The 57,671-nt window shown below is 67.2% G+C and carries 42 protein-coding genes and 14 pseudogenes (1 of these 56 running past the window's edge); 12 read left to right on the top strand and 44 right to left on the bottom strand.

From position 1 onward, the window contains the following. Positions 1 to 778: pseudogene (gene nadA / locus G205_RS02130) on the bottom strand (quinolinate synthase NadA); it reaches 526 nt to the left of the window's first position. Further along, positions 775 to 1,484: pseudogene (locus G205_RS02125) on the bottom strand (NUDIX hydrolase). Before G205_RS02125 ends, nadA begins: the two co-directional pseudogenes overlap by 4 nt. A 244-nt stretch (positions 1,485 to 1,728) precedes the next feature. Between G205_RS02125 and G205_RS02120 the strand changes: the two are divergent. From G205_RS02120 to G205_RS02110, 3 genes and pseudogenes are all read left to right on the top strand, one after another. Beyond that, positions 1,729 to 3,125: pseudogene (locus tag G205_RS02120) on the top strand (amino acid permease). Positions 3,126 to 3,226: 101 nt separating this feature from the next. Further along, complete coding sequence (locus G205_RS02115) at positions 3,227 to 4,015, top strand: alpha/beta fold hydrolase (protein ID WP_009356520.1); 789 nt, start codon at positions 3,227 to 3,229, stop codon at positions 4,013 to 4,015. A gap of 88 nt (positions 4,016 to 4,103) precedes the next feature. Continuing rightward, positions 4,104 to 4,751, top strand: coding sequence for a phosphoribosyltransferase (locus tag G205_RS02110; RefSeq protein ID WP_200859123.1), 648 nt, complete (start codon positions 4,104 to 4,106; stop codon positions 4,749 to 4,751). Between the two features lie 95 nt (positions 4,752 to 4,846). Here the strand turns inward: G205_RS02110 and G205_RS02105 are convergent, their stop codons facing one another. Then, positions 4,847 to 6,178 carry an MFS transporter gene (locus G205_RS02105; RefSeq protein WP_009356518.1) on the bottom strand — a complete coding sequence of 444 codons (1,332 nt, stop codon included), beginning with the start codon at positions 6,176 to 6,178 and terminating at the stop codon, positions 4,847 to 4,849. 252 nt (positions 6,179 to 6,430) lie between these two features. Here G205_RS02105 and G205_RS02100 point away from each other — a divergent pair, with 252 nt between their 5' ends. Continuing rightward, positions 6,431 to 7,165, top strand: coding sequence for an IclR family transcriptional regulator (locus G205_RS02100; protein ID WP_009356517.1), 735 nt, complete (start codon positions 6,431 to 6,433; stop codon positions 7,163 to 7,165). A 9-nt stretch (positions 7,166 to 7,174) separates the two neighbouring features. On the opposite strand, the pseudogene G205_RS02095 reads toward G205_RS02100, so the two are convergent. The 4 genes and pseudogenes from G205_RS02095 to G205_RS02080 form a co-directional block, all read right to left on the bottom strand. Further along, positions 7,175 to 8,504: pseudogene (locus G205_RS02095) on the bottom strand (MFS transporter). Positions 8,505 to 8,638: 134 nt separating this feature from the next. After that, the gene (locus G205_RS02090; RefSeq protein ID WP_009356516.1) at positions 8,639 to 11,734 is read right to left on the bottom strand and encodes an AAA family ATPase; all 3,096 of its coding nucleotides are present in this window, start codon (positions 11,732 to 11,734) and stop codon (positions 8,639 to 8,641) included. Further along, a complete protein-coding gene (locus G205_RS02085; RefSeq protein ID WP_009356515.1) occupies positions 11,731 to 12,909 on the bottom strand; it encodes an exonuclease SbcCD subunit D in 1,179 nt (392 codons plus the stop codon). The genes G205_RS02090 and G205_RS02085 overlap by 4 nt, the downstream gene beginning before the upstream one ends. A gap of 57 nt (positions 12,910 to 12,966) precedes the next feature. Beyond that, positions 12,967 to 13,931, bottom strand: a pseudogene (locus G205_RS02080) (aquaporin). Positions 13,932 to 14,075: 144 nt separating this feature from the next. Here G205_RS02080 and G205_RS02075 point away from each other — a divergent pair. Further along, positions 14,076 to 15,166, top strand: a pseudogene (locus G205_RS02075) (ADP-ribosylglycohydrolase family protein). Between the two features lie 35 nt (positions 15,167 to 15,201). Here G205_RS02075 and G205_RS02070 read toward each other — a convergent pair. Next, positions 15,202 to 16,223 (bottom strand): annotated as a pseudogene (locus G205_RS02070) (3'-5' exonuclease). A gap of 83 nt (positions 16,224 to 16,306) precedes the next feature. Between G205_RS02070 and G205_RS02065 the strand changes: the two are divergent. After that, positions 16,307 to 17,083: a VTT domain-containing protein gene (locus G205_RS02065; protein ID WP_009356514.1), complete on the top strand. Its 777-nt coding sequence runs from the start codon at positions 16,307 to 16,309 to the stop codon at positions 17,081 to 17,083. Positions 17,084 to 17,170: 87 nt separating this feature from the next. On the opposite strand, the gene rdgB is transcribed toward G205_RS02065, so the two are convergent. From rdgB to clpS, 6 genes and pseudogenes are all read right to left on the bottom strand, one after another. Beyond that, positions 17,171 to 17,827 carry an RdgB/HAM1 family non-canonical purine NTP pyrophosphatase gene (gene rdgB, locus G205_RS02060; protein ID WP_009356513.1) on the bottom strand — a complete coding sequence of 219 codons (657 nt, stop codon included), beginning with the start codon at positions 17,825 to 17,827 and terminating at the stop codon, positions 17,171 to 17,173. Continuing rightward, positions 17,824 to 18,581: pseudogene (gene rph, locus G205_RS02055) on the bottom strand (ribonuclease PH). The gene rdgB and the pseudogene rph overlap by 4 nt, the downstream one beginning before the upstream one ends. A 66-nt stretch (positions 18,582 to 18,647) precedes the next feature. Continuing rightward, positions 18,648 to 19,445: an MBL fold metallo-hydrolase gene (locus tag G205_RS02050; RefSeq protein ID WP_009356512.1), complete on the bottom strand. Its 798-nt coding sequence runs from the start codon at positions 19,443 to 19,445 to the stop codon at positions 18,648 to 18,650. Then, the gene (gene murI / locus G205_RS02045; RefSeq protein WP_235046747.1) at positions 19,442 to 20,467 is read right to left on the bottom strand and encodes a glutamate racemase; all 1,026 of its coding nucleotides are present in this window, start codon (positions 20,465 to 20,467) and stop codon (positions 19,442 to 19,444) included. The genes G205_RS02050 and murI overlap by 4 nt, the downstream gene beginning before the upstream one ends. A 105-nt stretch (positions 20,468 to 20,572) precedes the next feature. Next, positions 20,573 to 21,138, bottom strand: a pseudogene (locus G205_RS02040) (DUF2017 domain-containing protein). Next, on the bottom strand, positions 21,131 to 21,514 hold the full coding sequence (gene clpS / locus G205_RS02035) for an ATP-dependent Clp protease adapter ClpS (protein WP_009356509.1): 384 nt from the start codon (positions 21,512 to 21,514) through the stop codon (positions 21,131 to 21,133). The pseudogene G205_RS02040 and the gene clpS overlap by 8 nt, the downstream one beginning before the upstream one ends. A gap of 215 nt (positions 21,515 to 21,729) precedes the next feature. On the opposite strand from clpS, the pseudogene G205_RS02030 reads away from it, so the two are divergent. Beyond that, positions 21,730 to 23,056, top strand: a pseudogene (locus tag G205_RS02030) (nicotinate phosphoribosyltransferase). After that, on the top strand, positions 23,056 to 23,682 hold the full coding sequence (locus G205_RS02025) for an isochorismatase family protein (RefSeq protein WP_009356508.1): 627 nt from the start codon (positions 23,056 to 23,058) through the stop codon (positions 23,680 to 23,682). Before G205_RS02030 ends, G205_RS02025 begins: the two are co-directional and overlap by 1 nt. A 59-nt stretch (positions 23,683 to 23,741) precedes the next feature. Here G205_RS02025 and G205_RS02020 read toward each other — a convergent pair whose 3' ends face one another. From G205_RS02020 to G205_RS01980, 9 genes and pseudogenes are all read right to left on the bottom strand, one after another. Then, a complete protein-coding gene (locus G205_RS02020) occupies positions 23,742 to 25,520 on the bottom strand; it encodes a DEAD/DEAH box helicase (protein WP_009356507.1) in 1,779 nt (592 codons plus the stop codon). After that, positions 25,520 to 25,860 (bottom strand): annotated as a pseudogene (locus G205_RS02015) (DUF3039 domain-containing protein). Before G205_RS02015 ends, G205_RS02020 begins: the two are co-directional and overlap by 1 nt. Positions 25,861 to 25,979: 119 nt before the next feature. Continuing rightward, entirely contained in the window at positions 25,980 to 26,759 is a 780-nt protein-coding gene (gene nagB / locus G205_RS02010) for a glucosamine-6-phosphate deaminase (protein WP_009356505.1), read from the bottom strand. Between the two features lie 25 nt (positions 26,760 to 26,784). Then, positions 26,785 to 28,354: pseudogene (locus G205_RS02005) on the bottom strand (transporter). Further along, positions 28,336 to 29,175, bottom strand: coding sequence for an ABC transporter ATP-binding protein (locus G205_RS02000; protein ID WP_009356502.1), 840 nt, complete (start codon positions 29,173 to 29,175; stop codon positions 28,336 to 28,338). Before G205_RS02000 ends, G205_RS02005 begins: the two are co-directional and overlap by 19 nt. Before the next feature lie 101 nt (positions 29,176 to 29,276). Next, positions 29,277 to 29,543, bottom strand: a complete 267-nt coding sequence (locus G205_RS01995) for a DUF3253 domain-containing protein (protein ID WP_009356501.1) — start codon at positions 29,541 to 29,543, stop codon at positions 29,277 to 29,279. Between the two features lie 14 nt (positions 29,544 to 29,557). Then, on the bottom strand, positions 29,558 to 30,655 hold the full coding sequence (locus G205_RS01990; RefSeq protein ID WP_009356500.1) for an NADH:flavin oxidoreductase/NADH oxidase: 1,098 nt from the start codon (positions 30,653 to 30,655) through the stop codon (positions 29,558 to 29,560). Then, positions 30,655 to 31,647, bottom strand: coding sequence for a tetratricopeptide repeat protein (locus G205_RS01985; protein WP_035751792.1), 993 nt, complete (start codon positions 31,645 to 31,647; stop codon positions 30,655 to 30,657). The genes G205_RS01990 and G205_RS01985 overlap by 1 nt, the downstream gene beginning before the upstream one ends. 52 nt (positions 31,648 to 31,699) lie before the next feature. After that, a complete protein-coding gene (locus tag G205_RS01980; protein ID WP_052013997.1) occupies positions 31,700 to 33,412 on the bottom strand; it encodes a DUF8094 domain-containing protein in 1,713 nt (570 codons plus the stop codon). 317 nt (positions 33,413 to 33,729) lie between these two features. On the opposite strand from G205_RS01980, the gene G205_RS01975 reads away from it, so the two are divergent. Beyond that, entirely contained in the window at positions 33,730 to 34,914 is a 1,185-nt protein-coding gene (locus tag G205_RS01975; protein ID WP_052013995.1) for an AI-2E family transporter, read from the top strand. A gap of 37 nt (positions 34,915 to 34,951) precedes the next feature. On the opposite strand, the pseudogene G205_RS01970 reads toward G205_RS01975, so the two are convergent. Together G205_RS01970 and G205_RS01965 are read right to left on the bottom strand one after the other, a co-directional pair. Continuing rightward, a pseudogene (locus G205_RS01970) lies at positions 34,952 to 35,750 on the bottom strand (alpha/beta hydrolase). A 44-nt stretch (positions 35,751 to 35,794) separates the two neighbouring features. Further along, positions 35,795 to 36,151, bottom strand: a complete 357-nt coding sequence (locus G205_RS01965; RefSeq protein WP_009356496.1) for a hypothetical protein — start codon at positions 36,149 to 36,151, stop codon at positions 35,795 to 35,797. A gap of 105 nt (positions 36,152 to 36,256) precedes the next feature. On the opposite strand from G205_RS01965, the gene nucS reads away from it, so the two are divergent. Further along, positions 36,257 to 36,952: an endonuclease NucS gene (gene nucS, locus G205_RS01960; protein ID WP_009356495.1), complete on the top strand. Its 696-nt coding sequence runs from the start codon at positions 36,257 to 36,259 to the stop codon at positions 36,950 to 36,952. Between the two features lie 296 nt (positions 36,953 to 37,248). Continuing rightward, positions 37,249 to 37,451 (top strand): annotated as a pseudogene (locus tag G205_RS01955) (cold-shock protein). A 145-nt stretch (positions 37,452 to 37,596) separates the two neighbouring features. Here G205_RS01955 and G205_RS01950 read toward each other — a convergent pair. The 14 genes from G205_RS01950 to G205_RS01885 all read right to left on the bottom strand — a co-directional run bounded on the left by G205_RS01950 (position 37,597) and on the right by G205_RS01885 (position 51,052). Beyond that, complete coding sequence (locus G205_RS01950; RefSeq protein WP_009356493.1) at positions 37,597 to 40,152, bottom strand: bifunctional lysylphosphatidylglycerol flippase/synthetase MprF; 2,556 nt, start codon at positions 40,150 to 40,152, stop codon at positions 37,597 to 37,599. Beyond that, positions 40,134 to 41,447 carry an alpha/beta hydrolase gene (locus G205_RS01945; RefSeq protein ID WP_009356492.1) on the bottom strand — a complete coding sequence of 438 codons (1,314 nt, stop codon included), beginning with the start codon at positions 41,445 to 41,447 and terminating at the stop codon, positions 40,134 to 40,136. Before G205_RS01945 ends, G205_RS01950 begins: the two co-directional genes overlap by 19 nt. 5 nt (positions 41,448 to 41,452) lie before the next feature. Further along, on the bottom strand, positions 41,453 to 41,884 hold the full coding sequence (locus tag G205_RS01940; RefSeq protein ID WP_009356491.1) for a DUF2550 domain-containing protein: 432 nt from the start codon (positions 41,882 to 41,884) through the stop codon (positions 41,453 to 41,455). Between the two features lie 10 nt (positions 41,885 to 41,894). Then, on the bottom strand, positions 41,895 to 42,179 hold the full coding sequence (locus G205_RS01935) for a F0F1 ATP synthase subunit epsilon (RefSeq protein WP_009356490.1): 285 nt from the start codon (positions 42,177 to 42,179) through the stop codon (positions 41,895 to 41,897). Position 42,180: 1 nt separating this feature from the next. Further along, positions 42,181 to 43,635 carry a F0F1 ATP synthase subunit beta gene (gene atpD, locus G205_RS01930; RefSeq protein ID WP_009356489.1) on the bottom strand — a complete coding sequence of 485 codons (1,455 nt, stop codon included), beginning with the start codon at positions 43,633 to 43,635 and terminating at the stop codon, positions 42,181 to 42,183. 78 nt (positions 43,636 to 43,713) lie between these two features. Next, on the bottom strand, positions 43,714 to 44,604 hold the full coding sequence (locus tag G205_RS01925; RefSeq protein ID WP_009356488.1) for a F0F1 ATP synthase subunit gamma: 891 nt from the start codon (positions 44,602 to 44,604) through the stop codon (positions 43,714 to 43,716). A 72-nt stretch (positions 44,605 to 44,676) separates the two neighbouring features. Next, positions 44,677 to 46,314: a F0F1 ATP synthase subunit alpha gene (gene atpA / locus G205_RS01920; RefSeq protein WP_009356487.1), complete on the bottom strand. Its 1,638-nt coding sequence runs from the start codon at positions 46,312 to 46,314 to the stop codon at positions 44,677 to 44,679. A gap of 78 nt (positions 46,315 to 46,392) precedes the next feature. Then, positions 46,393 to 47,220: a F0F1 ATP synthase subunit delta gene (locus tag G205_RS01915; RefSeq protein ID WP_009356486.1), complete on the bottom strand. Its 828-nt coding sequence runs from the start codon at positions 47,218 to 47,220 to the stop codon at positions 46,393 to 46,395. Continuing rightward, positions 47,220 to 47,771, bottom strand: coding sequence for a F0F1 ATP synthase subunit B (locus tag G205_RS01910; protein ID WP_009356485.1), 552 nt, complete (start codon positions 47,769 to 47,771; stop codon positions 47,220 to 47,222). The genes G205_RS01915 and G205_RS01910 overlap by 1 nt, the downstream gene beginning before the upstream one ends. Positions 47,772 to 47,823: 52 nt before the next feature. Continuing rightward, on the bottom strand, positions 47,824 to 48,027 hold the full coding sequence (atpE, locus tag G205_RS01905) for an ATP synthase F0 subunit C (protein WP_009356484.1): 204 nt from the start codon (positions 48,025 to 48,027) through the stop codon (positions 47,824 to 47,826). Positions 48,028 to 48,134: 107 nt separating this feature from the next. Further along, positions 48,135 to 48,935, bottom strand: coding sequence for a F0F1 ATP synthase subunit A (gene atpB, locus G205_RS01900; protein WP_035751787.1), 801 nt, complete (start codon positions 48,933 to 48,935; stop codon positions 48,135 to 48,137). A gap of 81 nt (positions 48,936 to 49,016) precedes the next feature. Then, a complete protein-coding gene (locus G205_RS01895; RefSeq protein WP_009356482.1) occupies positions 49,017 to 49,355 on the bottom strand; it encodes an AtpZ/AtpI family protein in 339 nt (112 codons plus the stop codon). After that, positions 49,348 to 49,830, bottom strand: a complete 483-nt coding sequence (locus G205_RS01890) for a Cg1360 family ATP-synthase-associated protein (RefSeq protein ID WP_009356481.1) — start codon at positions 49,828 to 49,830, stop codon at positions 49,348 to 49,350. Before G205_RS01890 ends, G205_RS01895 begins: the two co-directional genes overlap by 8 nt. Before the next feature lie 109 nt (positions 49,831 to 49,939). Then, positions 49,940 to 51,052: an MraY family glycosyltransferase gene (locus G205_RS01885; protein WP_009356480.1), complete on the bottom strand. Its 1,113-nt coding sequence runs from the start codon at positions 51,050 to 51,052 to the stop codon at positions 49,940 to 49,942. A 286-nt stretch (positions 51,053 to 51,338) separates the two neighbouring features. On the opposite strand from G205_RS01885, the gene G205_RS01880 reads away from it, so the two are divergent. Continuing rightward, positions 51,339 to 52,235 (top strand): glycosyltransferase, encoded by an 897-nt coding sequence (locus G205_RS01880; RefSeq protein ID WP_009356479.1) that lies wholly within the window; start codon positions 51,339 to 51,341, stop codon positions 52,233 to 52,235. 25 nt (positions 52,236 to 52,260) lie between these two features. Here the strand turns inward: G205_RS01880 and G205_RS01875 are convergent, their stop codons facing one another. The 5 genes from G205_RS01875 to rho form a co-directional block, all read right to left on the bottom strand. Then, positions 52,261 to 53,019 carry a WecB/TagA/CpsF family glycosyltransferase gene (locus G205_RS01875; protein WP_009356478.1) on the bottom strand — a complete coding sequence of 253 codons (759 nt, stop codon included), beginning with the start codon at positions 53,017 to 53,019 and terminating at the stop codon, positions 52,261 to 52,263. Continuing rightward, positions 53,016 to 53,828, bottom strand: coding sequence for an L-threonylcarbamoyladenylate synthase (locus G205_RS01870; protein WP_009356477.1), 813 nt, complete (start codon positions 53,826 to 53,828; stop codon positions 53,016 to 53,018). The genes G205_RS01875 and G205_RS01870 overlap by 4 nt, the downstream gene beginning before the upstream one ends. 12 nt (positions 53,829 to 53,840) lie before the next feature. Further along, complete coding sequence (gene prmC / locus G205_RS01865; protein WP_009356476.1) at positions 53,841 to 54,713, bottom strand: peptide chain release factor N(5)-glutamine methyltransferase; 873 nt, start codon at positions 54,711 to 54,713, stop codon at positions 53,841 to 53,843. A gap of 12 nt (positions 54,714 to 54,725) precedes the next feature. Continuing rightward, the gene (gene prfA / locus G205_RS01860; RefSeq protein WP_009356475.1) at positions 54,726 to 55,799 is read right to left on the bottom strand and encodes a peptide chain release factor 1; all 1,074 of its coding nucleotides are present in this window, start codon (positions 55,797 to 55,799) and stop codon (positions 54,726 to 54,728) included. A gap of 243 nt (positions 55,800 to 56,042) precedes the next feature. After that, a partial coding sequence (gene rho, locus G205_RS01855; protein ID WP_009356474.1) for a transcription termination factor Rho occupies positions 56,043 to 57,671 on the bottom strand: 1,629 nt, incomplete at its 5' end.

Below are 57,671 nucleotides of genomic sequence, written 5' to 3'. Positions count from 1 at the left end.
CCCAGCGCCTTTGCGGTGTTGCGGCCAGGTGCTGGTCCGGGAAGAACAGCACGCGCTGTGCCCGCTGGAAGGCCCATTCAAGGACTGTCTTAGCATTGGACGAGGTGCACACGATGCCCCCGTGCTCGCCGCAGAATGCCTTGAGGGCTGCGGAGGAATTCATGTAGGTGACGGGAATCACCGGAACCCGGCCGTCGGCGTCGGGCTCGGTGCCGAAGATTTCCTCCAGCTGTTCCCAGCACTCGGCGACGGAGTCGGCGTCGGCCATGTCCGCCATGGAGCAGCCGGCGGCGAGGTTAGGCAGGATGACAGCCTGGTCGGGCTTGGAGAGGATATCCGCGGTTTCAGCCATGAAGTGGACCCCGCAGAAAATGATGGCTTCTGCGTCCGGCCGGGTGAGTGCGGCGTTGGCCAGCTGGAAGGAGTCGCCCACGAAGTCCGCGTACTGGACAACCTCGTCCCGCTGGTAGAAGTGCCCCAGGATGACGGCACGGTCCCCCAGGGCAGCTTTGGCGGCGGTGATTCGTTCGGCAAGCTCGGCGTCGCTGGCCAGCTTGTATTCCTCAGGCAGCTGCCCCTGCCGCGGGGTGGCCGCCGGCGCCACGTCGGCGCTGGAGGCTCCCGGACCGTAGGCGGGGATGCCGGCAAGCGCCTCGGCCAGATCGTAGTCCCACGGGCCCTTGGCGAGGGCGGGGCTGCAGGTGCTGCCTTTGGCGGCTGCCCCCTTTTCGGCCTGTTCACGCGTGATGAGCTGGATTGCTGTGTTGACGCTGCTCATAGTGTGCTCCTGTTGTCTGGATCAAGGCCGGGACGGCCGGTAAAGCGGTAGAGGCGGGGCGGGCGGTGTTTACCGCCCTGGAGGAATTGGTCTGTTTCTTCGATTTCCGGGGTGGACCTGAGCTGGCGCCGGAAGTTGGCAGGGTCCAGCTGGCGGTCCAGGACGCTTCGTAGACCTCGCGGACCTGGGCGAGGGTGAAGTACTCGCCCAGGAGGTGGTAGGCCACCGAGCCGTAGGCCAGCTTGTTCCGGAGGCGCCAGAGTGCGTAGTCCACAATCGCGTTATGGTCGAACGCCAGGTCGCCCAGCCGGTCCGCCCGGAACCACCGCACATTCTCGGAAACGTCGGCCAGCGCCGCCTCCGTCGGCTGGACCAGGGCCCAATAGACAATGGAGACCACCCGCTGGGTGGGTGACCGGTGCAGGCCGCCGAAGGCGTACAGCTGCTCCAGGTAGTTGGGGGCCAGGCCGGTCGTTTCCCGAAGGTTCCGTGATGCGGCGTCCTGGAGGGACTCATCATGGCTGAGGGGGCCGCCGGGCAAGGCCCACAGTCCCTTGAAGGGTTCGCGGATTCGGCGCACCAGCGGCAGCCACAGGGTGGGCCGGCCCGATGTTTCGCTGGGCCGCAGGGCAAAAATCACCGTGGAAATGGCAAGCGAAGGGGGCGCGGCACGGCGCTCGGAGACATTCGCTGAGCTGTAGTACATACATCCACCTCCTTCTTCATTCCGGTCCGGCTGCCGGTCCCGCCAGTTATAGTCAACGTGACCTTAACTGATTCTAAGGCCGTCGGGCCCTAAACCGGAAATGTGTCCGACGCGTCGGAAATGCGCCCCGGGCCGGATGCGCCCGGAGGCCCGGCAGGGGCGTTTCGGCAGGGCGCCCGCCAGGCGGTAAATTCGAGTGGTCCCAAGAGGACGAAAACCCAAGACCCCAAGAAGGTTCACTTCCATGACGACGAAGTCCGCCCCCGCCCGCCCGCAGCACCACCTCGGCCACAGCATGAAGCCCCGGCAGCTCACCATGATGGGGCTGGGATCCGCCATCGGCGCCGGCCTGTTCCTCGGTTCCGGCGCCGGCATCCAGGCGGCGGGCCCCGCTGTGCTGGTCTCCTACCTTGTGGCAGGGACACTCATCATCCTGGTGATGTGGGCACTGGGCGAGATGGCGGCGGCGAATCCGACCAGCGGGGCCTTCTCCGTCTATGCGGAAAGGGCCCTGGGCAAGACTGCCGGGGCCACCATCGGGTGGCTGTGGTGGCTGCAGCTGGTGGTGGTGATCGCCGCCGAAGCACTCGGCGCCGCAGGGCTGCTGTTTTCGGTATGGCCCGTCATCCCGGTCTGGGCACTTGCACTGGTGTTCATGGTGGTCTTCACCGGGATCAACCTGGCCGGCGTCCGGAACTTCGGGGAGTTCGAATTTTGGTTTGCCATCCTCAAGGTGGCCGCGATCGTGCTGTTCCTGGTGGTGGGCGCAGCCTTCTGCTGGGACTCCTGCCGGACGTTGCCTCGCCCGGCCTGGCAAACCTCACCACGGATTTCGCCCCGCAGGGACTGGGAGGCATCGCCTCGGCGCTCTTCGTGGTGATCTTCGCCTTCGGTGGAACCGAAATCGTCTCGGTGGCGGCAGCGGAGACGGAAGATCCCGAGCACAGCGTGGGAAAGGCCATCCGCACCGTGGTGTGGCGGATCCTGGTGTTCTACATCGGCTCGGTGTTCGTCATCGCCGCAGTCCTTCCCGCCACGTCCGGCGCACTGGCGTCGCCCTTCGCCGGCGTCCTCGACGCCGCAGGCATCCCGGGTGCCGCCACAGCCATAACCCTGGTGGCCGTCGTCGCGCTCCTTTCCGCGCTGAATGCCAACCTGTACGGCGCCTCGCGGATGGTCTATTCGCTGGCGGAGCGGGGGGAGGCGCCGGCTTTCCTCTCGCGGCTGGCCGGGCAGAGCGTCCCGATGCTCGCGGTCGCGGTCTCCGTGGCCTTCGGTTTCATTGCCACCGTCCTGGAACTGCTCTTCCCGGAGCGCATCCTGCCGGCGCTCTTCCAGCTGGTGGGGTCCACCTGCCTGGTGGTGTGGGGCAGCGCGCTGGTGTCCCAGCTGGTGCTGCGCCGCCGCGCGGACCGGGAGGACATCCGCCTCCCCCTGCGGATGAAGGGCTTCCCGGGCCTCACTATTGTTGGCCTGGTCCTGCTGGCACTGATCTTTGCCGTCGGCTTCAGCGCCGACGCCAGCCGGGTGCAGCTTTTCAGCACCTTTGCCCTGATCGCCGGCATCGCCCTCGCCTGCGCGCTGGGAGCCCGGTTCACACGCCGGTCCTCCGGCGCCGCCCGGCGCCAGCACGGCAGGTAGAGTGATGCCAGGCACCGTCGCGCCGGGCCCGCCCGGACGCATGAGTTGATGAGGACTGACAGCATGAGTGCAGGCACACCGGCCAACAGCAAACCCACACTGTGGAGGGCACGGACCCCCAGCTGTACGTGGGGGTCCACGAACCGGAGGAGGATGCCGGGCTCCGGCCGGTGCTGCTGCTGCACGGCTTTTCCTCCTCCTCCAAGCTCAACTGGGAGGACACCGGCTGGGTGCAGGCGCTGCTGCAGGCGGGACGCCGGGTGATCACCGTGGACCTGCCGGGGCATGGCCGCAGCGGTGCGCCCGAGGACCGTGATTCCTACTCCCCCAGCAGGATCCGTGCGGACCTGCTGCAGGCAGCGTTCGACGCCGGCGTTCGGCCTCTTCAGGCCGGCGACCCTTCCAGCGGACTGGACGTTGTGGGCTATTCGCTGGGTTCCCGGCTCGCCTGGGAGTTCGGCGCAACCCAGCCGGAGATCGTCCACCGACTGGTCCTGGGTGGAGCGAACACCGCAGATCCACTGGCGGAGTTCGACCTGGTGGCCGCCCAGGACTACCTGGCCGACGGCACCCCGATCGCCGACGAATCCACTGCCCGTCTCCTGAAGATGGCCCTGCTGCTGCCCAGCAACAACATCTTCGCCCTCCTGTCCCTGGTGGAGGCCATCAAGGCAGAACCGTACGACCCTTCCGAGGCCGTCCCCCACGTTCCGATGCTCCTGGTCTCGGGCGACCAGGACGAACGGGTGGGCAGCCTGCCGAAACTCGCAGAGCTGGCGGCAAGCGCCGGTTCCATGGCCGAACAGCTGGTCCTGCCGGGACGCAACCACACCAACGCTGTCACCAGCCGGGCCTTCAAACAGGCTGCCATCGCGTTCCTGGCCATATAGGTCCGGCATCTCTGCCGCATGGCCCGGGCACAGGCTGCCGGGGCTGGCGGTAGGCTGAAGCCAGGTGCAGGAAAGCCTGGAGGAGCAGATGGTTACCCGTTTCGAAGACCGCACGGAGGCCGGCGAGCGGCTGGCCGCGGTACTTCCGCAGTTCCGGGAGCGGCCGGACACCCTGGTCCTGGGCCTGGCACGCGGCGGGATTCCGGTGGCCGCTGCGGCCGCCAAGGCCCTCTACCTTCCCGTGGGAACGGTGCTGGTGCGGAAACTGGGCATCCCGGGACATGAGGAGACCGCCTATGGAGCGCTGGCATGGGCACGCGGCCGCATTGTCCGGCTCATCAACAAGCCCCTGCTGGACCGCGTCCTGGAGCACGGGGTTCGCCGCGAGCGGCTCGATGAAGTGGAGGAGCGCGAGCGTGCCGAACTGCTCCGCCGCGTGGACCTCTACCCCGGCACCGAACATGACCTCAACGGGAAGACCGTGGTGCTGGTGGACGACGGCCTGGCCACTGGAGCCACCATGCGGGCCGCCGTCGAGGCAGTCCGCGAAGGTGGGGCCGCTACCGTGGTGGCCGCCGCTCCGGTGGCCTCCATCGATGCCGAGGCCTCCGTGGAGCGCGTTTGTGACGCCGTGATCTGCCTGCACCTGCCGGGCAAGTTCCGTGCGGTGGGCAGCTTCTACCGGCATTTCGAACAGCTCACCGACGACGACGCCATCAGCTTCCTGAGTCAGTAGCACTTCCAGCCACGCACGGCAGCGGGCCCGGACCACCTGGTCCGGGCCCGCTGCCGGCCTATTGATTGTTGCGGCGCTTTTGGCTGCCCTGGTCGCTAGTGGTGGCTGACTCCCAGCGGCCTGCCCTTGGTTTCCTTTGCGAGCACCACGCCAATGGCGGAGATGACGCAGAGCACCATGATGTAGATACCGATGGAACCGGCCCACTTGGTGGTCTGCAGCAGGAACTCGGCGATGGTGGCCGCGAACGCGCCGCCCAGGATGGCGCCGAAGGCATACCCAATGGAAATACCCGAATAGCGGACATTCGCCGGGAACATTTCCGCGTACATCGCGGACATGGGGCCATAGGAGAGGCCGAGGCCGATCGTGAGGACGAACAGCGCCACGCCGTAGAGCCAGATGTTCTTCGTGTCGATCAGGGCGAACATCGGAATCATCCAGGCGAAGACGATGGCATAGCCGGTGAGGAAGGTCTTGACGCGGCCGATGCGGTCCGAGAGCCACCCGCCTACCAGCGTAAAGATCAGCCAGCCGAAGGAGGCCAGGGTGGTGGCCAGCAGGACCGGCGGGGCAGGCATCTGCAGCGTGCGGGTTGCGTAGGCGATGAAGAACGCGATCAGCAGGTAGCCGGCGGCGTTGTTGGCGATGAAGATCATGGTGGAGTACAGGACCGGCTTCTTGTGGCTGCGGACCAGTTCACCCAGCGGCGCCTTGCTCTCCGCCTTGCGGGCGGCCATCTCCTGGAAGACCGGGCTTTCCGCCACGGCGCGGCGGATGAGGTAACCCACCACGATCAGCACGATGGACAGCAGGAACGGCACCCGCCAGCCCCAGGCGGCGAAGTCTTCCTTGGACATGCTGCTGTTCAGGAAGAACAGCAGGCCCGTGGCCAGGATCATGCCCACGGGAACCCCGATCTGCGGATAGGCGCCGAACAGGCCACGCTTGTTCAGGGGTGCGTGCTCCACGGCCATCAGCGCCGCACCGCCCCATTCGCCGCCGGCCGAGAAGCCCTGGACGATCCGAAGGAGGATCAGCAGGATGGGGGCCCAGGCGCCGATCTGCGCGTAGGTGGGCAGCATGCCGATCAGCGCCGTTGCCGCGCCCATCATCACCAGCGTGAAGACGAGCATGGCCTTGCGTCCCAGCCGGTCGCCCAGGTGTCCCGCGACGACGGCGCCAAGCGGCCGGAACAGGAAGCTGATGCCGATCAGGGCAAAGGAGAGGATCTGGGCCAGGCCGGGATTCGATGCGTTCAGCGGCGCAAGGAACAGCGGTGACAGCAGCGTTGCGGTCAGCTGGGCAAAGATGAAGAAGTCGTACCACTCGATGGTGGTGCCTACGAGGGTTCCGGCGAGGACCTTGCGTTCCTCCCGGCGGGTGCTGGGGCCGGCAAGGGTGTCCACCTTGGACGGTGTGGTCATTGAAACTCCATTGTTCATTGGCAGCAGTGCCGCCGGGACGCCTTCAGGATTACCGACAGAACGGTCAGTTAGTTAGTAGGGTACTACGAAATTGTGAGACAAGACACGCCCTGCGTGAACTTTCGTTGAGGGGAGGCCAATGGCTGCGGCGTTCCATATGGGAATCCCGGGTTCACATTCCGGAAAAGTGCGGGGACTGGGTCACAATAGGAGCTACGGAACGCAATCAGCCGGCCACCTAGGATGGAACCCATGACTCCCCCCGCTGCAGCCCCTTCAGGAGCCGCGCCGGCGCAGGCTTCCGCGTCCCAGACGCTGTCCAGGGGCATCCGCGCCCTGGAAATCCTCGCCGCCGCCCCCGGGCCGTTGACCATCGCGGAACTGGCCGACGCCATGGGCGTGCACCGATCGGTTGCCTACCGGATCCTGCGCACCCTTGAGGACCATTCGCTGCTGGTGCGGGACGACGCCGGCAAAGTCCAGCCGGGGCCCGGGCTGGCCGTCCTGGCGCGTGGGGTTTCGCGGAACCTCCAGGCGGCGGCGCTTCCCGAGCTGACCCATTTGGCCAACACCCTGGACATGACGGCCTTCGTCGCTGTGTGGGACCACCACGACTGCATCACCCTTGTGACCGTCGAGCCCAGGCATTCAGGCGCTACAGTGGCCCAGCATCCGGGCACCCGGCACCCGATCAACGCCGGCGCCCCGGGCATCGCCATCCAGTCGGCACTCACGGAAGCCGAATGGGACCGGCTGGACACGGGGATCCCCTACCGCCCGGAGGCGGGCGAGGCACGCCGGAAAGGCTACTCGGCCAGCCATGACGAAGTCATTGCGGGCGTCTCCTCGCTGGCAGCCCCGGTCCGGGTACCTGGCGGACGACCGGCCGCACTCGCCGTCGTCTATATCCGTTCCGCCCATGATCCGGAGACCGTGGGGGCCGCCCTTGCCGAAAGTGCCGCCCGGATCGAGCGCCAGCTGGCCTAACGGCAGCGGTCAGTTGGCGGCCTGCCGGGTCCGCAGGACCCGGGCGGCCGCGGCCCCGAGCAACGCCAGCACCACGCAGCGCCGACAGGAACCACGAAGGCCGCATGGTGGCCGCCGGCTTCTGCCAGGTAGCCGCCGATGGAGGAGCCAAGCGCTGTTCCCGCCACAATCCCGCTGGCCAGGGCAGTCATGACGGTTCCCAGCCGGCCCGCAGGTGCCAGCACGCCGCCGGCTGCGAACACCGTGACCATGACCGGGCCCACCGGCAGCCCGAGGGTGAGCAGGACGGCCACCATGCCGGCGAGCGAGGACGGAACCAGCAGCAGCAGCGCCAGCAGCGCCATCAGCGCCGCAGACAGGGTCCACCGCCGGGAGAGCCCGAACCGCTGGGGCCAGTAGGCAACCGAGAGGGCAGCAGCGGCGGAGCTCAGGCCCATGACGGCATACAGCAGTCCGGCGAGTTCGGATCCTGCCTGGCCGGCCGAAAAGGAGCTCAAGGCAGCCTGCGTGGAGCCGAAGAAGGTTCCCATGCAGACCATGGCCGCCACGGGCAGGGCTACTGCCGCGGGGATCCTGCCGGCGCCCTGGTTGCCCTTGTTCCCGTTGTCGCCCTTGGTCCGTCCCGGGCCTGGCCGGACCGACCGGTGGGTGGGATGGGCGGCGAAGGCGGGAACCAGGATGATGGTCATCGCCGCAGCGAGCGCCAGCGGGAGCCATGGAGCCACGAGGCTGGCGAGGATGCCCACCAGTGCCGGCCCCAGGACAAAAGTCACCTCATCCGCGGTGCTTTCGTAGGACAATGCGGTATCCAGGTCCCGCTTGTTGGCCGTTGCGGGCCCGTGCAGTGTCAGGGCCATCCAGCGGACCCGCGCGAGCGGGCCCACCTGCGGGCAGCTGGCGCCGGCGGCGAACGCGGCGGCAAGGATTGCCGGGTGGAAGCCCCCGGAGCTGCCCAGGCCCGTGGCCGTGAGGATCAAAGCCACCACTGCTGCGGTGTTGATGAGCGCAGAGACCATCAGGACGGGACGCTGCCCCCGCCTGTCGGCCAGGGCGCCAAGCACGGGGGCACCAAGGCTGAGCCGATGCCCACGGCTCCGGCGGCCGTCCCGCCCGCGGCGTAGGAGCCGCTGACGGAGGTGACCATGGTGAGCGTGCCGACGGTGAGCATGGCCAGCGGCAGCCGGGCGAAGAGCCCGATGGGGATGAAGCTGCGGCCGGCCAGGTGGGAGAGCCTGGCGAAACGCCCCTGCGGTGCAGTTCGTGTACGTGCAGTGCCTGAAGGGGAAACCTGGCCGCGGGTGCTGGAGGTGTCTGTGGACGGGGAGGTTGGTGATGTCATTGCGGGCTCGTTCAGTTCATGCGCATCGTCCCTCCTCCCGATGCGCGCAACCCGGTAACTGGAAAATTATAGCGTGGAAGTCATAGTGCGCCCCCGAATGCCGCCGGGCACCCGCTTCAGGCGGGACTGGCGGATCAGGCTCCCAGATCCGCAGCCTCGGAAATCCGCAGCGTGGACCCGTTCCGGCCTTTTAGCACCTGCAGCTGGGTGCCGATACGCTGCTTCATTTCGCCGACGTGGCTGACGAGCCCCACCACGCGCCCGCCGTCGCGCAGGCCCTCCAGCGCGTCCATGACTTGCTCCAGCGACTGCTCGTCCAGGCTTCCGAATCCCTCGTCCACAAAAAGTGTCTCAATCTCGACGCCGCCCGCTTCCTGCTGCACGACGTCGGCGAGGCCAAGCGCCAGGGACAGGGATGCCATGAACGACTCGCCGCCGGAGAGGGTGGAGGTATCGCGGCGGCAGCCGGTCCACTGGTCCACCACTTCCAGGCCCAGCCCGGACCTGGCACCCCTGGCGGCCTTGGCATCAGTGTGCTGCAGCAGGTAGCGGCCATCACTCATTGCCACCAGGCGCTCTGACGCCGCGAGGGCCACCTGCTCAAGCCGCGCCGCCAGCACGTAGCTGTTCAGGCTCATCCTGTACGTGTTCTCCCCCCGGCCGGCCGCGGCATCGGCCAGGCCCGCGAGCATCTGCGCATGCTCCGCCGGTCCGCGGACAGATTCCGTCAATGTCTCATACTCCACGCTGATCGCGGCCAGTGATTCCTGGCAGCGGCCCGCCATGCCGGCTGCGAGCTGGGCATCCCGCGCCTCCTGGCGGGCAGCGTCCGCGGCGTCACGCAAGGCGGCAAAACGTTGCTCGTCAACGGTGAATCCGGCGGCCTGTTCCTCAAGGGCCAGCACGATGTCCTCCGAGGCAAAGAGCTCGTCAACCCTGGCTGCCTCATCCCGGACGGCACGGACCTCATCCTCCAGGGCGGCTGCCTGGGCGGACGGAAGCAGCTGCTCCCTGGCTTCGCCGGCAGTGGCGAAGCCGGCCTCCGGCAATGCCAGCTCCAGCTGTGCCCGGGCCTCGGCAGCCTGCGCCCGGGCACGATCCAACTGCGCCCCGGCCTCCACTGCCTTGTCCAGGACAGCCACCGCGTCCTCCAAGGACCGCAGCCGGCGGGACAAGGTGCGGTGCCCGCCGCGCAGCTCCGAGAGGGCATGGTCCAGGGAGGAAGCCTGCCCGGACAGGTCTGCCAGCGAGGCCTTCACCTGGTGCAGTTCCGCGTCCATCCCGGCCCTTGACGCCTGGGCCGCTGCAAGGTCTGCGTCCAGGGCATCCAGGCGGGTCCGGACTGCCGCAAGCTCCTTGACTGCCGCGTCGGCTTCGGCGGCCGCGGCACGGGCCACGTCCGCGCTTCCAAGGGCGTCGGCTTCGGGGGTGTCCCCGCCCTGGCCCGCGAGGACTGCCACGTGCTGGTTTGCTTCAGCCAGTTCGGCACTGACCAGGGTGAAGGCGGCTTCTGCGGCTTCATACCCGGCGTGGGCTGCGTCCTCCTCCTGGGCGAGGCCCGGACCTCCAGGCCCGGCGGCGGCGGGGGCTGGATGGTCTTCACTGCCGCAGACCGGGCACGGAGCTCCCTCGGCCAGCTGCGCGGCCAGCTCGGCAGCTGCGTTCGCCAGCCGCTCTTCCCGAAGATCCAGCCAGCGGCGTTTGGCTTCCAGCTGGTTCTCGCGGCAGGCGTCATACCGCAGCTTTACGGCGTCACGGGCTGCGGCAGCCGCCGCATGCCGGCGGACAACGTCCAGCAATTCGGTGGCGGCAGCGGCTTCCTTGGTGCGCAGCGCGGCAGTGCCAGCGTGCTGGACCAGCTCGTCCCTGCCCCCGGCGAGCCGGTCGCGTTCTTCCTGGAGCGCCGCCATCCGGCCGTCCAGTCCCGAGATCCCACTTTCCAGTTCCTGTTGCTTCCCGGCCAGCCGGTTCTGCTGCCCGCGGAGGGCCTGCAGCCTGTCCTCGTCCGGCAACCTTGCCTCGACGACGGCCAGAAGCGAGCGCAGACGGCCCAGCTCCCCGGCTGCAGCCGCAGCGCCTGCACCGGCCAGCCCCGCATCCTGCACACCAGCACTGTCCCGGCCAGGTGCTTCGGCCCAGCCCAGTTCCAGCCGGGAAATTTCAGTGCTGTCTTCCACGGCGAGGCGGAGCAGGGTATTGGCAGACTCGGCGGCGCCGGCGGCGCTCCGCACCCTGGCCTCCGCTGCATCAACACCCTTCAGGTGCCCGTCGAGGACGGCTGCCTGCCGGTGGCGCGCCAGGCGGAGGGCCAGGCTTTCCAGCCGGGGCGCGGCTTCCTGGACGGCCGCCCGGCGGGATCCGGCGGCGTCAAGCCGGCGGCACCGCCCTATCCTGGCGCTTTCCTCATCAACGGCACGGGCTTGCGCGCTGCTTTCCGTTTCGGCCGCCTTTGCCACGTCCCTCAGGTGGTCCAGACGTTGCCTCGCCGCATGGCGCAGCCATTCCAGCCGGGCAGCCATATTCTCGGCGAGTGGAGCGTCTGCCGCGTCCAGTTCCACGGCGGCTGCTTCGGATTCAGCGCGTGCAGCGAGGACTTCGAGTTGTCCGGCCAGGGCGGAGACTTTCTCCCTTGCCTCAACCGCCTGGCGGGAAAGTTCCTGTTCCAGGGCCTCAAAACGCTGGGTGCCGAACAGCTTTTGCAGCAGTTCCAGCCGGTCTGCGGCCTTTGACCGCAGGAATGCGGCAAAGTCCCCCTGCGGGAGCATCACCACCCGGGTGAACTGTTCCCGGTCCATGCCGAGCAGGGCCAGGATTTCGGCCCCGGCCTCGTCATTCCGCGCCGATTTCTCCACCCATGCGCCATCCACGAATTCCCGAAGGAGGGTCTTGGCCTGCTGGGTGGTGAACCCGTTCCTGCCCCGCGCACTGGGCTTGTCCCAAGCCGGCGAGCGCGTCACTTCGAACCGCCGCCCCTGTGCGGAGAATTCACAGCTGACGGCCGGCTCCCGGCCCGGTTCAGCATGGTCGCTGCGCAGGCGCTTGCCGTCCTGGCGGGCCCCGGGAACGGACCCGTACAGGGCAAAGCAGATGGCGTCCAGGACGCTGGTCTTTCCGGCGCCGGTGGGCCCGTTGAGGAGGAACAGCCCGTGGCCGCTCAGCCGGTCAAAGTCGATGTCTTCCGTGCCGGCGAAAGGGCCGAATCCGGAAATGCTCAGGTGGTGGATCCTCATCGCGAACCCTCCAGCAAGCGCACGTTCTCAAGGGCGGCGGCGAGGGCCGCTTCCTCAGCCGCGTCCGGGACGCGGCCGCGCACGTGCTCGAGGAACCCGCAGCACACGGCGAGATCGTCCGGCGCCTCGGCCAGCCTGCTGCTGTAGGTGGCGGCACTGGCGGCAGTCCCGCCCTGGGGCTCGAAGCCCAGGACCAGGGTGTCCGGAAACCGTTCCCGAAGCCTGTCCATTGCCCGGACAGGCCGCTGCGCGTCCGTGAGGGTGATCTGGCAGTAGGCGGTTTCAGCCCACGCGTGTTCCGGCGACTCCAGGAGGTCCTGCAGCGGACCCCGCAGGACGGCCAGGGAGCGTGCCGCTTCGAACAGCACTTCCTCCACTGCCTCGACCCCGTCCGGTCCGATGTCCACCAGCCAGGCCCCTTTCCGGTGCCGCGCCTCCGAAAACGAATAGGCCAGCGGGGATCCGGAATACCGCACTTCAGGGGACAACGCCTGGCGGCCGTGCAGGTGGCCGAGGGCGGTGTAGCTGAAGCCCTCGAAGAGGTCCAGGGGTACGGCACCCACTCCCCCGATGCTGAGGTCGCGTTCACTGTCCGAGCTGATGCCGCCGCTGGCAAACGTGTGGGCCAATACCACCGACTGGATGGGGGCACTGGCCGCACGGCGCGCGATGTCTTCACGGATCAGGCTTGTGGCAGCCCGGGTGACCTCGAAGTGGCTGGCCGTCTGCACGCCCAGCTGCCCCGCGACAAGCCGGGGTTCAAGCCAGGGGATGCCGTAGATGGCCAGAGTGGCTTCCTTCCCTGCCCGGTCCGCGCCGAGTGGCAGCAGCAACGGCTCGTCCAGGTTCTCCACGCGGGTCCGGAGGTGCACTCCCCCGCGTTCCAGCAGCCGGGCGGCAAAGCCAAGGCGGATGGCGGAGTCGTGGTTTCCACTGGTGAGGACCACCTTGGCGCCGGCCGACGTCAGCCGGACCAGGGCCTCGTCCAGCAGGTGGACCACGTCCACGCCCGGCAGTGCGCGGTCGTAGACATCACCGGCGATCAGGACGACATCCACCTGGTGCCCGGCCACCGCCTCCACGAGCTGGTTGATGAAGGCGCGCTGGGACTCCAGCATGCCCACGCCGTGGAAGGAGCGGCCCAGGTGCCAGTCCGATGTGTGTAGTAACCGCATATTCCCAAGCTATCCGGAGCCACTGACAGTTTGCGTCACCGCCGCAGCTGCCCGCGTTCAGCCCCTCTTGCCCTCGAAGAATTCCTGCGCCTCGCTGGCGCCGCCGTCGCTGTCCTTCCGGGACACTGCCACGCCCCCCGTCGGGGCAGCCACGGGCGCCGCGTCGCCTTCGTCGTCGGACACGTCGGACACGTCGGACACGTCGGACCCGGTGGACCCGCCGGTTTCTGCGCCCGGCCCCGAAGCCGGGACTGCGTGTTCGCCTGCCTGCTCACCCGCCCGGAAAGTGCGGAACACCAGGCCGGCGACGGCGGCACCGGCCAGCGGCGCGGCAAGGAAAACCCACAGCTGTTCCAGCGCCCAGCCGGAGCTGAAGAACGCGGATGCCGCGGCACGTGCCGGGTTGAACGGGAGATTGCCCACCGCCTGTCCCAGCTGCAGCAGGGCCGCAAACGTCAAACCCACGGCGACCGGCGCGGCGGCGCTGTTGGCCCGGCCGCGGGCGGCCGCGCCGAGGAACACGGAGACGATGATGGCGGCGCCGATGACCTCCAGCAGCAGCACAGCGGCCAGTGGCGCCTGGACGATGGAGTGCTCGCCGAAGCCGGCGGTGACTGTGTCGAACGCCGTGCGGCTGTCCGCGATCCCGGGAAGGTCCGCAGGACCGCGTAAAGCGCCAGCGCTCCGAGTGACGCCCCGGCAAGCTGGGCCGCCACGTAGGCGGCCGCAGCCCCGGCGCGGATGCGTCCCGCCAGGAGGTGGCCCAGGGTGATGGCCGGGTTGAAGTGGCCGCCAGAGACGTGTCCGAACGCCAGCATTGCGGCGGTCACGGCCAGGCCGGCGGCGAGGGCTGCAGGCATCGGGCTGGACTGCGGGATACTGAACAGCGGCACCCCCAGGCCGGTGACGGCCAGGATCAGGCTGCCGAATCCCTCGGCGGCGAGCCTGGGGAACAGGCCGGGCCGGGAAGCGTCCGGGCTGCCGGTCAGGGCGTCGGGTCGGGCTGGAACGGGGGTGCTCATCGTGGAACCTTCAGGTCGGTGTTCATGCGGGTGCTGCCGCCGGGCAACCTGAGCATTATTCCAGCCCAGGCTGGAGGTTTGCTGGGGCCCGGAGCGAACAAGACGCCGGCGGGACCGGCCCGGGCGCCACGGTAAATTTACTGCATGAGCATCCACACCGGGGCACCCGCGCCCACTTTGAAGTCACGCATCCACGGTTCCCTGCTGGGCGGCGCGCTGGGTGACGCGCTGGGTTACGCGGTGGAGTTCGACGGCATGGACGAGATCCGGCGCCGCTTCGGCGCTGACGGGCTCACCGGTTTCGAAGCACTGTCCGGCGGCAGCCACTTCTCCGACGATACCCAACTGACGCTCTACACCGTGGACGGGCTGGTGGAGGCGCTGGAATGGGCCAACTCGGGCGTGGGGGCGGACGTCAATGCGTGCCTCTGGCTCGCCTACCTGCGGTGGCTGGCCACACAGGGCGAACCAGCCCCCGCCTCGGCTCCCGTGCCCCAGCCCCGCTGGATCGATGGACACACCGTGCTGCACCAGCGCCGGAACCCGGGCAGGGCCTGCATCTCAGGGCTGGCGACCGGCGAGATGGGTACCGCGGTGCGCCCCGTCAATCCGGAGTCGAAGGGGTGCGGCACGGTGATGCGGTCGGCACCGTTCGGGCTGGTCCCGCACATCACGCCCGACGCCGTGTACAAGCTAAGTGCCGATGCCGCCTCCCTCACGCACGGCCATCCGTCCGCCCGGCAGAGCGCCGGGATCTTCAGCCTCCTGGTCCACAGGCTGGTCTCGGGCGAAGGCCTGGCGGAGGCGGCGGCCGGCGTCACGGCCCATGCCGCAACCATCACCGGAGTGGCCCCCGAACTGCCGGAACGGCTGCAGGCGGCGCTCCAGCTTGCGGACAAAGGCATCGTCGGCCGGAGGAACTGACGCAGGTGCTGGGCGGAGGCTGGGTGGCCGAGGAGGCGCTCGCTCTCGCACTGTACGCCGTGCTGGCCACCACGCCGGATGACTCTGACGGGCCGGACACACCGGCGGTCCGGCACTTTCGCGACGCCATAACCCTGGCCGTCAACCATGGCGGCGACAGCGACTCCACCGCCTCCGTGGCCGGCAACATCCTCGGCGCCTACTACGGCGAGGACTGCCTGCCCGGCGACTGGCTTGAAGCGCTGGAGGCCCCTGACGTTATCCGCGGGATGGCCGACCTCCTGGTGCGCGTCACCACCGGCGAAGGCTGATGCCGGCGGCCGCCGGACCAGCCGCACGCGCCACCCTAGACGGTGGCTGGTTCTGCGCCGGCCACCATCTGCAGGAACTCGCCCTCGGACAGCACCTCAATCGTCTGGCCCCGCTCATGGAGCTCCAGGACGCGGCGCGCTTTGCCGGTCAGCCTCCCTGAGCGGAGGTCCGAGGCCACGAAGCCGTCACCGACCACCAGGACGGTGGTACGCCCGGTCACCCGGCTTTCGGTCCGTGCCCCCACTTCGGCGCTCATGACCTTGGCCTCCGGGCGCCCGATGGACAGCTGGCCCGTGAAGACGACGGTCTGGCCGAACAGCGGATGGCCCGGCCCGGCGTCGGGGTTGGGTTCGGGGTTGATGCCTTCCTCGGGCCAGCCGGCGCGGAACGGGCGGGCCAGCGCCGCACCGTTGCCGGTTGCTCCCGGCAGGGACATGCCGGCGACGGCGGCAAGGCTGGGTTTGGAGAGCGGATCCACTGCGGGGTCAAAGGCCTGCTGGCGCGGCACCGCGAGGCCCAGGGATAGGTAAGTTCGGCGATGCTGTTGGCGTTGTTCCGACGGGCGATGTCGATAAGGATGCCGGCGCAGGCCCGGGCGTCCTCCGCAGCGTCGTGGTGCTTGACCAGCGGCACGCCGGCTTCTTCCGCGGCGAACGGCAGCGAGTTGGACACCAGTGAATAACACCGCCGCGAGAGCATCACGGTGCAGACGTAATCGTAGGCAGGGCCGGGAAGGCCGGAGACCTCCAGGGCGGAGCGGATCACGCCCAGGTCGAACGCCGCGTTGTGGGCCGCCAGCACGTCGTCGCCGATAAAGGCACCAATTTCGGCGAACACGTCCCCGAACCGCGGCCGGTCCGCGACGTCCGCGGCACTGATGCCGTGGATCCGGACGTTGTGGAAATCGAAATGGTCGTGGTTCCGCGGCGGGCGCATCAGCCACGAGGCCTCGTCCACGATCCGGCCGCCCCGCACCTTGGTGAGCCCCACTGCGCAGGGAGAGCCCCTGAAGCCGTTCGCCGTCTCGAAGTCGATCGCAGTAAAGTCCAAACCCACGGCCCCCACCTTACCGCCGCCTGCCCCCGGGGCCCTGCAGGCACAGGCCCGTCAAGTACCCTTGAAGGGTGAACTTTCCTGTGATGAACGACCTCGCCGTGTCCATGCTGGGCGGGGCAGGACCGGTCCAGCCGCAGCTGGCCTCCTTCCTGCCCGACTGGCTGAACCCCCAAGTCTTCCTGGCCGATCCAGCCCTTGCCCCGTGGGTGGTCCTATTGGTCTGCGGCATCGTCTTCGCGGAAACCGGCCTGCTGGTGGGGTTCTTCCTGCCCGGCGACTCCATGCTGTTCACCGCCGGCCTGCTGGTCGCCACCGACACCATCAAGTTCAACATCTGGCTGTTCGCACTGCTGATTGTGATTTCCGCCATCATCGGCAACCAGACCGGCTACTTCATCGGTTCCAAAGCGGGCCCGGCCATCTTCAACAAGCCCAACTCCAGGCTCTTCAAGCGCGAGAACGTTGAGAACGCACACGCCTTCTTCGAGAAGCACGGCGGAAAAGCGCTGATCCTGGCTCGGTTCGTTCCCATCATCCGTACGTTCGTCCCGGTCATCGTGGGTGTGGCCCAGATGAGCCGCAAGAAGTTCTTCCTCTACAACGTCATTGGTGCCCTGCTCTGGGGCGGCGGCGTCACCCTGCTGGGCTACATCCTGGGCGACCGCATCCCGTGGATCCGGGACAACCTGGACATCATCTTTATCGCCATCGTGCTGGTTTCGGTCCTGCCGATCGGCATCGAGGTTCTCCGCGGCCTGTCCGCCAAGCGCCAGGCAGCAGCCTACGGCACCGACCCCGTGGACGAATTCATCGAGGAGCACGCTCCCGAGGACGAGCAGAAGACGCGGCGCCTTCCCTAAAAGGGCCAATTAAAAGCAGAGGGTTCGTTTCCCCGGCCGGGGAAACGAACCCTCTGCTTTTAATTCAGCGGCTAAGGCAGGGTCACGTCAGGAATCCGCGGCCTGCAGGGCCTCCACGATCGACGGCAGCAGCGCACGGAAGGCCTTGCCGCGGTGGCTGATGGCGTTCTTCTCCTCTGCGGAGAGCTCCGCGCAGCTGCGCTGCTCCCCCGCCGGCTGGAGCACGGGATCGTAGCCGAAGCCTCCCCCGCCCCTCGGCTCGCGGAGCAGGATGCCTTCGAGTTGCCCGTACTCCACCACTTCCCGCCCCGGGTTGCCGTCCGTTGCCGGCACGGCAAGGGCGGCCGCGCACACGAACGCCGCACCGCGGTGCCGGTCCGGAACGTCCGAAAGCTGGTTGAGCAGGAGCGCAAGGTTCGCGGCGTCGTCGCCGTGGCTGCCGGACCACCGCGCGGAAAAGATGCCCGGAGCCCCTCCCATGACGTCGACGGCGAGCCCGGAATCGTCCGCGATGGCCACCAGGCCGGTGGCATCGGCAACGGCCCGTGCCTTCAGCAGCGAGTTTTCGGCGAACGTCACGCCGGTTTCGACGACGTCGGGGGCACCTGCCGCCGCCGCGTCCACCACCTGCGTGTCGACGTCGAGCCCCGGGACCTGGCCGCGCAGCAGCTCACGCAGCTCCCGGAGTTTGCCCTTGTTGTGCGTGGCGAGGACCAGCCGGGGGCCGGCGCCGGCCGCGCTCACAGGGTGTCTGCCAGGGTCTCACGCTGGATGGCCGCAAGCTGGGTGGTGCCCAGCAGGGCCAGGTCCAGGAGCTTGTCCAGCTCCTCGCGGTCGAACGGCGCGCCCTCGGCAGTGCCCTGCACCTCAACGAACTTGCCGGAGCCGGTGACCACCACGTTCATGTCGGTCTCCGCACGGACGTCCTCGACGTACGGCAGGTCCAGCATGGGCACGCCGTCGATGATGCCCACGGAGACGGCTGCGATGGTGTCGATCAGCGGCTGCGCGCTCTTGGCGATGAGCTTGTTGTCGCGGGCGAAGCGGATGGCATCGGCAAGGGCCACGTAGGCGCCGGTGATGGCGGCCGTACGGGTTCCGCCGTCAGCCTGCAGGACATCGCAGTCCAGCACGATGGTGTTTTCGCCGAGGGCTTTTGTGTCGATGATGGACCGCAGGGACCGGCCGATGAGCCGCGAGATTTCGTGCGTGCGGCCACCGATCTTGCCCTTGACGGACTCCCGGTCGGAGCGGGTGTTCGTTGCCCGCGGCAGCATGGCGTACTCGGCCGTGACCCAGCCCCGGCCCTCGCCCTTCAGCCAGCGGGGGACGCCGGCGGTCAGGGAGGCGGTGCACAGGACCTGGTGTTGCCGAATTCGATCAGCGCCGAACCCTCAGCCTGGTTGGACCATCCGCGCGTGATGCTGATGGGCCGGAGCTGGTCCGGGGCGCGGCCGTCGGCACGCACGATGGGCACTGCAGTTGCTTCAGAAGTCATGCCTTTAGCTTATCCACTGCTGCCTGCACCGGCAGTTCCCGCAGGGCAGCCCGGCAGGCGGGGGCCTCAGATGGTGTAATGCACTCCGGCGACCGCCACGGCCACGTCTCCTGCGAACACCGGACGCGCCTCCGCCATCACGGTGGTCTGGGAGGTCCATACCGGGATGTGCGTCAGCAGGAGGCGGCGGGCACCGGCCGCCGTGGCGGCCTCCCCGGCGCGCTTGCCGGTCAGGTGGACATCCTTGATGCCGTTGTCCCGGCCCTCCTCGAAGGCGGCCTCGCACAGGAACAGGTCCGCGTCCTTGGCTGCCTCCTCCAGCCCGGCACACGAATCGGTGTCACCGGAATAGGTCAGGGTGCGGGAGACCATGGTGCCGTCCTTGTCCGGTTCCACCACCTCCACCCGGAGGGCATAGGCCTCCTCGATGGGATGGTTCACGGCGAAGGGCGTCACGGTGAACGGGCCCACGGTCACCGGTTCGCGCTCGGTCCAGTTGGTGAAGTCGAATTCCTCGTGCATGCCGGGGTCAAGGTCCAGGCCGTAGGCCGTGGCCATCCGGTCGGCAGTGGCGGCAGGCCCCCAGACGGGAATCCGCCCGCGTCCCCAGCCGCCGGGCTTCCAGCGGATGGCGACGTGCAGGCCGCACAGGTCCATGCAGTGGTCCGGGTGCAGGTGGGTGAGGAAGATCGCGTCAATGTCTTCGAGGTCCGTGTAGCGCTGGATGGCCCCCAGCGCGCCGCTGCCGAGGTCCATCACCACCTTCCACGTCCGCTCCCCGTCCGTGGCGGTCAGGAGGTAGCACGACGCCGGCGAACCGGGCCCCGGGAACGAGCCGGTACAGCCCACGATGGTCAGTTTCACAGCGCCGGACCCCCGGCGCGGCCTGCGTCCGCGAGGCCTCCCACGAAGTTGGAGATCCGGGGCCGGTTGGCGGCGCTCCGGGCTGCGGCGATCATTTCCGGCGTGATGCGCGCCAGGCTGCCGGTGGGGTACTGGGCCGCCACATGGTCCACGTGGCGGACGGACAGCACCTCGGGGCCGAGGAACCTGCGGGCCAGGGACTCGAACTGGCCGGCGTCGCCCGTTGCCACGAAGTGGTGCTCCGGCGGTGTTCCGGCGCTGCGCTGGAGGTTGTGAGTCGCCAGAGCACGGTACACGTCCTTGGCGGTTTCCTCGGCACTGGAGACCAGCGTGACGTCGGCCCCCATGACGTAGGAGATGACGCCGGTGAGCAGGGGGTAGTGGGTGCAGCCCAGCACCACGGTGTCCACCTCCGCGGCCTTCAGCGGCGCCAGGTATTCCTCGGCGACTGCCAGCAGGGCGGGCCCGGTGGTGATGCCGGCCTCCACGTAGCTGACGAACTCCGGGCAGGCCACGGACGTGATGGAGAGGTCCGGGGCGGCAGCGAAAGTATCCTCGTACGCCCGCGATCCAATGGTTGCGGACGTCCCGATGACGCCCACGCGTCCGGTGCGGGTGGCGGCAACGGCGCGGCGGACCGCCGGCTGGATCACTTCGATGACCGGGATGCCGTACTTGGCCGTGTACCGTTCGCGGGCGTCCCGGAGCACCGCGGCCGACGCCGAGTTGCAGGCGATGGTCAGCAGCTTGACGCCGGAGTCCACCAGTTCGTCCATCACGCCCAGGGCGTTGGCCCGGACTTCCGCGATGGGCAGGGGACCGTAGGGCCCGTTGGCGGTGTCCCCCACGTACAGGATGGACTCGTTGGGAAGCTGGTCGATGATGGAGCGGGCCACGGTGAGGCCCCCTACACCGGAATCGAATACACCGATGGGGCGCGCTTCCAGGGCGGCGGCCTGTAGGTCGTCCGCTTCGGATGCCTGCCCGGCTGCCGGCGGATCCATGCTCGAGGCTGTTGTCATGATTATTCGAGGATAGGTGCTCCCCGATGCCTCAGCCATCATCTTGTGGCCTGTGACTCATGTCTAATTTGTCACACGGCGCCGGGACCGGGCGGCCCGGATTCCTCAACGCCGCGTTTCCAGCGACTGCAGCATCGCCTGCACCAGTGATTCCTGCAGCCAGGTGGCGAAGTTGTAGACCAGGGCCAGGTAGCTCTCCACGTCCTCGGCCTGGGACCAGTCCTGCATCAGGTGGACGTGTTCGGCGTCCTCCTCGTCCCGGATGTCCAGGCGCTCGGCCAGGACCAGGCGGACATCGTTCAGTGCCATGGACCAGTGCTTCGCCCCCTCGGGAGTCAGCACGATTTCGTCTTTGTCCAGGTCCAGCGCGGCCGCGCGCAGCGCGCCGATCTTCGTTTCCCGGAGCGAGCGCTCGGTGAGCTGGCGGAACTCGAGGGAGGCGGCGCCGTCGTCCTTCACCACGTTGGGGAGCAGGCGCTTGACGGCCCGGTCCGTCGGTTCGGCAACGTCCATGTCCAGCCCGATGAGCGCTGCCAGCGGATCCTGGCCTGCGCGCTCCTCCGGCTGGAGCATGGAGATGACGTCGTCGATCAGGCTGTGCAGGAGCTCGCGTTCGGCGGGTTCGAGGTAGCCGGTGATGCCCTTGAGCCGTACTTGAATGCCTTAGCCACGTTTCCCCTTGCCCTGGCCCGGTCCGCCGGACTTCCCGGAGTTGCCGCCGGGGCCGCCGCTCGCTTTCTCCACCGTGGCCCACAGGCCGAACCCGTGCATGGCCACAGCGTGCCGTTCCACCTGTTCCTTGCTGCCGTGCGCAACGATCGAGCGGCCCTTCCTGTGGACCTCCATCATGAGCTTGTTCGCCTTGCTCTCCGAGTAGCCGAAGTAGCTTTGGAACACGTAGCTGACATAGCTCATGAGGTTGACGGGATCGTTCCAGATCACCAGGTTCCAAGGGATGTCCGGGGCGGTCAGGGAGTCTGTAGCCTCCGCTGTTCCGGTCCGGGTGCCCTCCTGCGTATCAGGGCCGAGCGCAACGCTTAAGGTCATCTGTCCATTCTATGGGGATGCGGACCCACGCCGCCGAGGGCCCCGCCCGCGAAGCGCGTGGGAGACGTGGGAGCCAGTGGGTGGGCCCACACTGGCGAGGGACCCGCGGCGAAGCGGAGCGAGACGTGGGAGCCAGTGGGTGGGCCCACACTGGCGAGGGACCCGCGGCGAAGCGGAGCGAGACGTGGGAGCCAGTGGGGACTAGAGTGATTTTCGTGAGTACCTCCGCCGGCTGGGACCATCCCCGCACGTCTTTTTACACCGACCACTACGAGCTGACCATGCTGCAGGCGTCGCTCCATTCCGGAGCTGCGCACCGCAAGTCGGTGTTCGAGGCGTTCGCCCGCCGGCTGCCGGACGGCCGGCGCTACGGATCGTGGCCGGTACGGGCCGGCTCCTGGAGGGCATCGCCAACTTCCGGTTCGGCGCGACGGAACTGGACTTCCTGGCCCGCACCGGAGTGGTCAATGACCAGACCCTGGAATACCTGGCTTCCTACCGCTTTTCCGGCGACATCTGGGCTACGCCGAGGGTGAAGCGTACTTCCCCAACTCCCCCATCCTGATCGTGGAGGGCACCTTCGCCGAGGCGTGCATGCTGGAGACCTACATCCTGTCCGTCCTCAACCATGACAGCGCGATCGCCTCTGCTGCCTCGCGGATGGTCAGCGCCGCACACGGCCGCCCCTGCATCGAGATGGGCTCCCGCCGCACCCACGAGGAAGCTGCGGCGTCCGCCGCCCGCGCCGCCGTCATCGCCGGGTTCGACAGCACGTCCAACCTCGAGGCGGGCGCCCGGTACGGCATCAAGACCGTCGGCACCGCCGCCCACTCCTTCACCCTGCTGCACGACACCGAGCGGGACGCCTTCGAGGCCCAGATCGCGGCGCTCGGCGAGGGCACGTCCCTCCTTGTGGACACGTACGACGTCGAGGCGGCCGTCCGCACGGCCGTGGACCTGGCGGGTCACCGGCTGGGCGCCGTCCGGCTGGACTCTGGCGACCTCGTGGACCAGGCGCAGTGGGTGCGCCGGCTCCTGGACGACCTCGGCAACGAGGACACCAAGATCGTGGTCACCTCGGACCTGGACGAGTACGCCATCGCCGCGCTGCAGTCCGCGCCGGTGGACTCCTACGGCGTGGGAACGTCCCTCGTGACAGGCTCCGGTGCGCCCACAGCCAGCATGGTCTACAAGCTCGTGAGCCGCACGGACGACGACGGCAACTTCGTCTCGGTGGCCAAGGCCGCCAAGAACAAGGCCAGCGTAGGCGGACGCAAGTAGCGCTGCGGAAAATGAAACGAACACGGCATTGCCACCGCCGAGATTGTGGGCGTCGGCCGCCGGCCGGATGATGACGGCAACGACCGGCCGCTGCTGCAGCAGTTCATGAAGAACGGTGAACTCGTCCCCGGGTGGACCGGCCATGAAGGCGTCCTCCGGGCGCGCCAGCGGCACGCCGACTCGATGGCCGAACTGCCGCCCGTGGTCAACCGCCTCCAGCGCGGCGAGGCCGCCATTCCCACCATCTACGAGGAGAACTGATGTCGCGTGCGCTGATCATCGTCGATGTCCAGAACGACTTCTGCGAGGGCGGTTCCCTGGCTGTCCAGGGCGGCGCTGCCGTGGCGGGGGCCATCAGCGAATACGTGGACGCCCACCACAACGAGTTCGACCACATCGTTGCCACCCAGGACTGGCACATCGATCCGGGCAGCCACTTCTCGGACACCCCCGATTTCAAGGACAGCTGGCCGCCGCACTGCGTCGCGGGCACCCGGGGCGCCGAACTGCATCCGGACCTGGACACGGAGTACATCCAGGCGTACTTCCAGAAGGGCCAGTACGCGGCTGCCTATTCGGGCTTCGAAGGGCTCCTGGCGCCTGAGGATGCTGTCCCCACCGGCGAACGCCAGCCCGGCGGCGGCGACACCAGCCGGTTCGCCCCCGACGAGGACGCGATCGGCCTGGATGACTGGCTGCAGAGCCACGACGTCGAGGACGTTGTGGTGGTGGGCATCGCCACCGACTACTGCGTCCGGGCCACGTCACTGGACGCCGTCCAGGCGGGCTACTCCGTCACGGTGATCCGGTCCCTGACCGCCGGCATTGCCGAGGACCTTGAAGAGGCTGTTGCCGAGATGGAACTCGGCGGCGTCGACGTTTCCTGAAGCTGAACGCAGGAGTGGCCCGGTGCGCTGCGCCGGGCCACTCGTGTCTCAAATCACCGCTACTTGCGGCCGATGAACCAGTCCTGGAGCTTCCTCAGCCGCGCCTGCAGCTGCTCCTCGTTGGCCTGCGCCACGGCGGGGCCGCCGCACACGGTCCGGAGCTTGGTGTGGATGACACCGTGCGGCGTGCCGGTCCGCGCGGACCAGGCCGCCACGTTCTTGGCGAGCTCGTTCCGCAGGTCCATGAGCATCCGGTGGTCCGGGACGGCAGGTGCGGCGGCTTCGGCCGCGGGTGCCTTCCGGTTCTTCCGGTTGAGCTGCTCATGCTGGCGCTGGCGCAGGAGCGTGCCCACCTGCTCCGCGTCCAGCAGGCCGGGGATGCCCAGGAAGTCCAGCTCGTCGTCGGACCCCACCTCGCCGCCCGTGCCAAACTCGCCGCCGTCGAAGAGCACGCGGTCAAAGGAGGCCTGCGAGTCCAGCGCCTCGAACTTGCCCTTGGTGAGGCTGTCCGAGGCCTTGTCCTCGCGGTTGGCCTCCGCCATCAGCGAGTCCTCGGGGTTGAACAGGCCGTCCCCGTCCTCCTTCTCCGGACGGTCCAGGGCATGGTCCCGTTCCGCCTCCATGGAGTTGGCCAGTGCCATCAGCTGTGGCACCGAAGGCAGGAAGACTGACGCCGTTTCACCCCGTTTCCGTGCGCGCACGAAGCGGCCCACGGCCTGGGCGAAGAACAGCGGCGTGGAGGTTGAGGTGGCGTAGACGCCGACGGACAGCCTGGGAACGTCCACGCCTTCGGACACCATGCGGACCGCCACCATCCAGCGGGTCTCGCCCGCCGAGAACTCCTCGATCTTGCTCGAGGCCTTGGCGTCGTCGGAGAGGATGACGGTGGGTGACTCCCCCGTGATCCTCTTCAGCTGGCCGGCGTAGGCCCGGGCGTCCTCGTGGTCCGTGGCAATGACCAGGCCGCCGGCGTCGGGGACGGTGCGCCGGACCTCGGTCAGGCGCTTGTCAGCCCCGGCCAGCACGGCAGGAATCCACTCGCCTGCCGGGTTCAGGGCAGTCCGCCAGGCCTGGGACGTGATGTCCTTGGTGACGGCGGCCTCGCCCAGCGACGCCGCCATTTCCTCACCGGCGCTGGTGCGCCAGCGCATCTGGCCGGAGTAGGCCATGAAGATCACCGGCCGGACCACATGGTCCCGCAGGGCGTTGCCGTAGCCGTAGGTGTAGTCGGCCTTGGAACGGCGGATGCCGTCCCTGTCCTCCGCGTACTCAACGAACGGGATGGGCGAGGTGTCGGAGCGGAACGGGGTACCGGTCAGGGACAGCCGGCGCACCGCCGGATCGAAGGCTTCGCGGAGGCCGTCGCCCCAGGAGAGGGCCTCGCCACCGTGGTGGATTTCGTCCAGGATCACCAGCGTGCGTGCGGCCTCCGTCTTGGCCCGGTGCAGCAGCGGTTTGCTGGCCACCTGGGCGTACGTGACGGCAACTCCGATGAACCCGCGGCCGTGCTGGCCGTCCGAGTTCTTGAAGTTGGGGTCGATGGCGATGCCCACCCGCGCGGCAGCGTCGGCCCACTGCCGCTTGAGGTGGTCCGTGGGCGCCACGATGGTCACCCGGTTCACGGCGCCGGAATCGATCAGCGTCGACGCGATCCGCAGGGCGAAGGTGGTCTTACCGGCGCCGGGGGTCGCCACCGCGAGGAAGTCGCGGGGGCTGTTCCGGAGATAAAGGTCGAGGGCTTCCTGCTGCCAGGCACGGAGTTTCGGGGCGGTTCCCCAGGCTGCGCGTTCCGGATAAGCCGGAGGCAGGGTGGGGCCGCCAAAGAGCGTCTCCGTCACTACTTGTTGTTGCCCGAGTCCCCTCCGGGACCCTTGCCGCCGTCGTTGCCGGGGCGGAGGCCGTCATAGACCTCTTTGCACGTGGGGCATACCGGGAACTTCTGCGGATCCCGGCCCGGCGTCCAGACTTTGCCGCACAGGGCGATGACAGGCTCACCGGTCAGCGCGGACTCCATGATTTTTTCCTTGCGCACATAGTGCGAAAAGCGCTCCCGGTCCCCGGTTCCACTTCCTGGCGCAGTTCCTCGCGCTCAATGGTGGCTGTGGACGATCCAGCCCCGGAAAGCTCGCGCATCGGGTCGTTGTCGAGGGGGTCCGTCATGCTAGTCATGCCAACCATCTTAGCCGTTCCGGTGGCCGGGAGTCCGACGGCGGGCCGGGCGCGTGCGGCCGGATGCGGCTGTGCGGCGCCCACCGCCGTCGTGCCTTTTTCTGCCGTCCCGCCTCCCGTGCAGCGGGTCAGAGCCCCTGCCAGGCGGGCTTGTTGTCGTAGGTGTGCCGGTAGAAATCCGCGAGCTTGAGCGCCGAAGCCGCCGCTTCGTCCAGCAGGACGGTGGCGTGCGGGTGGAACTGCAGGATCGACGCCGGGCAGATGGCGGAGACCGGCCCCTCGACGAACTCGCGCACAGCCTGTGCCTTCTGCGCCCCGGTGGCGATCAGGATCACATGCCGGGCCTCCATGAGGGTGCCGAGGCCCTGCGTCAGGACGTGGTGCGGGACCTCGGCCAGGCTCTTGAAAAAACGGGCGTTGTCCCGGCGTGTCTGTTCAATCAGGCTCTTGATCCGCGTGCGCGAGGCAAAGGAGGACCCTGGCTCATTGAACGCGATATGCCCGTCGGTACCCACCCCCAGGAGCTGCAGGTCCACGCCGCCGGCTGCGGCGATGGCATCCTCATAGGCCTGGCAGGCTGCCGGGATGTCGCCGGCTGACCCGTCGGGGCCATGGACCTTCTCCGGCGCGATGTTCACCCGGTCCGTGAACTCCCGCCGGATGACTTCCCGGTACGACTCCGGATGCCCGGCGGGCAGGCCAACATATTCGTCCAGCGTGAACGCCGTGGCCCGGCTGAAGTCCAGGCCCCGGCTGTTCCGTTCCGCCAGCTCGTCGTAGACCGGCAGCGGCGAGGACCCCGTGGCAAGGCCAAGCACCGCGTCCGGCTTCCGCCTGAGCAGTTCCTCGATGGCATCCGCCGCCAGCTTGCCGATCTGCCTGCGTCCGCCCAGGATGACTACTTCCATGCTGTTTCCTTCCGCCGTATCGCCGTTACTTATTAACAGCCACCTGGGCCAGGAGTTCCGGCCCGCGGGCATCGAGCCATTTCCCGCCCAGCCGCACACCAAGCACGAACAGGACGAGGCCCAGCACCGTTCCCACCGCGAGGTTGAGCCAGCCAAAGAGGCTGTTGCCGGTCACCAGCTGCGCGACCATCAGCGCCGCCTCGGGCAGGACCAGCACCACCAGGACCAGCATCCCGCCGAACTGCACTGCGAGGGTCTGCCCCACGTTGCCCGGCGGCTTCTTGAACGGGCTGTCCCCGGGGAGCGGAACCGCCACGGTGTAGCGGGCAGAAACTACGGACGCCAGCCCCAGGCAGGTGAAGAGGATACCCAGTCCCAGCCCGAGCTGGCCGGGCAGTCCGGACCATTCGCCGGTGAACGCCGCGGAGCCCACGGCAAAGATGACCACCACCGGAAGGGCGAAGGACAGGCAGGCCAGGGCGCGGCCCAGCCGGTCCGCCACGCCGGACACCCCTGTTGCCAGGTGCAGGGCGAACGCGGTGTTGTCATAGGACACGTCGGCCGAAATGGACCACGCGATGATGAACGCGGAGATCGGCGCCAGGAAGGCAAGGCTGGAGTACTCTCCGGTCTGGGCGCCCTGGAAGACCAGGACAACGGGCAGCAGAGGGATGACCACCAGCGATCCCGAGTAGCGGGGGTCCCGGACCCAGTAGGTGAGCGACCTCGCCATGACGGCGCCCGCCGGTACGGGCGGCAGGATCCCCAGGAGCCCAAGCCTGCTTCCCTTGCGCTTGCCGCTGCCGGCGTACGGCGGCGTGACGAGCGCCCTTTCCAGGAGCACCTTCCAGCACCAGGCCAGCGCAGCAAGCGAGGCCACCGCCACCAGGAGCTTGACCGCGGCCGGACCAAACTGCCCTGCGTGGAGCTCGCCGCCCAGGGACCAGGCGGCCCCGAGCGGGGTCCAGGAGAGCACCCTTGCGAAGTCCGGCAGGAAAGCGGTCGAGTTCGAGATGCCCTGGCCGACGCCCGCGATGATGGGTCCGAGGAGGACGAGCGGAACCATGAAGGCAATGGCGCTGATGTCCTTGAACCGCCGGGAGGCTGCAAGGCTGGCGGTGGCCGTGGTCACCACCTTTGAAAGCACGATGCACGTCATCACGCCCAGCGCCGCCCCCAGCAGTGCGCCGAGCACGGGCAGCACCCCACGGAACCAGGTCACCACCGTGGACAGCGCCACCAGGGCAGTGGCAAGGCCCGGGATGCCGATCAGCCCGCCGAGCGCCAGGCCGGCCAGCATCTGCCGCATCGGGATGGCGAAGGTGGTGAAACGGGACGGGTCCAGGGTCATGTCCGTGGCTGAGGCCACTACCGATGATTCCCCACCCCAGGACGGCAGCGGAGCCGCCGAGCACCACCGCGGTCTGCGCGATTTCAGCGTCCGCGGAGCGCAGCAGGACCAGAGCCAACACCAGGGTGAAGACCAGGCCCAGCGCGTAGAGTCCGGCGAAAGCCAGGCCCACGAGCTGCCAGGGACTGCGGCGGAGGCCGTTGCGGAGCAGGGTCAGTTTCAGCCTTAGAAGGTGCGCAACCATTCCAGCCCTTCCGTGCGGCTGCGTCCGCCGACCAACTGGACGAACCGGTCTTCGAGGGATGCACCGGCGCGGACCTCGTCAACAGTGCCGGCAGCCAGGAGCCGGCCGCCCGCCACCACAGCCACGTGATCGCACATGCGCTGGACCAGGTCCATGACATGGCTGGACATGATGACCGTACCGCCCGACGCCACGTAGCCGTCCAGGATGGAGTGGATGTTCGCCGCCGAGACCGGGTCCACGGCCTCGAAGGGTTCGTCGAGGACCAGCAACCGGGGGGCATGGATCAGGGCGGAGGCGAGCGCGATTTTCTTGGTCATGCCGGCGGAGTAGTCCACCACCAGCGTTCCCGCATCCTGCGTCAGGTCCATGGCTTCCAGCAGGTCGCCCACGCGGGAGGCCACCACGGCCCTGTCCATGCCGCGCAGCAGTCCGGCGTAGGTGATCAGTTGTTCACCGGTCAGCCTGTCGAACAGCCTGACGCCGTCGGGCAGGACGCCCATGAGTTTCTTGGCTTCGAGGGGGTGCGCCCAGACATCGATGCCGTGGACAAACGCTGTCCCGAAGTCCGGCCGCAGCAGTCCGGTGGCCATGGACAGCGTGGTGGTCTTGCCTGCGCCGTTGGGGCCCACGATGCCGTAGAAGGAGCCGGCAGGCACGTCCAGGCTGATGCCGTCCACCGCGATTTTCTGGCCGAACCGCTTGGCCAGGCCGCGGATGGCCAGGGCCGGAACTGCGCCGGCGGCGGCAGGGGAAGGGGGTGCGGCGGCCTCGGCGGGATGCAGCGGCACGCCCGCGGGATCGGGATGCTGGGCGGTCATGAAGCCAGACTAGCCCCCGGAACACGGCTGCGGGGTCCTCCGGGAGGAGTAGAAATAAAGGCGTACGGCTGCTGTCCGCCCCGCCAGACTGCCCGCCCTTCCTAAGTGGCCTTGCGGATGCGGATGGGCCCCTTCGCAGTGGCCGGATCAACCACCGAACCACCTTGGGTAATCACAACCTCGCCGGCGTCGACGAGCCGCCGCGCCGCACGCCGGGCCGGCTCCATAAGATCGCGCCAGTGTTCGCCGCCGACGGCCCGTGCCGCGTCGGACGGACAGATGGTGGACGTGGCGGCCCTGGCAGCCAGGAGCCCAAGGATTGTGGCTTCCAGCTGCTGGTCGATGCCGGCGGAATCACGGGGCGTCATTGCTGCTCCCGTACTCAGAAGCTGCGCCGCGGCATCGCCCGCTCGTACTGGGGAGCCCAGCCGATTTCGTGGCCCAGTTCGAACGCTGCACGGAGCCACCAGTGCGGGTCGCGGAGCGCGGCCCTGGCAATCAGCACGGCATCGGCCTGTCCGCTGGCGATGGCGTGTCCGGCCTGCCCGGCGGAGGTCAGCAGGCCCACTGTCCCGGTGGGAATGCCGGCCTCTTTGCGGATGGCCGCGGAAAAACCGGTCTGGTATCCGGGGCCGGGCGTAATCCTTTGGTGGGCCACTGCTCCCCCGCTGGACACGTCAACCAGGTCCACGCCGCGTTCCGCTGCCTGCCGTGCCAGGCGGATGGAAGCCGGCAGGTCAACGCCGCCCTCGGCCCAGTCGGTGGCGGAAATCCTCAGCAGCAGCGGCATCGAGTCGGGGATGGCGTTGCGCACGGCATCGACGACGGCAAGCATCAGGCGGTTGCGGCCGGCCTCGTCCCCGCCCCATTCGTCGGTGCGCAGGTTCGTCAGCGGGCTCTGGAACTGATGCAGCAGGTAGCCGTGTGCGCCATGGATCTCCACGGTGTCAAAGCCTGCGTCCACCGCGCGCTGCGCCGCTGCCGCGAAGTCCGAGATCACCGCCCGGATCTGCCCGGCTGTCATCTCGGCGGGAACCTCGTAGCCGTCGTAGGCCACGGCTGAAGGACCCGCTGTGCCCCAACCGCCGTCGGCGGCTGCCACACTGCCATGCCTGCCGGAGAACGGCCACCACGTGGAGGCCTTCCGGCCGGCATGCGCCAGCTGCACTCCGATCTTCGCGCCGGCCGCTCCATGGCGGTGCACAAAGGTGGTGATCCGCTGCCACGCCTCGGCCTGGTCATCGTTGTAGAGCCCGGCGTCGCGGGGGCTGATGCGGCCCTCGGCAGCCACCGCGGCCGCCTCGGTGAGCAGCAGCGCGGCCCCGCCGGCGGCAAAGGAACCCAGATGCATGAGGTGCCAGTCGTTGGGAACCCCTGGCGCGGCGTCGGGATCGCAGCTGTACTGGCACATGGGCGACAGCCAGCCGCGGTGCTGGAGCTCCAGGGAACGGAGCTTCAGCGGATCGAAGAGGCCCGGCACTAGAAGAGGACCCTCGCCAGTGCCTGGCGCGCCTTAGAAACGCGTTCGTCGGATGCGCCCACCACGTCGAAGAGTTCCAGCAGGCGGACGCGGGCGGTCTCACGCTCCGGACCGAAGTTCCTGCCAATGAACGCCACCAGCCGGTTCAGGCCGTCGTCAACGTGTCCGCCGGCGATGTCCAGGTCCGCGACAGCAAGCTGGGCTTCCAGGTTGTCCGGCTCGTTGGCGGCGAGCGTGCGGACGGACTCGGCGTCCTGGGCCGAGAGCGGCTGCAGGCGTGCCATCAGCTCCACCTGGGCAAGTCCTGCCTTGGCCTCGTGGTCCGAGGGCATCTCCTTGAGCGCTTGGCGGTAGGCATCCGCGGCAGCGTCGAAGTCGCCCGCCTCGATGGCATCGTAGGCGGCCTGGTGAAGTGGCGGCAGCGGCGCGGGCTCGGATTCCTCACCGGCGCCCGCGTTCAGGCTGCCGGTCACGCCGTTCGCCGCAGCCACCTTCAGCAGCTCGTCGAACAGGGCGCGCACTTGCTGCTCGTCCGCGCTGCCCTGGAAGAGCGGTACGGGCTGACCCTTGAGGACGGCCACAGCGGTGGGCACTGCCTGCACCTGGAACGCCTGGGCCAGCTGCGGAAACGCCTCGATATCGGCGGCCCCTAGGACAAGCCGGCCCCCGTAGCTCTTCACCACGCTGTCCAGCGTCTGCAGCATCCCGGTGGACTCCGGCGAGTACGGGGCCCACAGGGCGAACACCACGGGGACCTGCGCGGACAGTTCCACCAGTTGCTGGAAATTGGCCTCGGTGACGTTGACCCGCAGGTCCGGTCCGCCTGCAGTTCCGCCGGACTGCGACCCGTCCGGTGCGACGGCACCACCGGCGGCGCCGGTTCCGGCAGGCGCGGCCGGGCGCTGCTTCAGGGTTGAAAGGTCGACGGCGCCGCGCAGGTTAAGCAGGCTGGCAGCGGCTGGAGGGACTGGGCGGGAAGCAGGCGAACTCATGCTTTCCACTTTAGCCACTCCGGCCGCTGCCGGAAGTAATACGGTGCCGGGGCTACTTGAAGCTGGCGCCGACCAGGCCGCGGGTTGCGGCGACGAGCTTCATGGGGTCGCTGGAGCCGGCAGGCGGTATGTACACTGCCATCGACTCGGCGAAGTTGAGCACCATGCCGGTGGTGGTTTCCTTGCCGCCGGCCAGGGCTGCTGCGTCATCACCGATGGTCAGCTTGTCGCCGGCAGCCTTCGGCGTGCCTTCAAAACCGAAGTTGATCCGGCCCAGGACCAGGGCCCCGCCGTCGTCGGTGCGGAAGACCACCGTGCTTTCCGGAACCACCTTGTGGGTGAAGGCGAAGTTGCCGTTCTCCCCGGCCTTGACCACCTCTGCCTGGTAGGACAGCGTGTCGGCGATGTACGGCGAGGACTCGCCCTCAACAAGCTTGTCCTTGAAGGCGGAATCGGGAGTGGTCAGGCGGTCGGCGAGGCCCGAGAGGGCCTCTTCCCCGCTGTACAGCAGGCCGGTCTTGTCGCCGGCGGCGAGCGTGTCCGTGCCGCCGCGGCTGATGGTGGGGAACGTGGCGCCGGGCTGGAGCGGGGTGGTTTCCACCAGCTTGTAGTTCTCGCGCGGGGAGGGCTGGACCAGGGTCAGCAGCTGGGGCACCACGTTGCCGTCGCCCTGGGTGACGGCAAGGACGGAGCGGGGCCAGTCGCGGTCACTGGTGACCACGGTGGTGAGCAGCTTGGTGGAGCGGACGGGCATCCTGGCTTCGTAGGAACCCACCTGGGAACGGATCTTGTAGTTCTGGGTGCGCACTTCCAGCTCGGTGCCGCCCACACGCTCGGCCAGCTGGCCCGCGTCCTTGGCGGCATCACCGGCGTCGACGGCGCTGGAAACCTGCTCCAGGATCCTGCGGAACTGGGCATCAAGCAGGACCGGCGATCCGGCCTCCGGGGCAGCCGGTGCCGACGGCGAACCGGTGGCTTCCGGAGCGGGCGTGGCAGCGTACGCAGCCGTGCCGGACCCCGCGAGGACTGCTGCAGTGATGCCCGCAGCCACCATGCCGGCACGCGAGGATGCCTTGGAAGATCCGGCTCCCGACTGGCTCCGGGCACGGGCCCGCTGCGCAAAGCCGCTGCCCTGCCCATCGCCTTCACCGTTCCGCTTGCGCGCGGAGATCAGTGCCAGCGCGATGCCGCCAAGGATCAGGAGGGAGCCAAGCACGATGAGGGGAATGGCCCACGGTGTGGATGTGTCGTTGGGGAATGTCATGGAGACGGAGGCCGGCGCGGCCTTGGTTCCGTCGGAGGCGAGCAGGAGGCTCCAGTCGCCGTCTGCCGGAGGCGTCCAGGAGTATTCCAGTTCACCGCTGGCGTTTTCGCTGGAAACCCAAAGGTCGGAGCCGGCCGGGTTGGGGGTGGTGGCCTCGCCGTCGGTGTGCTCGACCTGCAGGGACTTGCCGTCCTCAGAAACACCGCTGATGGTGTTGTGCGCGGCCTGTCCAACCCAGGCGTCGACGTCGTCCGGACGGCCGGCGGCGAGCAGGAAGTTGCCGTCGCCCTCGATGCTGATCTTGACGGTACCGCCGTGCAGGGTGCGCAGGTTCTGGTCAATGACGGTCAGCGGCGCTTCCGCCGTGTCGGCCGGCGCGGCTGCCGTGAAGGTCTCGGAAGGGGCCCAGATGGTTCTCTGGCCGATGCCGGCCAAAAGTGTCAGGAGGCCGAGCAGCACGAGTGCGACTGCAGTCTTTAAACGCAAGGGAACACCTATCATCAGCGGGGGTTTGCCTTCCATAGTAACCGTTTTGTTACCAGGGCCCCGGATTGGGTGGCTGCCGCCCCGGGAAAATGCCCCGGACCACCCCCGTCCGCAGCTGTTGACAAGGCTGCTGATAGTGTTTGCGATGATCATCACATTGGCCCGTTGACGCGGCGCCACGTACGGAACAGGCCCTCAAAACCAGTGACTGACAAGACGGACGAGTCTTCCTCGGCAGCCAACAATTCCGGAGGCCAGGAGCCACCGGCAGCCGCACCCGAGGGGCCCCGCACGCCCGCAGGAAGGGCACCGCCGCGGCGGCGCTCGGTTTTGTGGCCCGCCGGCTTCGCCAGCCGCTGCCAGGCGCCCAGCCCAGGCTGCGGTTCGAGATGCCGCCGGAGTACGTCCAGGAGCAAGAGGTTTTGACCACTGACCCGGACGGCGAGGTAAGGCCGCAGTTCGGCCGGCCCGGTCCCCGGATGTCGCCGCAGCATCCCCTCTATATGGGCTTCATGGGAACCGTCGGCGTGGGGCTTGCGCTGCTGGTCTACTGGATCGGCTCGAACACCACGCAGCTGCTGCTGTGGATCGTGGCGGCCCTGTTCATCGCCCTGGGCCTGGAACCGGTGGTGGGCTGGCTGGAGAACCGCAAGATCCCGCGGCCGGCAGGAATCCTGGTGTCCGTGACTGTCCTGGTGAGCGCCGTCGTCGGCTTCTTCGCCACCCTGATCCCCACCATCGTGGAGCAGGTGACGGAAATCGTGGAGCAGGCGCCGGTGTGGATCCGGGACTTCATCGATTCGGAGTTCTTCCGCAGCCTCGACGACCAGTTCGGCGTCCGTGACCGGGTGGCGGAGGAACTGGACAAGTTCGTGAACGACCCCGCCGCGGTGGGCGGTATCTTCGGCGGCGTGGTGGGCTTTGGTTCCACCGTGGCCAACGGCCTGTTCGGGGCCCTGATCGTGCTGGTGCTGAGCCTGTACTTCCTGGCCGCCCTGCCGGCGATGAAGAAGTGGGGCTACCGGCTGGCGCCCCGCTCCCGCCGCCACCGCGTGGAAGCCCTGTCCGAGGAGATCACCCGGTCTGTGGGCAACTACGTGATCGGCCAGGCCTGCGTGGCGCTCCTCAATGCCACCTTCGCCTTCATCGTGATGTCCATCCTGGGCATCCCGTTCGCCCTGCTGCTGGCCTTCGTCGTCGCCCTGCTCGCGTTCATCCCGCTGGTGGGGGGAATGATCGCCGCCGTGGTGGTGCTGCTCGTCTCCCTGACGGAGGGCTGGCAGACGGCCGCCATCTACGCCATCTGCTACTTCGCCTACCTGCAGTTCGAGGCCTATTTCATCTCGCCGCGCATCATGCAAAAGGCGGTTGCAGTGCCGGGAGCGGTGGCAGTCATTTCAGTCATCGCGGGCGGCAGCCTGCTGGGGATTCTTGGCGCGCTGATCGCCATTCCCACCGCAGCGGCCGTCCTGCTGCTGATCCGGGAGATCTACATCGTGCGGCAGGACCAGCACTGACAGGACCAGCCCTGGTCCGCGCCGCTCCCCCGGCGGCCTAGGCCGGAGCGGTGGCCGACGGGCCGTCCCATTCCGTCGGCAGCCCGGCAGGGCCGGAGCCGGCCCCGGTGACGTCATCCACGATTTCGTTCAGGACCCGGGCCGCGTACTTTTCCCCCACCACAGGTGCTTGGCGCCGTCGACGCCCACCACCCGCGCCTGCGGCACCAGGCTGAACCGTGCGGCCGCCTCGGCGGGCTGGAGGAAGTCGTCGTGCTCGGGGACCAGGACGGTGAGCGGCTTGCCCGATTCCGCCCACTGCTGGAGGTGCTTGTCCGTGGCACGGTGCAGCGGCGGCGACAGCAGCACGGCGCCTTCCACCTGCGATGCCACCGGCTCCACCGCGCCGTACATCAGCGCCAGTTCCGTGCCGAAGGACCAGCCCACCAGCCACCGGTTGGGCAGGCCGCGTTCCACCGCGAACCGCACCGCCGCCTCGACGTCGTACCGCTCGCCGATGCCTTCCTCGAAGGCGCCCGTGCTGGTGCCGCGCGGGGATGCCGTGCCCCGGGTGTTGAAGCGGAGCACCGCGACACCTGCCAGCGCCGGCAGGCGGTAGGAGGCCTTGCGGTAGACGTGCGAATCCATGAACCGCCGTGCGTGGGCAGGGGGTGCAGGGTGATGAGCGTAGCGTGGACGGGCCCCGATTCCGGCAGCGCGAGTTCACCCACCAGGGTGTGGCCGTCGTCCGTCTGCAGCTCCACGTTTTCGCGCCGGGCGGGCAGGACGGTGGAGGCACGGATGGGAACAGGTCCCCCGGAGGGCGTGAATTCGTACGACGACGGATGAAAAGTCATGCCTGCCAGCTTAGCGACAGCAGGGGTTCTGCCGCCCGCGGATGTCAGCGGTAGCGGTAACTGCGCGACATCCAGCAGTTTGTATGCCAGTGGCGCCGCTCCGCCAGGCCGGCGGCTGCCCCGAAGAGATGGTCGTCCTTCCAGACCACCAGGTGCGCGACGCCGGGCAGGACGGCCGTGGAGCACTCAGGGCAGATGTAGGTCTTTTCGGCGTTTTTGGCGGTCATGGTGCGGACCATCCATTCGCCGTCCGGCGCGCTTTCACGCCGGGCGATGCCGGCCCGGGCGCGTTCCAGGTCCAGCTCGGGAACGTCCCCGCCGCCCTTTTTGCCGGCACCCCGCTTTCCCGGGCCTGCACCTTTTCCGGAGACAGGACGGCGGGGACGGTTGGAACGCGGCATGCATCCATTCTGCCCCAGCCCGGCACGGCTCCCGCACCCGCGCAACCGCCGTGCGAGCCGGCGTCGGGACCGGGCCGCAAGGCTGCAGGCGGTAGTCTGTACGGCGTGCGACTTGTCATAGCCCGATGCTCCGTTGATTACGTTGGCCGGCTCAAAGCCCATCTTCCCCTCGCCACCAGGCTCCTGCTGGTCAAGGCGGACGGGTCCGTGCTGGTCCACTCGGACGGCGGATCCTATAAGCCGCTCAACTGGATGAGCCCGCCCGCCACCCTGCGGGTCTCCTCCCCGGAGGACGTGGACCTGGAGCTGGGGGTGGTGGAGCAGTGGACCGTGCAGTCGGCGAAAACCGATGACCGGCTCATCATCAACATCCACGACAAGCTGAGCGAGTCGTCCCACGACCTCGGCGTGGACCCCGGCCTCATCAAGGACGGCGTGGAGGCCGACCTCCAGCGGCTCCTCGCCGAACAGATCGAAACCCTCGGCACCGGCTACTCGCTGATCCGCCGCGAGTACTTCACCGCCATTGGACCGGTGGACATCCTGGCGCGGGACGCGGACGGCGGCACCGTGGCCATCGAGCTCAAGCGCCGGGGCGACATCGACGGCGTGGAGCAGCTGACGCGCTACCTGGAACTGCTCAACCGCGATCCGCTGCTCGCGCCCGTGCGGGGGATCTTTGCTGCCCAGCAGATCAAGCCGCAGGCAAAGGTGCTGGCAACGGACCGCGGCATCGACTGCATCACCCTGGACTATGACGCAATGCGCGGCGTCGATGACAGCGAATCACGCCTTTTCTGACCTGCCGCATTAACGCCCGGGCAACGCCAAAGCCGCCTGACAAGGCATTTAACCGGGTTTTAACCTAAATTTTGGCCGTTTCACCGCCAAAACCGTTGACCGGCGCGGAGAGGCATGAAATTCTTGTCTCAGTCTTTGTGTAGGTGTTTTTCATGCTCGCAAGACATGTTGCGAGCGCGAAGCTCCTGCAACCCGGACCCCTGAATAGCCCGGAATTCAGGATTCTTCTCGCGGAGTGACCAAGGCCGGTACGAGGTGTGCCGATCTTAAAAAAGTTCCACAATGAGGAGAAATAAATGGCACAGGGAACCGTCAAGTGGTTCAACGCTGAAAAGGGCTTCGGCTTCATTACCCCGGATGACTCCGACGGTGATGTCTTCGTTCACTACTCGGAGATCCAGACCAACGGCTTCAAGACCCTCGACGAGAACCAGCGCGTTCAGTTCGAGATCGGCCAGGGCGCCAAGGCCCCCAGGCTACCGGCGTGACGCTGGTCTAGTCCCCCGCCGCAAACCCGCTTCGGCGGTATGCAGCAATAGAATGATCCCCGGCAATTACTGCCGGGGATCATTTTATTGTTTGTGCGTCTCACAATGCTTTTCCGGCATTTAATCCGCAAGTTTTGACCCTCTTGTGAATTGCCTTTACTTAACCAGTTTGCTGACCAGCCGTGCACCCTGCGGAAGGGAAAGCCCGGGCAGGTACGCGCGGGTCAGGGCGCGGCCGATGGCCGGCAGGTGCAGCGGGTCCTGATAGTAGAGGTACAGCGCGCGGTACTCCGGCTTGAACCGAGACTTGAACGCGGCCAGGGAACGGAAGCCGTACACCGGCTCCAGCGCATGCCCCACGAGATCGAGGATGCGGACCAGGTTTTCGGCCCCGTCCCGGTCCCCGCTGCTGTCGTCGGCGCCGCCGTGGTTGGCCAGCGGCGAGCCGGACAGGGAGATCACCTCCACCGATCCGCGCAGCTCCAACACGGCCGAGGCGATGAGGAATTCCATGACGCCCGGAAAACCTTCCGTACTCCGCCGCATGACGTCCAGCGTCCTGCTGACCAGCCGCCCGCCGTCGTACACGGGAAGCCAGCTGGTCACGCCGTGGACTGTACCGTTACCGTCGACGGCAAGGCAGCACAGGACCTCGTCGTCGTCCAGCTCGTCCACCCCGCCCAGGGTGAAGCCCATTTCAGGGACGGACTTGTTGGCCGCCCACTCCTCCGAGACCTCGTTGAGCTTTGACCGCAAAGCAGCCGGCAGCGCGTGGTAGGGACCCCACACCGCCTCAACCCCCAGATTTGCAGCCCGGTTCAGCGCTGTCCGCACGTTCTGCCATTCCTTGCCCTTGAACTCCAGCTCCCGGATGGCAAGCCGGGTCTCCTGCGCGACCGACACCCGGGCGAACCCGCGCTCCTGCAGCGCCGGCCACATGGAGTCGTCGCAGGAGTACAGCGCCGGAATCAGGGCCTGGCTGCGGCAGTAGGCCAGGAACCCCTCGGTGACCGCCTGCTGTGCCTGGCGCGGTCCGATGGCCCCGCCCAAAGTCAATGCCACGCTGCCGTGCCGCTGGTAGGCAACCGCACCCTGCCCGTCGGGGCTGAACCAGTAGGTGTTGGGCTCCCAGAGTGCCATCCAGGACAGCGGCCCGCCGCCCTGGTGCAGCAGTTCCCGGGCCCTGGCGCGGTCCTGCCACCCGGAGTCGTGGCCATGGTGTCCGATCAGCACCCACCACACCGCCACCAGCGCCACCACCCAGAACACGGGACCCGAGTAGGCAAACAGGACCGCCTCCACGCTGTTCCGGTCGGCAAAGACCCGGTGGTAGTGCTGCGGGATGGGAACCGGGACGTACTGCCTGGCGAGCTCGGCGAAAAGTCCCAGCAGCCCGCCGTCGCGTTCCAGGCCGCCTGACCAGAACCATGCGCCGGCATAGGCGGTGGCCAGGACCCCCCACGTGCCGCCGGCCACCAGGGCCAGCGTCCGGCGGGCAGCAGGGAGCGTCTGCACCCGGAACTGCCGCCGGTTGAGCCACAGGACCACGGCGAGCAGGAGGGGCACGACGACGAGCGGCAGCACGTGGGCGAAGGCCGATCCCATGGGTGCGGCCTGCGGCCCCTGCGGGCGTGAGGGCACCAGCGCAAAGAGTGCGAGGTAGACGGCGGCCAGTGCCGTGACGGCCAGCTGGATGGCGATTGCGATGTTCAGCGCAAGCCTCCGGCCGCGGCGCATGCCGTCGGCACAGATCAGCAGCAGGAGAACCGGGACAACGGCCAGCGCCAGCCCGAACGGGCCGGCGAACCCTGCACGTCCGGCTTCCAGGCAGGAGGCTTCAACGGTTGCCCCGCAGTTCAGGGCAAGCTGGCTGAGCGTGGGCATCGGGTTCAGCACCACGTCGCGCAACAGTGCCAGCGGCCCGGTGGGCGACCGCGCGATTCCGGTGAGGATGGGCCCCACGGCGAAGACGGCAACGGTCAGGGCAAGGAGGTTCCTCGTCTCCCGGCCCGTGGACCGGTGCCGGTGCAGGTGGCCCTGGTCGCCCTGGATCCACCAGCCCGCCAGCAGGCCCAGGAGTGCGCCGAGCAGGCCGATGACCGTTTCGGCGTGTCCCACGTACAGGACCAGCAGCAGCGAAACGGAGATCACTGCCGTCCGCAGCCGCCGCTGCCACAGCACCGGCAGCCGTGCACTGCCGGCCAGTCCTGCTGCCAGGACCGGTCCATAGGGTCCAATCAGGATGTCGTCCGCCATTTGGTCCAGCCACCCGTCGCCGGCGTACTCCGCCAGCTGGGTGATGAGCAGGAACAGCGTCACCGCGGCAAACTGGCCGCCGAACAGCAGGGCGGCCGCCGCCCGGGACCCGAGTTTCCGCTCCGCAAGCCCCAGGAACACGATGATCATGAGTGATGCTGCCAGGTACGCCAGGGGGTTGGTCGCGAAAAAGAGGCTGGTGAAGAGCTGCCACCAGTTGCCGTCACGGAGACCCTGCCCGCTGACGCCGGCCAGCTCCAGGAGGTGCTCCGGCGGCCCTGCCAGGTAGCTGCCTGTTACCGCGCCGGCCAGCACGAACACCGCAAGGACGGCCAGGCTGAACGGCACGGACCGCAGCTCGACGGCGGCACGGGCCAGTGCGGGCCGGAGCACGGTGTCCCAGGCCAGTGCCGTGGTGCGGACCTCCCTTTCGGGGCTCACCGCCGAAGCCCCCATCTGTCCATGAGGAAATCCAGGGCATCGGCAATCCGCCGCGAGGACGTATCCCAGGAATGGCCGGTGTTCTCCACTTCATACGCCCGAACGGTGAATCCTGCGCTTTCCGCTGCGGTCGCCAGTGTCCGGAGGTACCCCACGAACTCGGGATCGTTCTGTCCGGCCGTCAGGTAGAGGCCGCTGCTTTCGAACCTTTGCTGCTTCATGATGGCCAGGGGGGTCTGCCGGTTGAAGGCCTCCGGATCCCCGGGGAAGGCGGCGTCGATGGTTTTCTGCCGTTCCTTGGCGATGGCCGGTTCCGCTTCAGCCGAGAATGCCAGCGCTGCAGGGAAAAGCTCCGGGTGCCTCGTGGCCAGCTGCACCGCGCAGGTGCCGCCAAAGGAGAAACCGCCCGTCGCCCACCGGCTGTGGTTGGTGTCCACCACCAGCGTGGAGCTGATCCAGCCGGCGACATCCTTGGTGAGGTAGGTATCGGCACGGGCAATCCGGCTGTCCATGCACATGGTGTTGGCCGACTGGGAACCGTTGGGGTCGGGAATCACCACTACCGGAGCCACCCCGCCGTGTGCTGCGGCGTAGGAGTCCATGTGGGCCTGGATGGTCCCGCCCGTGAGCCAGTCCGCCGGGCCGCCCGGCTGCCCTGCGATCAGCACCAGCACCGGAAGGGCCGGACGGTTGGCGGCAAAGTACGCGGGCGGCAGGTAGATGTAGGCTTCCCGCGTGTCCATCCCGGACAGCGTGCCGGGTATGGAGGCCCTGCGGAGGGCTCCCCCGGCCGGAAGTTCGCCCTGCGGGCTCCAGCTGTCCAAGGAAGCGCCGTCGGGCTCGCCGGGCTGGCGCATCAGTCCGGCTTCGAGGGTGGGAATCCGGGACAGGGCTGTTCCCAGGAGGTCGCTGACGGTCCTGTTCAGCCCGAAGTAGGCGTTGATCTGCACTGAGGACAACGCGACCACCAGGAGTGCGGCCAGGACGGCGGTCCCACGCCGCGGCCAGCTCGCGTGCGGAAGGCGCATCAGGCCCAGGAGCACGGCGGCGACGGCGGGGACCACCCAGAGCAGGACGGTGTCCGGAATGTTCTCAGGGAAGACTGTGAAAACGTTGATGAGGGCCCAGTGGACGGTGGCCACCAGGGCAAAGGCGGCAGCCGCGGCCGCGATGATGCGGACGATCCAGCGGCGGACGTTCGGGGACGCAGGGGGCGGCAGCAGGAGGTAGCCGGCGCCGGCCAAACCCAGGATGAGGGCTGCCCAGTACAGGGGGCCGTCAATCAGCCTGACGTCGTATAACCAGTCCACGCCGGCTAGCGCCAGGTGCCTACGCCGATGACCGGGCCGGCCTCCAGCCATGAGGACAGGCCGGTGTAGGCGTCGAACTTCATGGCGAGCCGGAGGTCCTGGCCTTCATAGCGCAGTTCAACGATCACGACGTCGGGCTGGACCTTGACGGCCTCGGCATCGGTGGGCTTGCGGCGGCCCAGGAGTTCAAGCGAGTGGCGCTTGAACCGGTGTTTGGGGCGGACACTGAGCGAGAGCAGCCGGAACCACTCCAGGTCGTTGTCCTGATAACGACAAACCCCCATCTGCCAGCTGTTTCCAGCCATGCAGATGGAGGCGTCCACCGTGCCGAGGGCACGCCGCAGGTTGAAGCGGCGCACCCCCGAAAGGCACAGTGCAAAAATCAGCAAACCAAAGGCGGTTGCCAGTGCGATGAACGGAAGACTAGATGCGTCCATCAAGGTGATGCTAGCGGATCCCAGCGGTGGCCGACTCACCCAGGTGGGCGTTGTCAGCCACGATAACCACGCGGTTGTTGTCAACGGAGAAGAATCCGCCGTCGACAGCTACTGCAATACGGTCACCGGACACCGGCTGGATAGCCAGCTCACCTTCGGCCAGGATCGCCAGCAGGGGCGAGTGGCCGGGCAGGATTCCGATTTCACCATCGCTGGTGCGGGCCTTGACCATCTTGGCCGCTCCGGACCACACGAAGTGGTCCGCTGCGACAATCTCAACCTCAAGCTCAGCCATATTACTTGGTCTGTTCCTGGATCTTGGCCCACTGGCGCTCAACGTCATCCAGGCCGCCGACGTTGAAGAACGCCTGCTCTGCGATGTGGTCGAGGTCGCCGTCGCAGATGGCCGAGAAGCCTTCGACGGTGTCCTTGATGGAAACCGTGGAGCCTTCGACGCCGGTGAACTGCTTGGCGGTGTAGGTGTTCTGGGACAGGAACTGCTGGATGCGGCGTGCACGGGACACGACGATCTTGTCCTCTTCCGACAGTTCGTCAACGCCGAGGATGGCGATGATGTCCTGGAGTTCCTTGTTCTTCTGCAGGATCTGCTTCACACGGACAGCCGTGTTGTAGTGGTCCTGGCCGATGTACTGGGGGTCCAGGATTCGGGAGGTGGACGTCAGCGGGTCAACGGCCGGGTACAGACCACGGGAGGCGATTTCACGGGAAAGTTCCGTGGTCGCGTCGAGGTGTGCGAAGGTGGTTGCCGGTGCCGGGTCGGTGTAGTCATCTGCGGGAACGTAGATGGCCTGCATCGAGGTGATGGAGTGGCCCTTGGTGGACGTGATGCGCTCCTGGAGGAGGCCCATTTCGTCAGCCAGGTTAGGCTGGTAGCCCACGGCGGAAGGCATACGGCCGAGAAGGGTCGAAACCTCGGAACCTGCCTGCGTGAAGCGGAAGATGTTGTCGATGAAGAGCAGCACGTCCTGGTTCTGCACATCGCGGAAGTACTCCGCCATGGTCAGCGCGGACAGGGCCACGCGCAGACGCGTTCCCGGCGGCTCGTCCATCTGGCCGAACACAAGGGCGGTGTCCTTGAGGACGCCTGCCTCTTCCATTTCAACCCAGAGGTCGTTGCCTTCACGGGTACGCTCGCCAACACCGGCGAATACCGAGGTACCACCGAAGTTGCGGGCAACACGGGTGATCATTTCCTGGATCAGAACGGTCTTGCCCACGCCGGCGCCGCCGAAAAGGCCGATCTTTCCACCCTTGATGTACGGGGTGAGGAGGTCGATGACCTTGATGCCGGTTTCCAGCATCTCGGTGGAACCTTCGAGGGAAGCGAAGCTCGGTGCCTTGCGGTGGATGGGCCAGCGTTCGCTGATCTGCAGTTCCGACTCGGCAACGTCCAGGGGCTGGCCCAGGACGTTGAAGATGTGGCCCTTGACGCCGTCGCCGACGGGCACGGAGATCGGGGCACCGCTGTCCACCACGGACGTGCCGCGGACAAGTCCGTCGGTTGCCTGCAGGGAGATGGCGCGGACGAGGTTGTCACCCAGGTGCTGGGAGGTCTCGAACGTGATGGTCTTGGTCTCACCGTTGAGAGTAATCTCGGTGGTGAGTGCGTTGTAGATCGACGGGATTGCGTCAGCCGGGAATTCGACGTCGACAACCGGGCCGATGACGCGCGCAATACGGCCGGTGGCACCGGTCGTTGCGGCTACGTTTTCGGTAGCAGTGGCAGTCATCTCTCTCACTTCACTCAGTAGATGGCGTGGGGTTAAGTTTATCTGTGTGGTGCAGGTTCAACGGAACCGCGGCCAGGCCTATGACGCGAGGGCGTCGGCGCCGGCAACAATCTCGGAGAGCTCCTGCGTAATCTCGGCCTGGCGGGCCGTGTTGCGCAGACGCGTGTACTTCTTGATCAGGTCCGTGGCGTTGTCCCCTGCCGACTTCATCGCGCGCTGGCGCGCGGCCAGTTCGGATGCAGCGGCCTGCAGCATGGCTGCGAACAGCCGCGATTCGATGTAGCGCGGCAACAGGGCATCAAGAACCTGCTCGGTTTCCGGCTCGAACTCGTACAGCGGCAGCAGGTCCGACTCGGAGGCGGCTTCCTCTTCCACTACCTCCAGGGGCAGCAGGCGGATGACCGTGGGCTCCTGGGTAACCATCGACTTGAAGCGCGTGTAGACAACGTGGATCTCGTCCACGCCACCGTCTTCGTAGTCCGTGGCGAAGTCGGCCAGCAGAGCCTCCCCGATTTCCCGGGCAGTACTGAACTCGGGCGCGTCGGTTCCTCCGGTCCAGACCCGCGCGTACTCGCGGTTCCGGAAATCGAAGTAGGCCTGCGCCTTGCGGCCCACGAGGTAGGTTTTGACTTCCTTGCCTTCAGCGTGGAGAAGCTCGTTGAGACCTTCCGCCTGCTTGAGGACACTGGCCGAGTAGGAACCTGCCAGGCCACGGTCCGAGGTGATTACCAGGACTGCGGCGCGGCGGATCTGCTCGGGCTCGGTGGTCAGCGGGTGGTCGATTTCGCTTTGGCTTGCGACAGCAGAAACGGCACGCGTGATCGCGTTCGCGTAAGGCAGTGAAGCTGCTACGCGCGCACGGGCTTTACCGATGCGCGAGGTAGCGATCAGTTCCATCGCCTTGAAGATCTTGCGCATCGACGTGGTCGAGCTGATCTTCTGGCGGTAGACCCGAATCTGGGCTCCCATACTTATCCTTTCCTAACATTCCGTAAACCGGGTGTGCCGGACCCTGCGGCCCTGCACACCCGGTGAGCGGAACTAGCGCTTCTGCTTGACGATCTTTTCCTGGTCAACGTCACCCTCGGAGATGGACTCATACTCCTCGTGGCCGGCACCTACCAGGTGGTTGTCGCCTTCACCGAAGAAGCCCTTCTTGAAGTCGACGATGGCGGACTTCAAAGCGGCTACGGTGTCGTCGTCCAGCACGTTGGTCTGGGCCAGCGTGGTGAGGATCGAGGACTTGCGGCCCAGGTGGTCCAGGAACTCGCGCTCGAAGCGGCTGATGTCCTCAACCGGAACGTCGTCAAGGTAGCCGTTGGTACCGGCCCAGATGGAGACAACCTGGTTCTCAACCGGGAACGGCGAGTACTGGCCCTGCTTCAGCAGTTCCATCAGGCGGGCGCCACGGGTCAGCTGCTGGCGCGATGCGGCGTCCAGGTCCGAAGCGAACATGGCGAATGCCTGCATGTCGCGGTACTGGGCCAGATCCAGCTTCAACGTGCCGGAGACCTTCTTCATGGACTTGACCTGCGCGGCACCACCAACGCGGGACACCGAGACACCCACGTCAACGGCGGGGCGCTGGTTGGCGTTGAAGAGGTCCGACTGGAGGAAGATCTGGCCGTCGGTGATGGAGATGACGTTGGTCGGGATGTAGGCGGAAACGTCGTTCGCCTTGGTCTCGATCAGCGGCAGGCCCGTCATGGAACCGGCACCCAGTTCGTCGGAGAGCTTTGCGCAACGCTCCAGCAGGCGGGAGTGCAGGTAGAAGACGTCGCCCGGGTAGGCTTCGCGTCCCGGCGGGCGGCGGAGGAGCAGCGACACTGCACGGTAGGCCTCAGCCTGCTTGGACAGGTCATCGAACACGATGAGGACGTGCTTGCCGCCGTACATCCAGTGCTGGCCGATGGCCGAGCCGGCGTACGGTGCCAGGTACTTGAAGCCGGCGGGGTCGGAGGCAGGGGAGGCCACGATGGTGGTGTACTCCAGCGCGCCGTTGTCCTCGAGGGTCTGGCGGATGGCGGCGATGGTGGATGCCTTCTGGCCGATCGCCACGTAGATGCAGCGGACCTGCTTGTTCACGTCGCCGGAAGCCCAGTTGGCCTTCTGGTTGATGATGGTGTCGATCGCGATCGCGGACTTGCCGGTCTGGCGGTCACCAATGATGAGCTGGCGCTGGCCGCGGCCGATCGGGATCATGGCGTCGATGGCCTTGAGTCCGGTCTGCATCGGTTCGTGGACAGACTTGCGCTGGGTCACGCCGGGAGCCTGCAGCTCCAGTGCGCGGGTGGTCTCAGCCTTGATCTCGCCGAGGTCGTCGATGGGCACGCCCAGCGGGTCAACCACGCGGCCAAGGAAGGCGTCGCCCACGGGCACGGACAGAACCTGTCCGGTGCGGTGGACTTCCTGGCCTTCTTCGATGCCGGTGAAGTCGCCGAGGACGATAACGCCGATTTCGCGGACGTCGAGGTTCTGGGCCAGGCCCAGGGTGCCGTCCTCGAAGCGCAGCAGCTCGTTCGCCATGACCGAGGGGAGGCCCTCAACACGGGCGATGCCGTCACTAGCGGTGGTTACGCGGCCGACCTCTACGCGCTCTGCGTTTCCGGGTTCGTAGGACGCCGCGAACTCGTTCAGCGCATTACGGACGTCGTCGGCGTTGATGGTCAATTCGGCCATCTGCAGTCCCTGCTCTCCTGTTTTGTGATCACCGTGAAGGTGACCGGGGTTTCTATCAGTTTGTTGGTGCTTGTCCGGCTAGCCGGCCAGCTGGCGTTGCAGCTCGCCCAGCCTGGTGATGACCGAAGCGTCGAGCACTTCGTCACCGACCTGGACGCGGATTCCGCCAATGAGTGCTGGATCAACGTTGACGTTGATCTTCAGTTCCCGTCCGTACATGGCATTCAGGCCCGCCTGGAGGCGTGCCAGCTGCGTCGGCGTCAGGGGACGGGTCACGCTGACCGTTGCGATCCAGCGCTGCTGCCGCTTGGCCGCCAGTTCGGCGAACCGTTCAACGAGCCGGGTGGGCTTGATGCCCCGGGGCTGGGAAACTGCCTGGGTGATGAGGACTTTTGCTTCCTCACCCACCCCGGGCACCAGCTTCGCGGCCAGGGTAGCCTTGGCGGCTGCACTGGCCTGCGGCTCGGACAGAGCACGTTGTACCTCGTGGCTGGAGGCAACAGCCTGGTTGAAGGAGAACAGTTCGTTCTCCAGCTCTTCCAGGCCAGTGATTCCGGAGGCAGAAACGGCCGACTTGTTTTCAGCAACGGAAATGACCACCGTTGCGGCAAGAGTCTCGAGTGCATCGCCGATATCGCGCGCCGATGCCCAGCGTGAACTGGCCAGTCCGGATGCGATCTCTGCAGCATCAGCGGAGACTTTCCCGCCAACCAGCTGCCTGACCAGCGCCGACTTTTCGTCACCGGAACGCGACGGGTCAGTCAGGGCGCGGCGCAAGCCAGCCGAGCTGTCCACCATTTCCAGAATTCCGAAGAGTTCCTTTGCCAGCTGCAGCGACGCGGTGGAAAGCTTGGCTTCCAGCGCGACCAGCGCTGTTGCCAGCGATTCGCTCGATACGCCTGCCATTACTTAGCTGCACCTGCGTTCTGGGTCTCCAGATCTGCCAGGAAACGGTCAACTACCCGTGCTGCGCGCTCATCGTCGTTGAGCGATTCGCCCACGATGCGGCCGGCAAGGGTGGTGGCCAGGGTGCCTACCTCTGAACGCAGGGACACAACGGCCGCCTGGCGCTCGGATTCGATCTGTGCGTGGGCCTGCGCGGTGATGCGGGCAGACTCTGCAGCTGCCTTCTCCTTGAGATCCGCAAGGATCTGGGCACCCTCCGCGCGGGCTTCCTCACGGATACGGTTGGCTTCGGTGCGGGCGTCGGTCAGCTGCTGCTTGTACTCTTCGAGTGCAGCAGACGCCTCAGCCTGGGCCTTTTCAGCCTTTGCAATGCCGCCTTCAATAGCCTCGGCACGCTCGGCGAAGGTCTTTTCGAACATCGGGACAACGAACTTGACCACGATGAACATGAGGATGGCAAAGCCCACGAGGACAACGCCCATTTCCCAGATGTTGGGCATCAGGGGATTGACTTCGCCCTCAGTGGCGGCTGAGATGATCAGCTGAGCCATTTTTTCACCCGTCCTTTTCTACTCGGTTCTGTAAGTTCGCTTCGTTCCAGGACTAGAGAACGAAGGCGAAGACCAAGCCGAGGATGGCGAGGGCTTCAGTCAGCGCAAGGCCGAGGAATGCGATCGGCTGCAGCACGCGCTGAGCTTCAGGCTGACGGGCAACGCCGTTGATGTAAGCAGCGAATACGAGGCCAACACCGATACCACCGCCGATTGCGGACAGACCGTAACCTACGAGGTTGAGATTGCCTTCCATTTTTCTTCCTTTCAAGATGCCACTTCAGTGGCAGGTTGTTTGGGTTGCTTCATCCCCCGCGAAGGGGAAGTCTGTGTGCCTGCCGGAATTGGATCCGGCGGCAGTGCCTAGTGGCTGTCGGCGTGCAGTGCGCCTTCGATGTAGATCGCAGTCAGCAGGGTAAAGACGTACGCCTGCAGGACCATGATCAGGGCCTCGAGCATGTACATCGCGATGGCACCTGCCAGGACCAGGACCGAGGTTCCCTTGAGCAGGATGTTCTCCTGCATGACCAGGTATTCGATGCCGGAGCCGGCGATCATCACGATGAGGTGGCCTGCGAGCATCGTGGCGAACAGACGGAGGCTGTGCGTGACGGGCCGGACCAGGAAGTTGGAGATGATCTCGATCGGGATGACGATCGGAAGGATGAACCACGGAACACCCGAGGGGACGGTGGCCAGCTTGAAGTAGCGCAGGCCGTTCTTCTTGACGCCGATGGCGATCCAGGTGAAGTAGACGAGACCGGCCAGCACGTAAGCGCCACCAACGTGGGAGAAGGTGGGGAGCTGGATCAGCGGGATGGCGCCATAGATGTTGTTCACCAGGATGAAGAAGAACAGGCTGAACAGCAGCGGGACGTACTTGATGAAGTCCCTGCCGCCGATGATGTCCTTGGCGATTCCGTTGCGGACGAAGCCGTATGCGGCCTCGCCGGCGAACTGGAGCTTGCCGGGTACCAGCTGCTGCTTGCGTGCGGCCAGCACGAAGAAGGTGGCGATAATGGCGACAGAGAGGAGGACCAGCAGCATCTGCTTGGAGAATCCTTCTGCGGCACCCCACGGCAGGATTGCCGGCAAATGCATTTCGTTAATACCAGGAGGAGCGAACTCTCCTGAATCTTGGGCCGGGAGCGCAAGCGCGATCAACGCGTTTCCTCTCTGCAGTGTCCATCATTGGGCGTTGGGCGGGGACCGGCAGCCTGACGGCCTGCTGTTCCCCCTGTGAAATTATTTGGCATTAGTGTCGCCGTCCGTGGACGGTCCGCTGGCAGCAGGACGCTCACCAGCATTTTTACGAGAACTGGTGAGGCCATGCATGTGGGAAAGGTAAAAACCTCCGACGGCTCCAAGCAGAGCGCCTGCGAGCACAATCCAGCGCGTTCCCCACAGATAATCCAGTCCCCACCCTATCAAACTCCAGACGATGATTCCGCCAATGATGTAGCTGAAGACGGCCATCCCGGCGTTGTATCCGCCGTCGGAGTTGTCGCTGGAGACACCAGGGGCGGAGCGGCCGGATACGGGCTTGCCGGCGGAGGCTTTTCCGGACTTTTTGGGGTCACGCATCGGAGGCTTCCTTGGTTTCTGGATCGTTGTAGATCTGCAGGCGGGCTTTGCTGAAACCATAGAGCTCAGCGGCCTGCCACAAAACGACGGCGGCCACGGCACCTGCAACAAACCAGCGGCCGTGCAGCCATTGCGGGGCTCCCACCACGAACAGGACCGCGGCGAACCCCACCACCTTGATGAAGTAGGTGGCAACGAACACGCCGATGGCCCCGGAGGGATTGCTGCGCCCCACGAAGTGGCCCACCAGGAGGCTTATTCCGAAGAACAGCATCACCAGCAGGCCGCCCAGCAAGGCGGAGACCGCCCCGGCGGAGCCGTCCAGTATTGCGGCAGCCCCGGCGCACAGCACCAGTCCCGCCGCCGCGGCCGCGGAGCTGAGCGTCAGGAGATGCAGCCACAGGGACCGGGTGGGACCGGAAGCACCAACGGGTCCTTTGCCGGACGCAGGTCCGGACTCGGCGTTGGAGGTCATGCGATCCCAATCGTCGGTACCTCAAGGCTGTAAACCACAAGGCGGGGTGGAGGGGCAGCTTTGGCTGCCCCTAAATTCTACATGAGATAGAAATGTTTCCGCACCGGGGTTACGCCGGAGTTTCCTCGTTACGGCGCGCGAGGTAGGGCCATGCCGTGACAAGGCCCATCACCAGGGTGGCGAAGAGGTCCACGGCAAGGACGATCTGCCACGGGAAGATGGCAAAGGCCAGTCCCCCGAACGACAGCACCCCGGTCCAGAGGTACATCAGGACTACGGCAGTGCGGTGCGAGTAGCCGATGTCCATGAGCTTGTGGTGCAGGTGGCCGCGGTCGGCTGACCACGGCGACCGGCCGCGCGCGGTCCTGCGGACCACCGCAAGGCCCAGGTCAAGCAGCGGCAGGAACAGGACGGCAAACGGCAGCAGGATGGGAATCACGGTGGAAATACCGTTGGCCCGGTCATAGAGCCCGCTGGTGATCTGGCCGGTGGAGACCACACCGGCGGAGGCCATGAGCAGCCCGATCAGCATGGCGCCGGAGTCCCCCATGAAGATTTTCGAGGGAAACCAGTTGTGCGGCAGGAAACCCAGGCAGCTGCCCACAAGGACTGCGGTGATGAGGGTGGCGAGGTCCGAGTAATCCAGGAGGACAGCGTTGCGGTGCACCCAGTACGCCGTGAAGAAGAACGCCGTGCCGCCGATGATGGCCACGCCGGCGGCAAGTCCGTCCAGGCCGTCAATGAAGTTGAAGGCGTTCATGGTGGTGACGATCAGGCCCGCAGTGAGCACCACCCGGATGGTTTCGTTTTCCAGGTAGATGGGTTCCGGCACCCAGGGCACGATGGTCATCTGGACGCCCCACACCGCCACGGTCAGGGCGGCGGCACTCTGACCGATGAGCTTCACCCACCACCGGATGTCCAGCAGGTCGTCCGCCACGCCCACGAGGACAATCACGGCAGCGCCGGCGAGGACGCCCCACGGCGAAAAGTTGTTCCGGTAGATGTCCTTGACGAAGAAAGACTGGCTGGCAACGATCAGCGCCACCATCACGCCCAGGAAGATCGCGACTCCCCCGAGCCTCGTGACGGGTGTTGAATGCATGTCGCGGCTGCGGATGGGCAGGTGCAGTTCGAGCCGGTGGCCCACCACGCGGGCACCCCAGGTGGCGGCATAGGACACAACGGCAGCCGTCAGCCCCATGAGCAGGTACATGATCATGGGGTGGTGGCCGTTTCAACTGGAGTGGAAATGCAGCGGAGCAGCGTTGGCGGCTGTACCCCGGCGGGTGGGCTCACTGGCAGGGATTCTGTTCTTCGATAAATGAAACTTCTCCGTCGCCGAGCGCGCAGCAGGCAGTGCGAAATGGCTGGTACGCAGTGCCTTACAGGGCTGTATTACAGTGGACTCTAGTCAAAGATACTAGCGCCACCGGCTTCATGGCTCCGCGCCACACGGCGCATTACGAGCGGGGAACTCCCTGACAGCCATGCTGAAAGGACCCGTCATGACCCCCCGCATTGCAGTTGCCGCCGTCACCTTCAACCGCCCGCGGGAACTGGCTGTGCTGCTGGATTCGATCAACGCGCAGACGGCTGCGGTGGACACCATCTGCCTGGTGGACAGCGGAACGGAGCCGTCGCGGGAGGTTGCCGGCCGGCATGACAATGTCGACTACGTCAGGTCGGAGGCCAACCTGGGCGGAGCAGGCGGTTTCGCGCTGGCCGCGCTCAAGGCGGTGGCCAGCGGTGCCAGGTGGATCTGGATGATGGATGACGACGCCGAACCAACGGATCCCGAATGCCTCGCAACCCTGCTGCGGGAGGCGGAGGCGCGCGACCTTGAGGCGGTCGTCCCACTGGTGACGGCCCCCGGCCATCCCGACCGGCTGTCCTTCTTCTTCCGCCTGGACGGAAAAGTCACCCACAGCAGGGCCGAGGTTGAGAAGCTGGGGTTCCTGCCCAACGACGGGCACTTCTTCAACGGCGCGCTGATCCGTTCCGACGTCTTCTTCAAGGTGGGCCTGCCCGACATGCGCCTGTTCATCCGCGGCGACGAAGTGGACTTCACCATCCGGCTCCGGAAAGCCGGCATCCGCTTCGGGACGGTGACCACCACGGCCATTACGCATCCGCATGCCTTTTCCGAGACCCAGCACGTCTACGGCGCCCGCTGGCACGTCATCGTTCCCGAGAATGCGTTCAAGCGGTACTACTACTACCGCAACCGCGGGTACCTGATCCGGCGCTACTTCCGTGTCCGTTCGCTGGTGGCCGATGTGGGCGGTTACGCGGGCTATTTCCTGCAGCGGCGGGACCTGGCAGGATTCCTGGGCTGGGCCTCGTCGTTCAGCAAGGGCCTGCGGGGCAAGGGCTTTGCCCCGCTGGAGGACCAGAAGTTCTAGGCCACGGCCTGCAGTTCCTGCGGCCTTACCTCCTGCGCAACCGCCGGCCGGCCAGCAGCCACAGCAGCACCCACGGCTCACCAAAGACCCGGTAGGCGACACGACGGGGATGCAGGAGCAGGCGCCAGGCCCATTCGAGGCCAAGGCGGCCAAGCCAGCGGGGAGCCAGCTTCTGGACACCCGCCAGCTGTTCGATGGCACCGCCCACGGCACAGTAAACGGCGGGAGGCAGCGCTTCCAGCCGGCGCTGGAGGACTTCTTCCTGCAGCGGCATGCCAAGCCCCAGCAGCACAAGCTGCGGCCGCTGGCGGTGCAGCCACTGAACGGCCGCATCCTCCAGGCCGGGGTTCCAGTTCTCCCCCGGGAACCCGGACACGTTGGCGCCGGGAACGATGGCCTTCAGCCTGGCTACCGCACCCGCATTCGCCTCGGCACCGGCTCCCACGACGGCGATGCGTTCCAGTCCTTGCACCTGGTCCAGGGCGGGTAGCCAGTCCGTTGATCCCAGGCGGTAGTCCATGACCGGGCCCTCGGCGTTGCCGGTCCTCCCCCACAGCCACAGCACCGGCGCACCGTCAAGGAGCACCACGTCGCTGCGCTCGTACAGGGTTCGGAAGCCGTCGTCGGACAGCGTCAGCGTGACGCTGTGCAGGTTGTGGCCGAGGACCGTCCGGGTGGATCCGTCCTGGATGTAGCGGCTGAGCGCCTCCACCAGCTCGGGTACCCGCAGCGGGGTTGCATCAACCTCCAGGAACGGGATCTGCTGGCGTTCCAGGGTCGTCAAGGCCGCGTGTCCGGGCCGGCGACGGCTGCATCGTGCGTCCCGGGAGCACCGTCGCCGGGCGTTACAACGGAGGAGCCTCCGGCAGCGGCAGGGGCAGCCGGGGTTACGTGTGGCTCCTCAGCAGCCGGTTCTTCCTCCGCCATGGGAATCTCGCCGAGTCCAAGAACGCCCGGTACGTGTTCGCGGAGCTGGTCCAGGCTGATGGCGCCATTGCGGACTACCCGGAGCCGCGGCCCGGTGGCATCCACGATGGTCGAGGCCACCGCTGCTTCGCCCTCGGCGGGACGGAAGCCGCCTTCCAGGTAGACCTCCACGGAGTCGGCCAGCTGCTCGCGGGCGGCCGCGGCGGTCTGTGCCGGCGCGTGCCCGGTGCGGTTGGCGGAGGAAACGGCAAGCGGCCCGGTGAGGGTCAGGAGCTCCTGGGCGATGTCGTCCGCGGGCATCCGCAGTGCAACAGTTCCCTTGGTTTCGCCGAGGTCCCAGTCCAGGGACGGCTGCGCGTGCAGGATCAGGGTCAGGCCGCCGGGCCAGAACGCCTCGGCGAGCTTCCGGGCATCAGCGGAAACATCGGTGGCCAGGCCGTCCAGGGCATTGATGCGCGGAATCAGGACGGGCGGCGGCATGGTGCGGCTGCGTCCCTTGGACACCAGGAGCATGGTGACGGCCTGCGGCGAAAAGGCATCGGCCGCAATGCCGTACACAGTGTCGGTGGGAAACACAACGCACCTTTTTTCGCTGATGGCGCGCTGGGCATGCTCCAGCCCCTGGGCGCGCTGGTCGTCAACGGTGCAGTCATAGGTTGTGGTCACTGGCCTATTCTTTCATTCCGGATGGTGCTGGTCCGCGAGCACGGCGCTGGTGGCGCGCTCCTTTTGGTTCAGGTCCATATGCGTGGTGATGTTGCGCCACATCCCCGCGCGGCCCATCATCGCGGCTATCCAGCCGGCCTGGACCTCTGCGTGCTCCATGACAAAGAAGCCGCCGGGCCGCAGCAGCCGGGCAGCCGAAGCCGCTGCCGCCGTCGGAAGTTCCATGCCGTCCGCTCCCCCGCCGTACAGTGCTTCCGGAGGGTCGTGCAGCGCGACTTCAGGCTCGTTGGGGATGGCCTCTGCGGGGATGTAGGGCGGGTTTGAAACCACGACGTCGAAGGTTCCGTTAAGCTCCGGCAGTGCGGTCCGCAGGTCCCCCAGCACCAGGTGGACGCCCAGGGGCGCGAGGTTCTTGGCCGCCCAGGCGTGCGCCAGGGGGCTGTATTCGACGGCGTGGACCTCCGCGCCGGGCACCTCATGGGCGATGGAACCGGCGATGGCCCCGGATCCGGTGCCGAGGTCCACGATGCGGGGCGAGGGCATCCCCTTGACGTGGTCGATAACGAGCTGGGCCACGGACTCCGTCTCCGGCCGCGGAATGAACACCCCGGGACCCACGGCCAGTTCGAGGTAGCGGAAATGCGCCACCCCGGTGATGTGCTGCAGGGGGACCCGGCCGGCCCGCTCCGCCACCAGCTCCGCGTAGCCCTCGGGAGCGGGCGCATCACCCAGCATCATGGCTCGCAGCCGGCCAAGACCCACCTTCAGGAGGTGGTCGGCCAGCAGTTCGGCGTCGACGCGCGGGCTGGGGACACCGGCGTCGCGAAGGATGGCAGTGGCCTCGCTGACTGCTGCAGCAAGGGACTGGCCCGGCCCGTTGGTCATACCCGGCAGGAATTAATCGTTCAGGGCGTCCAGGCGCGCCTGCTCGTCCATCTCGATGGCGGACTGGATGACGGGCTCCAGGTCGCCGTTCATGACCTGGTCCAGGTTGTAGGCCTTGTAGCCTGTCCGGTGGTCCGCGATGCGGTTCTCCGGATAGTTGTAGGTGCGGATGCGCTCAGAACGGTCCATGGTGCGGATCTGCGACTTGCGCTGTTCGGAGTTGGCGGCGTCGATCTGCTCCTGCTGGTGGGCCAGGATGCGGGCGCGGAGGACACGCATGCCCGCTTCGCGGTTCTGCAGCTGCGACTTCTCGTTCTGCATAGCCACGACGATGCCCGTGGGCAGGTGGGTGATGCGGACGGCGGAGTCCGTGGTGTTCACGGACTGGCCGCCGGGGCCGGACGAGCGGTACACGTCGATTTTGAGGTCGTTCTGGTTGATCTCGAGCTCTTCGGGCTCATCGACTTCCGGCAGGACCAGGACGCCGGCCGCGGACGTGTGGATACGGCCCTGGGATTCCGTGACGGGAACACGCTGCACCCGGTGCACGCCGCCTTCGAACTTGAGCCGGGCATACACACCCTCGGCGGGGTCGTTCGAGTTGCCCTTGACGGCCACCTGGACGTCCTTGTAGCCGCCGAGGTCCGACTCGGTGGCGGAGATGATTTCGGTCTTCCAGCCGCGGGACTCGGCGTACCGGGTGTACATGCGCAGGAGGTCGCCGGCGAACAGCGCGGCCTCATCGCCGCCTTCACCGCCCTTGACCTCGAGGATCACGTTGCGGGCGTCGTCGGGATCGCGCGGGATAAGCAGGCGGCGGAGTTTCGCAGCAGCAGCCTCCAGCGAAGCCTCAAGCTCGGGCACCTCGGCAGCGAACTCGGGGTCCTCGGAAGCCATCTCCTTGGCGGCAGCAAGATCGTCGCGGAGCGCCTCCCACCGGTGGTAGGCCTCAACAATGCCATTCAGCTGAGCCGACCGCCGCCCCAGCTTCCGGGCAAGCCGCTGGTCAGCATAAACAGCAGGATCCCCCAGCTGCGCCTGGATGGAATCATGCTCATCAAGCAGGCCCTGTACGGACTCAAACATTTTTCAAAACCTCTTTCGTTCTGCGCTCCATTTTAGAGGGGCGCAGGAATCCAATCCCAAAGCAGGCCGGGCGTGCGGTGAGCCGGACGACCGACGCGCGGGTTTTCCGCCCCGGGAGTGGCATCGGGCCTGCCGGAGCGTGGCGGCTCAAGTCCGTCAGGACTGAGCCGCCACGCGAAGGGGCGGGGGGGAAAACCCGCGCGGCGAACCACGCGAGGTACCCGCACCCCGCCCCGAACTCAGCTACTTGTCGTTATCCGACTTCGCGCCAAGCGTCGTCTTTTGAACCTGCATGAGGAACTCGACGTTGCTCTGGGTTTCGCGGATCTTGTTGGTGAGCAGTTCAAGGCTCTGCTGGGTCTCGAGCCCGGAGAGGACGCGGCGCAGCTTCCACATGATCTTGACTTCTTCCGGCGAGAGCAGGTTCTCCTCGCGGCGGGTACCGGACGCGTTGACGTCCACGGCGGGGAAGATGCGCTTGTCGGCCAGCTGGCGGGACAGGCGGAGCTCCATGTTGCCGGTGCCCTTGAACTCTTCGAAGATGACCTCGTCCATCTTGGATCCGGTCTCCACGAGGGCGGTGGCCAGGATGGTGAGCGAACCGCCGTTTTCGATGTTGCGGGCGGCACCGAAGAAGCGCTTGGGCGGGTACAGGGCTGCGGAGTCAACACCACCGGACAGGATGCGGCCGGAGGCCGGTGCTGCCAGGTTGTAGGCACGGCCCAGGCGGGTCATGGAGTCCAGCAGGACCACCACGTCCATGCCCATTTCCACCAGGCGCTTCGCGCGTTCGATGGAGAGTTCGGCCACGGTGGTGTGGTCATCGGCGGGGCGGTCGAAGGTGGAGGCAATGACCTCGCCCTTGACGGTGCGCTGCATGTCCGTGACTTCTTCGGGGCGTTCGTCAACCAGCACCATCATGAGGTGGACCTCAGGGTTGTTGGTGGTGATGGCGTTCGCGATGGACTGCAGGATGAGCGTCTTTCCGGCCTTGGGCGGGGAGACGATCAGGCCACGCTGGCCCTTGCCGATGGGTGCCACGAGGTCGATGACGCGGGGGCCGATCTTCTTTGGATCGGTCTCGAGGCGCAGCCGCTCGGACGGGTACAGCGGAACCAGCTTGGCGAATTCGACGCGGTCCTTGAGTTCTTCGGCGGTCTTGCCGTTCACGGACGTGACGCGGACCAGGGCGTTGAACTTCTGGCGGTTGGACTGCTGGCTGCGGTCCTCGCCGTCGCGGGGTGCGCGGATGGCGCCGACGACGGCGTCGCCCTTGCGCAGGTTGTACTTCTTGACCTGGGCCAGTGAGACGTAGACGTCGTTCGGGCCGGGCAGGTAGCCGGAGGTACGGATGAACGCGTAGTTTTCCAGGACGTCCAGGATGCCGGCGACGGGCAGCAGGACGTCGTCCTCGGTGATCTCGACGTCGTCGACGTCGGGTCCCTGGGAACGTCCGCGGCGGCGGTCGTTGCGGTCGCGGAAGCGCTCGTTGCGGGAGCTGTCGCGGTCCTGGCCGCCGGAGCGGTCGTTGCGGTCGTTCCGGTCGCGGCGGTTGCGGCGGTTCCTGCGGCTGCCGCCGTCGGTATCGTCGTTGTCGTCGCGGCGGTTGTCGCGGGTGCCTTCGCGCTGGCCGGCGTCGCGGCTGCCTGCGTTGTCGCGGCCACCGTCGGAATCGCGTCCTGCGGTGTCCCGCCCGCCGCGTGTGCGGCCTTCGCGGCGGTCGGTGCGCTGGCCGGGTTCGGCGGTGTCGGCGGCGGGCGCTTCGGCGCGCTCAGCGGTGCGCTGCTCCGCGGGAGCCTGTTCCGGTGCGGCCTGCTCGGCCGGAGCCTCCGCCGGGGCTTCCTGCACGGCAGCGGCTGCTTCGCCGCGGCG

Source organism: Arthrobacter nitrophenolicus (genome assembly GCF_000332815.1).
Classification (GTDB): domain Bacteria; phylum Actinomycetota; class Actinomycetes; order Actinomycetales; family Micrococcaceae; genus Arthrobacter; species Arthrobacter nitrophenolicus.
This window is presented reverse-complemented; position numbering and strand designations above follow the sequence as displayed.

Coding starts and splice junctions, on each gene's coding strand:
- G205_RS02110 (WP_200859123.1), top strand. CDS start 4,104: ATGGTTACCCGTTTCGAAGACCGCACGGAGGCCGGCGAGCGGCTGGCC.
- G205_RS02105 (WP_009356518.1), bottom strand. CDS start 6,178: ATGACCACACCGTCCAAGGTGGACACCCTTGCCGGCCCCAGCACCCGC.
- G205_RS02100 (WP_009356517.1), top strand. CDS start 6,431: ATGACTCCCCCCGCTGCAGCCCCTTCAGGAGCCGCGCCGGCGCAGGCT.
- G205_RS02090 (WP_009356516.1), bottom strand. CDS start 11,734: ATGAGGATCCACCACCTGAGCATTTCCGGATTCGGCCCTTTCGCCGGC.
- G205_RS02085 (WP_009356515.1), bottom strand. CDS start 12,909: ATGCGGTTACTACACACATCGGACTGGCACCTGGGCCGCTCCTTCCAC.
- G205_RS02065 (WP_009356514.1), top strand. CDS start 16,307: ATGAACGACCTCGCCGTGTCCATGCTGGGCGGGGCAGGACCGGTCCAG.
- murI (WP_235046747.1), bottom strand. CDS start 20,467: ATGACAACAGCCTCGAGCATGGATCCGCCGGCAGCCGGGCAGGCATCC.
- clpS (WP_009356509.1), bottom strand. CDS start 21,514: ATGACCTTAAGCGTTGCGCTCGGCCCTGATACGCAGGAGGGCACCCGG.
- G205_RS02025 (WP_009356508.1), top strand. CDS start 23,056: ATGTCGCGTGCGCTGATCATCGTCGATGTCCAGAACGACTTCTGCGAG.
- nagB (WP_009356505.1), bottom strand. CDS start 26,759: ATGGAAGTAGTCATCCTGGGCGGACGCAGGCAGATCGGCAAGCTGGCG.
- G205_RS02000 (WP_009356502.1), bottom strand. CDS start 29,175: ATGACCGCCCAGCATCCCGATCCCGCGGGCGTGCCGCTGCATCCCGCC.
- G205_RS01995 (WP_009356501.1), bottom strand. CDS start 29,543: ATGACGCCCCGTGATTCCGCCGGCATCGACCAGCAGCTGGAAGCCACA.
- G205_RS01985 (WP_035751792.1), bottom strand. CDS start 31,647: ATGAGTTCGCCTGCTTCCCGCCCAGTCCCTCCAGCCGCTGCCAGCCTG.
- G205_RS01980 (WP_052013997.1), bottom strand. CDS start 33,412: ATGATAGGTGTTCCCTTGCGTTTAAAGACTGCAGTCGCACTCGTGCTG.
- G205_RS01965 (WP_009356496.1), bottom strand. CDS start 36,151: ATGCCGCGTTCCAACCGTCCCCGCCGTCCTGTCTCCGGAAAAGGTGCA.
- G205_RS01950 (WP_009356493.1), bottom strand. CDS start 40,152: ATGGGGGCTTCGGCGGTGAGCCCCGAAAGGGAGGTCCGCACCACGGCA.
- G205_RS01940 (WP_009356491.1), bottom strand. CDS start 41,884: ATGGACGCATCTAGTCTTCCGTTCATCGCACTGGCAACCGCCTTTGGT.
- G205_RS01935 (WP_009356490.1), bottom strand. CDS start 42,179: ATGGCTGAGCTTGAGGTTGAGATTGTCGCAGCGGACCACTTCGTGTGG.
- atpD (WP_009356489.1), bottom strand. CDS start 43,635: ATGACTGCCACTGCTACCGAAAACGTAGCCGCAACGACCGGTGCCACC.
- G205_RS01925 (WP_009356488.1), bottom strand. CDS start 44,604: ATGGGAGCCCAGATTCGGGTCTACCGCCAGAAGATCAGCTCGACCACG.
- atpA (WP_009356487.1), bottom strand. CDS start 46,314: ATGGCCGAATTGACCATCAACGCCGACGACGTCCGTAATGCGCTGAAC.
- G205_RS01915 (WP_009356486.1), bottom strand. CDS start 47,220: ATGGCAGGCGTATCGAGCGAATCGCTGGCAACAGCGCTGGTCGCGCTG.
- G205_RS01910 (WP_009356485.1), bottom strand. CDS start 47,771: ATGGCTCAGCTGATCATCTCAGCCGCCACTGAGGGCGAAGTCAATCCC.
- atpE (WP_009356484.1), bottom strand. CDS start 48,027: ATGGAAGGCAATCTCAACCTCGTAGGTTACGGTCTGTCCGCAATCGGC.
- G205_RS01895 (WP_009356482.1), bottom strand. CDS start 49,355: ATGCGTGACCCCAAAAAGTCCGGAAAAGCCTCCGCCGGCAAGCCCGTA.
- G205_RS01890 (WP_009356481.1), bottom strand. CDS start 49,830: ATGACCTCCAACGCCGAGTCCGGACCTGCGTCCGGCAAAGGACCCGTT.
- G205_RS01885 (WP_009356480.1), bottom strand. CDS start 51,052: ATGATCATGTACCTGCTCATGGGGCTGACGGCTGCCGTTGTGTCCTAT.
- G205_RS01880 (WP_009356479.1), top strand. CDS start 51,339: ATGACCCCCCGCATTGCAGTTGCCGCCGTCACCTTCAACCGCCCGCGG.
- prmC (WP_009356476.1), bottom strand. CDS start 54,713: ATGACCAACGGGCCGGGCCAGTCCCTTGCTGCAGCAGTCAGCGAGGCC.
- prfA (WP_009356475.1), bottom strand. CDS start 55,799: ATGTTTGAGTCCGTACAGGGCCTGCTTGATGAGCATGATTCCATCCAG.